Below are 57671 nucleotides of genomic sequence, written 5' to 3' on the forward strand. Positions count from 1 at the left end.
GTGCTCCGAAACCGGCAGCCCGGGAACGTCGCGGACCCGTTCCAGGATGGCAAGCACCGCGGGATCGGCGGCTGCGGCATCCGAGGAACCGCTGCCGGACACCGCCAACTCCGGCCAGACAGTGTCTGAAACTGCTGTGTCTGAAACTGCAGTGTCCACAGCTGCAGTGTCCGACTCGTCGTTACTCAACTCGGGCATGGCACCAGTCTATTAATCCAGCCATTCGAGCTCGGGAGCCGTGGGGCTGTCGGCCTCGGGCCTGGCCGTCCACCATGCCGCGCACGCCGCACGCCACGAATCGAGATTGTCCTTGGCACCGGTGATGCGGATGGCGTCGCCTTCCACGGTTGCCGTGGCGTTCCCGCAACGGAACGTCCCGCCGTCGTTATCAATCTCCGGATACGGCTCATACAGGCCGGTCAGGTCATGGATGATGTAGCGGGGCCGCTCGTCCGTCTTGGCGGCCAGCATGGTTTCCAGGGTGTCGATGCCTGTCAGCACGGCCACAGTGGCAAAGCCGGCCCGGTTGCCGCCCAGGATGTCGGTGTCGAGGCGGTCGCCCACCACCAGCGGACGGTCGGACGAGAGCCGCTTGGCCGCGGCGTGGAACAGCGGAGCTTCCGGTTTGCCGGCGACGAGGGGTTGCCGGCCGGTCGCTGCCGCCACTGCGGCGACCAGGGATCCGTTGCCGGGCGCGGTTCCCCGGGACTGCGGAAGAGTCATGTCGGTGTTCGTCGCAACCCACTGCACGTCGCCGTCAGCCAGGACGAACGACGCTTCGGCGAGTTCCTTCCAGCCGATCGCCGGGTTGAAGCCCTGCACGACCGCCACCGGCTTCTCCTCGGCGCTGTGCACCGGCTTCAGGCCAACAAGCTCAACCTCGTGGGCCAGTGCCGGGCTGCCCGTAATCAGCACGGCGGCGCCTGCGGGAAGCAGGGACGCCAGCAGGTCAGCCCCAGCCTGGGAGGAGCTCACCACCTGGTGGTCCTCGGCGGGGGCACCAAGCTCGCGCAGGTGGGCAGCGACCTGTGCCGGGGGACGGGAGGCGTTATTAGTGACGTAACCGAGGCCGACGCCGATCCCGGCCAGCCGCTGCAGGGAATCGACAGCGCCGGGGATGGCGTGCGGACCTCTGTAGACAACACCGTCCAAGTCAGCAAGCAGGGCATCGAACCGCGAAATCAGTTGTTCATCGTTCATGGCGGACTAGTCCTCCGAGCCGTTCTGGCGCCCGTCGGCGTCCTGGTGTTCGGTGTGTTCATCGTCCTCGTCAGGCTCTGCGGAATACTCGTCAGACTCTGCATCGTCGGATTCGAAGTAGTCCGCTTCCGCGTCGTCGATGTTTTCCTCCGCCGCGTCCGCCGAGGGACGCTGTGCAGCAGCTTCCTCCCCGGCGCTGACAGCGGTGGCGGCCTCGTTGCCGGAAGACCCCGTGCCGGCCTGCGCGGCCGTGCCTGCGGCCTGCGCAATCCGCTTCCGGCGTTCGGCTTCTTCGCGGGCTTCCTCTTCCTCATCCCAGCCGAGGTCGATGATGTCCGGTTCCTCGGCCATGCCCTGCCCCAGGGCTTCTTCCGCCACGACGGCCTGCCGCTGCCACTTTCCAGCCTCGTCTTCACGGCCGACGGCGGTCAGCGCGTCAGCATAGGCGCGGAACAGGCGCGGGCTGTAGGAAAAGGCACGGTTGATGTCCAGCTGAGGGATCTCCAGCTCCGCGACGGCGGCGTCCAGCTGGCCAAGGTCCGCGCGGGCACCGGAGGCGACAATTGCCAGCTCCACCTTGCCGGGGGCGTCCAAGTCCTGGGCCTCCTCGGAACGGACGACGTCAAGGGCGCGGTCGGGCCGGCCGAGGCCGCGTTCGCAGTCGGCCATCACGGGCAGGTGGACGTTTGAACCGCTGATCCGCCGGTAGGTGCGGAATTCGCGCAGGGCTTCGCCGTAGTGTCCGGCTGCGTACGCCGTGAGACCGACAGCCTCACGCACGGCGGCCAGGCGGCCGCCCCGGCGGCTCGCGGCGAGGGCGTGCTGGAAAGCCAGTTCGGGCTCTTCATCAAGGAGCCGTCCGGCCATCACCAGGTGGCGGGCCACCCATTCTGCACTCTTCGATTCCAGAGTCTTGATCTGGTGCTGCGTGGCGCGGTCGAGTTCCTTGCCCGTGACGTCCTCGTCGATCTCGGGCGAACGCTCACGGTCCGGACGGTTGGCGCTACGGAGGTCGCGGGCGTTGGGAACCCGGGCGGGGCGGTCCTCTGCCCTGTCACGGCCGTACTGGCGGGGACCGGAGTCGCCGCGGTCAAAGCCCCGGGGTGCACGGTCCTCACGCGGTCCTCGGTCCTGTCGATCTGCACGGTCGCCGAAGGGGCGGCGGTTTTCTCCACCACCAAAGCTGCGGCGGTCGCCGTCGCCCTCACGACGCGGACGATCACCAAACGGCTTACGGTCACGATCACCAAACGGCCGGCGCTCACCACCACCTTCAAAGCCGCGGCGATCACCACCCCCAAAACCGCGCCGGTCGCCGTCGCCATCCCGGCGCGGACGATCACCAAACGGCTTACGGTCACGATCACCAAACGGCTTACGCTCGCCACCACCAAAACCGCGGCGATCACCCTCGCCCTCACGACGCGGACGATCACCAAACGGCTTACGGTCACGATCACCAAACGGCTTACGCTCGCCGCCACCAAAACCGCGGCGATCACCCTCGCCTTCACGGCGCGGACGATCACCAAAGGGCTTACGGTCCCGGTCACCAAAGCTGCGCCGGTCGCCGTCGCCCTCACCACGCGGACGATCACCAAACGGCTTACGGTCACGATCACCAAACGATTTACGCTCGCCGCCACCGAAACCGCGGCGATCACCCTCGCCCTCACGACGCGGACCGTCTCCATACGGCTTACGGTCACGGTCACCGCCGAAACCACGGCCATCACGGGCGCGGAAGCCCCGCGGATCGCCGCCGGAGTTATTGGTCCCCCTAAACGGGCCCCCCTGCCGTCCCCGGTTGCTTCCCGAGTTGCCCCCGTCGTTTCCGCCGCGGTAACCGCCGCCCTTGTGCTCAGCCATGGTGGATTCCTCCTGTAGTGAGCCGACCACTGGCGCGATGTGCAGCCGCTCTTATCCGTGTTTGGTTGTCTTGCGCGACCCGTGATGAAGCATCCGGTGTCCGCATATCTCTAGCAATTCTAGGTGAGAGCCGGCGCCAGCTACCAACGGCGAAGGCCTTCCACGGGCCGGCGTGTGCATCCTCACAGACCGCAGGCCGCTCCACCTGCTGCGGCCCGGGGCGGCTATTCGCGTCTGACCGGCGCGGGCAGGTACCGGCCACCCCACAGGGAAAATCCAAGGAGGCGTGGCAAAACTGGCCCCGACAGCATCGCCTAGGGGGAACCATGAATAAATCACGGACGAAGCCGGTGGCCGCTGCTGCCACAATCCTTGCCTGCGGGCTGCTGGCACTACTGGTTGCCTACTCGACCGAGGCAGGCCAGGAAGCAGCACTCCTGGACCGGACCGGCGCAGCGGTCATCTGGGGGCTGCCGGTTGCCAAACTTGTGTTCAATGCTGCGGCCGCGGGCACGCTCGGGCCGCTGGTCCTTGCCCTTGTTGCCCTGCCTCCAAACGGACAGGCGTATGCGAAATCGCTAAGCCTTGCCGGAATTTCTGCAGTGCTTTGGACGGTGGCGGCCGCCGTTAACAGTGTTCTGACGTTTCACTCGCTGGCCAACCTGCCCCTGTTCTCCGATGGTTCAGGGGCCATCTTCATTAGCTACCTGACGGACGTCGACGCAGGCAGGCGAAGCGCCCTGACCGTCCTGATTACCGCCATCGTGGCGCTTCTCTGCTTCGGCGTCCAAAGCCAGCGGGCGGTGGTCCTGACTGCGGTACTTGGCTCCACAGCCCTGTTTCCCCTGGCCCTGAACTCCCATGCTGCCGGCGGCGGCGGCCACGCCGACAGCACGGTTTCCGTGGTGATGCACATGGCCGCCGCCGCCGTCTGGGTCGGCGGACTGGCTGCCCTCGTCCTCCTGCGGCGGTTCCTCGGCGCCGACCTGTCCACCGCGGTGCGGCGCTACTCGACGTTGGCACTGCTGTCCTTCGTTGCCCTGGCTGTTTCAGGCGCAGCGGCTGCGTGGGCAGGGGTCGGCACTGTGGAAGGACTGGCGAGCCCGTACGGCTTCATATTGGTAGCTAAAACCGTTGCCCTCGTGGGCCTCGGCGCCTGCGGAGCACTGCACAGGAGGTGGGTCCTTGGAAGGCTGGAGGCTGCGCCCGGCAAGGGACCGGCTCTCTTCATTGCCCTGGCCGTCACCGAGCTCGCCGTCATGGCTGCCGCGTCAGGAATGGCTGCGGCGCTAGCGCGCACCCGGCCGCCAAGCGTTGTGCAGGGAGCACCAGCTCCGGAAACCGTGCGGGTGCCGGGCTTCCTTGATGTGTTCAGCAACTGGAAGCCGGACCCCCTCTGGATAGTTGCGTGCGGCCTCGCGGTCATCCTGTATGTCGCCGCCATTCGGCGGGTGCGGCTGCAGGGCGGGCACTGGCCTCTCCACCGCACAGCGACGTGGGGGGTGGGAATCACGCTCCTGTTCCTGGTGACGAACGGAGGAATCCGGGTTTACCAGGAGTACTTGATCAGCACACACGTCCTGACACAGATGCTCCTCATGGCAGTCGTTCCGCTCCTGCTGGTTTCGGGTGCACCGCTCACCCTGGCCAGGCTCGCCGTGCGCCCGAGGCCTGACGGGACGGTCGGGGCGGCCGTGGTACTTGATCTGGCGCTTCGTCCGGTCAGGGCCGCTTCGTCGGCGCCGTACGTTCCGGCCGCCGTGCTGGCGGCAGTGCTTGCGGTGCTGTACTACACGCCTCTGTTGGAATATTCATCGCGCACGCAGTTCGGCTATCAGGCGATGGCGCTGCTGGCCCTGTTCTCCGGCTGCCTGTTCTTCGCGTCCCTTGCCCACAGTCCTGGCGGCACGCCTGCCGCCTCGCTGGCCACGCAACTGGTCACCTTGGCTGCAGTGGCCGGACTCTATGCAATGCATGGCTGGGCCCTCGCCCAACAGGCGGACCAACTGCCGGACTCCCGGCGGGAGGCATGGGTGGTCGCTGCGAGCCAGCCCTGGGACCAGCCGGTTCTGGCAGTTGTGGAGCCCGCCGGCGCTGCCATGTGGATGGTGGCGGGCTGCTCCCTGTGCGCAGCCGCGGTGGTACTGCTTCGGCGAGTTGGTCAGCGCCCCTCCGGGAGCCCCGGGAAACACCGGGATTCGGCGCCCGCCCAAGACCTTGTCATGTCCCCGGAAAACTGACTACTCGGGGCCACCCAAGAAGGTCGGCTTGGCCCCTATCTCTTTTCAAGGTTTCCGCAGGGTAGGTAGTACACCCTTCAACTAAAGCATTTGGATTTATCAAAGATTTGGGGAGGTTCGGCCGTGTCAGTATCACGCCGTCAGGCATTGCAAATAGGTGGAGTCGGAATCATCGGCGCCTTCGGGTTGGCTGTCCCGTTGACTTCGGTCAACGCAAAGTCGGCCAGTCTGCTGGCGTCCCGCAACATGCCGAGGCCCTACCAGCGGACCCTTCCCATTCCGGAGGTGCTCAAGCCCAAGAGCACGACGGTGGACCCGGACGGCCACAAGCGGCACCTGTACCAGATCGAACAGAGGGCAGCCTTGGCGAATATCGTGCCGGGCCTCAGCACTCCCATCCTCGGCTACAACGGAACGTTCCCGGGACCCACCATCAAGGTGAACAAGGACGAACGCATCACCCTGGAAATGGACAATGTGCTGCCGATGTTCCACCCGCAGTGGGGGTACCGGCTGGACACCTCTACCCACCTGCACGGATCAGCTTCCCTGCCGCAGTACGACGGATACGCCAACGACCTCACCGGGCTGGGCTACTGCAAGGACTACCAATACCCCAACTTCCAGCCGGCACGGACACTGTGGTACCACGACCACGCCGTGCACAACACCGCCCAGAGCGTCTACTCCGGCCTGGCTGGCCAGTACCACCTGCATGACGAGGTGGAAGGCAACATACTTCCCCAGGGCAAGTTCGACGTGCCGCTGACGATTTCAGACGCCATGTTCGCGGCCAACGGCCAGCTCGGTTACAACGACAACACCCATTCAGGCCTGTGGGGCGACGTCATCCTGGTCAACGGGGCACCATGGCCGGTGATGAAGGTCCAGCGCCGGATCTACCGCTTCCGCATCCTCAATGCCTCCATCGCGCGCTCGTACCGTTTCTCCCTCAGCACCGGAGATGCAGTGACCATGGTCGCGACGGACGGAGGACTGATGCCGACCGCGCAACAGGTCACGTCCTGGCGGCAGGCCGGCGCGGAACGCTATGAGATTCTCATCGACTTCTCGAAGTACCCCGTCGGCAAGCGTGTGGAACTCCGCAACCTGTCCAACAAAAACAATGTGGACTACGACTACACGGGCCGGATCATGGCCTTTGATGTGACCAGCGAACCAGTGGACACATCCGGCCCGGGCGCCCGCGTACTGCCGACGCTGCTCGCCGCCAGCGGCACGATGAGCCTGAAAACGTCCCAGTCCGTGAAGACCCGGCACATGCGCGTGAAGCGGGATCTCGAGACCTGGACCATCGGCGGCATGACGTGGGACGAAGTTGTAAAGAGCGGCTACCGGAAGGTCCTCGCTGATCCGGACCTCAACGATGTGGAAATCTGGGAGATCGAAAACAGCTCGGGCGGCTGGTTCCACCCGGTCCACATCCACCTCGTGGACTTCCAGATCCTCAGCCGCAACGGGAGGGCGCCCTTCCCCTACGAACGCGGACCCAAGGACGTGGTCTACGTGGGCGAAGGCGAGACGGTCCGGTTGCTCATGAAGTTCGAGCACCACCGGGGCCGGTACATGATCCACTGCCACAACCTGCCACACGAGGACCATGACATGATGGCCCAGTTCAGCGTTGGCATAGACACCAACGAGGACGACCCCAACCACCCGATTGATGCTGTCCGCCCGCACCTGATTGGCGAGGCACCGGCTTCTGGCGGGACCACCCAGCCGACCGAGACGGCCAGCCCCGAAGCCACGGAGAGTGCAGCACCTATTCAGTCCGCTGCCCCGGTGACCACGGAGACGGCTGCGCCCGTAACTACGGTGCCCACCCAGTCGGCAGCCCCGGTGACCACCCAGCCGGCCACGCAGACAGACGTTGTCACCATCACCACAGCACGGCATCGGCTGGGGAAGGACATCACCTTCGCGGGAACATCCAAGTACTCGGGCACGGCAACGGGCGGGACGGTGACGCTCTACGACGTCACTCCCGGACGCGCGGCTACCCGCATCGGAGCCACCACCATCAACTCCCTGGGCAGCTGGACCTGGACAACCAAGCCCGGCCCGTCGCGGCAGGTCACCATGGTCAGGGCGGACTCGAGCCGCGGCGGCACGGCCACGGCCTCGGTGCGTACCAGTTAGGCGGTTTAGATTCGCACCGTTAGGTGTTTTAAATGCGGGAGAGCCCCGACCAATTGCTTGGTTGGGGCTCTCGACCTAATGGTTGTCCGGCGGTGACCTACTCTCCCACACCCTCCCGGGTGCAGTACCATCGGCGCTGTGGGTCTTAGCTTCCGGGTTCGGAATGGGACCGGGCGTTTCCCCCACGCTATGACCGCCGTAACCCTGTTACCCGGACCCCCTGGCGTGTGCCGGCGGGGGTGGGAAGACTGTGGTTACCAACTTGTGGTGACGTATTCAGTTATCTTTGGTTCCTGCCAGGCAAACCCGGGGGGTTTGTTGGTTGGGAACCACATAGTGGACGCAAGCAGTTGTGTTTCTTGTGAGGGGTCAAGTTGTTGGCCTATTAGTACCGGTCAGCTTCACGAGTCGTTAGTCCTCGCTTCCACATCCGGCCTATCAACCCAGTGGTCTGGCTGGGGGCCTCTCACACAAAAAGTGTATGGAAATCTCATCTTGAAGCGAGCTTCCCGCTTAGATGCTTTCAGCGGTTATCCCATCCGAACGTAGCTAATCAGCGGTGCACTTGGCAGTACAACTGACACACCAGAGGTTCGTCCGTCCCGGTCCTCTCGTACTAAGGACAGCCCTTCTCAAATTTCCTGCGCGCGCAGCGGATAGGGACCGAACTGTCTCACGACGTTCTAAACCCAGCTCGCGTACCGCTTTAATGGGCGAACAGCCCAACCCTTGGGACCTACTCCAGCCCCAGGATGCGACGAGCCGACATCGAGGTGCCAAACCATGCCGTCGATATGGACTCTTGGGCAAGATCAGCCTGTTATCCCCGAGGTACCTTTTATCCGTTGAGCGACGGCCATTCCACAATGTACCGCCGGATCACTAGTCCCGACTTTCGTCCCTGCTCGAGATGTCTCTCTCACAGTCAAGCTCCCTTGTGCACTTACACTCGACACCTGATTGCCAACCAGGCTGAGGGAACCTTTGGGCGCCTCCGTTACTTTTTAGGAGGCAACCGCCCCAGTTAAACTACCCATCAGGCACTGTCCCTGACCCGGATTACGGGCCGAAGTTAGATGTCCAAAGTGACCAGAGTGGTATTTCAACGATGACTCCACCCGAACTGGCGTCCGGGCTTCAACGTCTCCCACCTATCCTACACAAGCCACTCCGAACACCAATACCAAACTATAGTAAAGGTCTCGGGGTCTTTCCGTCCTGCTGCGCGTAACGAGCATCTTTACTCGTACTGCAATTTCGCCGAGTTTATGGTTGAGACAGCGGGGAAGTCGTTACTCCATTCGTGCAGGTCGGAACTTACCCGACAAGGAATTTCGCTACCTTAGGATGGTTATAGTTACCACCGCCGTTTACTGGGGCTTAAATTCTCAGCTTCGCCCTGAAGGGCTAACCGGTCCTCTTAACCTTCCAGCACCGGGCAGGAGTCAGTCCGTATACATCGTCTTGCGACTTCGCACGGACCTGTGTTTTTAGTAAACAGTCGCTTCCCCCTGGTCTCTGCGGCCCCGATCCCCTCCCGGCAGCGTGTGCCGTTCAAGGTTGGGGCCCCCCTTCTCCCGAAGTTACGGGGGCATTTTGCCGAGTTCCTTAACCATAATTCTCTCGATCGCCTTAGTATTCTCTACCTGATCACCTGTGTCGGTTTGGGGTACGGGCGGCTAAAACCTCGCGCCGATGCTTTTCTAGGCAGCATAGGATCACCGAATCCCCCCTTTACGGGAGTCCCGTCAGATCTCAGGCACATGAACAGCGGATTTGCCTACCGTTCGCCCTACATCCTTGGACCGGGACAACCATCGCCCGGCTCGGCTACCTTCCTGCGTCACACCTGTTAATACGCTTGCCTCCCAGGATCAGGTCCCGCGCTCCACCAAAACCCTTCCGTCCAAAGGACGGTCAGGCAGGTCTCGGGCGGTTAGTATCCCCTGTTCAACATGGGCGGTTTTTCGCCGGTACGGGAATATCAACCCGTTGTCCATCGACTACGCCTGTCGGCCTCGCCTTAGGTCCCGACTTACCCAGGGCAGATTAGCTTGACCCTGGAACCCTTGATCATCCGGCGGACGGGTTTCTCACCCGTCTTTCGCTACTCATGCCTGCATTCTCACTCGTGTAGGCTCCACCGCTGGTTTACACCGCGACTTCACCGCCCACACGACGCTCCCCTACCCATCCACACTCCTGAACCACAAAGGCTTAGAACATGTGTGAATGCCACAACTTCGGCGGTGTACTTGAGCCCCGCTACATTGTCGGCGCGGAATCACTTGACCAGTGAGCTATTACGCACTCTTTTAAGGATGGCTGCTTCTAAGCCAACCTCCTGGTTGTCTGAGCAACTCCACATCCTTTCCCACTTAGCACACGCTTAGGGGCCTTAGTTGGTGGTCTGGGCTGTTTCCCTCTCGACTATGAAGCTTATCCCCCACAGTCTCACTGCTGCGCTCTCACTTACCGGCATTCGGAGTTTGGCTGACGTCAGTAACCTTGTAGGGCCCATTAGCCATCCAGTAGCTCTACCTCCGGAAAGAAACACGCAACGCTGCACCTAAATGCATTTCGGGGAGAACCAGCTATCACGAAGTTTGATTGGCCTTTCACCCCTACCCACAGCTCATCCCCTCCATTTTCAACTGAAGTGGGTTCGGTCCTCCACGACGTCTTACCGTCGCTTCAACCTGGCCATGGGTAGATCACTTCGCTTCGGGTCTAGATCACGCCACTGCAACGCCCTGTTCAGACTCGCTTTCGCTACGGCTTCCCCACACGGGTTAACCTCGCGACGTAACACTAACTCGCAGGCTCATTCTTCAAAAGGCACGCCGTCACAACTACAAGGCTGCTCCGACGGATTGTAAGCACACGGTTTCAGGTACTGTTTCACTCCCCTCCCGGGGTACTTTTCACCTTTCCCTCACGGTACTGGTCCGCTATCGGTCATTAGGGAGTATTTAGGCTTATCAGGTGGTCCTGACAGATTCACACGGGATTTCTCGGGCCCCGTGCTACTTGGGATACTCATCAAAGGCGGTGCACAGCATTACGGTTACGGGGCTAACACCCTCTACGGCCGGCCTTTCAAGACCGTTCACCTATACCAGCACCCTCACCTCCCCGGTCCGGCAGAACCAGGACAACAAGTCCCACAACCCCGCCCATGCAACGCCCGCCGGCTATCACACATGGAAACGGTTTAGCCTGATCCGCGTTCGCTCGCCACTACTAACGGAATCACTGTTGTTTTCTCTTCCTGCGGGTACTGAGATGTTTCACTTCCCCGCGTTCCCTCCACGCACCCTATGTGTTCAGATGCGGGTCACCAGGTCACTCACGCGCCTGGCGGGGTTTCCCCATTCGGACACCCTGGGATCACAGTCCGGTTATCGACTCCCCCAGGCTTATCGCAGATTCCTACGTCCTTCTTCGGCTCCTAATGCCAAGGCATCCACCGTGTGCTCTTAAAAACTTGACCACAAAGATCAAAAACATTTTCTCGAGAGAACCACAGAAACCAACCACACACCCACAAGGGCATCCGGCCAGATCCAGGTTCTAATATCTTGGAAATTGCTTCTTATACAAGATGCTCGCGTCCACTATGTAGTTCTCAAACAACAACCCCGTACCACACACCCACACACACCAGTGCGTGCGTCGGTGCAGCCAGGAAACCAGAAACAAACAACCCGGGAAAGAACAACCCCTCCCGGCCCTGTTGCCTCAGGACCCAACAGTGTGCCAAACACCAAACCAAACAACCCCCGCCCCGCCGTTCCAGGACAGCACCCGCAAAGGCACCGACCGTACTAAACCAGGGACAACGAACCGTCCGGCAGCTATTTATTGATATTCCACCCATGAGCACCCGCCACAGAACATCCGTCTGTGCTGCGGGCCTTTACTCCTGACAGCACCAGCCACCAGGCATACACCCGGCCACCATGCTGTAGGTGCTCCTTAGAAAGGAGGTGATCCAGCCGCACCTTCCGGTACGGCTACCTTGTTACGACTTAGTCCCAATCGCCAGTCCCACCTTCGACGGCTCCCTCCCACAAGGGGTTAGGCCACCGGCTTCGGGTGTTACCAACTTTCGTGACTTGACGGGCGGTGTGTACAAGGCCCGGGAACGTATTCACCGCAGCGTTGCTGATCTGCGATTACTAGCGACTCCGACTTCATGGGGTCGAGTTGCAGACCCCAATCCGAACTGAGACCGGCTTTTTGGGATTAGCTCCACCTCACAGTATCGCAACCCTTTGTACCGGCCATTGTAGCATGCGTGAAGCCCAAGACATAAGGGGCATGATGATTTGACGTCGTCCCCACCTTCCTCCGAGTTGACCCCGGCAGTCTCCCATGAGTCCCCACCATCACGTGCTGGCAACATGGAACGAGGGTTGCGCTCGTTGCGGGACTTAACCCAACATCTCACGACACGAGCTGACGACAACCATGCACCACCTGTGAACCGGCCCCAAAAGGAGAAACCACATTTCTGCGGCGATCCGGTCCATGTCAAGCCTTGGTAAGGTTCTTCGCGTTGCATCGAATTAATCCGCATGCTCCGCCGCTTGTGCGGGCCCCCGTCAATTCCTTTGAGTTTTAGCCTTGCGGCCGTACTCCCCAGGCGGGGCACTTAATGCGTTAGCTACGGCGCGGAAAACGTGGAATGTCCCCCACACCTAGTGCCCAACGTTTACGGCATGGACTACCAGGGTATCTAATCCTGTTCGCTCCCCATGCTTTCGCTCCTCAGCGTCAGTTAATGCCCAGAGACCTGCCTTCGCCATCGGTGTTCCTCCTGATATCTGCGCATTTCACCGCTACACCAGGAATTCCAGTCTCCCCTACATCACTCTAGTCTGCCCGTACCCACCGCAGATCCGGAGTTGAGCCCCGGACTTTCACGGCAGACGCGACAAACCGCCTACGAGCTCTTTACGCCCAATAATTCCGGATAACGCTTGCGCCCTACGTATTACCGCGGCTGCTGGCACGTAGTTAGCCGGCGCTTCTTCTGCAGGTACCGTCACTTTCGCTTCTTCCCTACTGAAAGAGGTTTACAACCCGAAGGCCGTCATCCCTCACGCGGCGTCGCTGCATCAGGCTTGCGCCCATTGTGCAATATTCCCCACTGCTGCCTCCCGTAGGAGTCTGGGCCGTGTCTCAGTCCCAGTGTGGCCGGTCACCCTCTCAGGCCGGCTACCCGTCGTCGCCTTGGTAAGCCATTACCTCACCAACAAGCTGATAGGCCGCGAGTCCATCCAAAACCGCAAAAGCTTTCCACCCCCCACCATGCGATGAGGAGTCATATCCGGTATTAGACCCAGTTTCCCAGGCTTATCCCAGAGTCAAGGGCAGGTTACTCACGTGTTACTCACCCGTTCGCCACTAATCCCCGGTGCAAGCACCGGATCATCGTTCGACTTGCATGTGTTAAGCACGCCGCCAGCGTTCATCCTGAGCCAGGATCAAACTCTCCGTTGAAGTAAAACAGACACAACCAGGCACAATGGAAATAACACCACACCCGGCTGCACAAAATTTGAAACCAGCCAAAACACCAGACCACACCACGGGGGTGGGCGGCCCGGCAATTCAACCAATCAATAAAAAATCGGTATCAATAAACTTGGCACACTATTGAGTTCTCAAACAACAGACACATTCGAATACTCTGCGAATACAATTTCCAGTTCAATAACCGGCAATTTCTTTTCCGCGTTTCCTCGCTGCGATGTTTCCAGCTTATTTCATTCATTCTCACTTTGCAAATCCGGGTTATTCACCCGATATTCACTTCGATGAATGAATCCGCCCAGCACTAAAGGAAGCTTTTCTTCTTTCAAGCTTTGAAGGTGAAGAATTGCTTCTCAGGGAAGGGGGTTTGTTCCCGCTCAGCGGCGGCGACTCAAAAAAGACAATACACGCTCCCCCACGGCCGTGCAAATCGGCCGCGGAGAAGCGTGCATTTGGTCGGTTCCGGTGCTAGGGCTCCGGTATCAACGGTTCCGGCGCGAAGCGTGCAAGTGCTAGACGCCGGTCACCTGCACCGTGGCCAGGTTCTTCTTGCCCCGGCGCAGCAGCAGGTACTTGCCGTGCAGCAGCTGTGACGAGGGAATCACCGCGTCCGGATCGGAGACCTTGGTGTTGTTGACGTAGGCACCGCCCTCGCCGACAACCCGCCGGGCTGCAGACTTGCTGTCCGACAGGCCCGAGGCAACCAGCAGGTCAATGATGCCAAGGCCAGTTCCATCCACAGAAGCGGACGGGAGTTCCGCCGTCGCCGCGGCAAGCGTCTGCTCGTCCAATACCGACAGGTCGCCATTGCCGAAGACCGCAGCGGAGGCGGCAATAACCTTTTCCGTCGCTTCGACACCGTGGACCAGCGAGGTGACTTCGTACGCGAGCTTCCGCTGCCCTTCGCGGGCGAAGGGGCGCTCAGCCACGGAAACCGCCAGTTCATCGATCTCGGCGCGGGTCAGGAAGGTGAACACCTTCAGCCGGTCGACGACGTCGGCATCCGCGGTGTTGAGCCAGAACTGGTAGAAGGTGTACGGGCTGACCATGGCAGCGTCCAGCCAGATGGCGTTGCCCTCGCTCTTACCGAACTTGGTGCCGTCGGCATTGGTGATGAGCGGAGTACCGAGTGCATGGACCGTCTTGCCCTCCACCTTGCGGATGAGTTCCGTACCGCTGGTGAGGTTGCCCCACTGGTCTGAGCCGCCGGTCTGCAGCACACAGCCGTAGTCGCGGTAAAGCTGCAGGTAGTCCATGCCCTGCAGGATCTGGTAGCTGAACTCCGTGTAGCTGATGCCTTCCTCAGAGTTCAGGCGTGAGGCCACGGCATCCTTGCGCAGCATCGTGCCCACGCGGAAGTGCTTGCCGACCTCGCGGAGGAAGTCGATCGCGCTCAGCGGTGCCGTCCAGTCGAGGTTGTTGACCATGCGGGCGGCGTTGGCGCCGTCAAAGCTGAGGAAGCGGCGGACCTGGGCCTGCAGGTAGCCGACCCATTCCGACACGGTGTCCTTCGTGTTCAGTGTGCGTTCCGCCGTCGGACGGGGATCGCCGATCAGACCGGTGGAGCCGCCCACGAGGCCGAGGGGCTTGTGGCCGGCCAACTGAATGCGCCTCATGAGGAGAAGCTGGACCAGGTTTCCCAGGTGGAGGCTCGGCGCCGTGGGATCGAATCCGCAGTAATACGTGACCGGCTCGCCGGCGAGGAGCTTTTCCAGTTCCACCTCGTCGGTGGATACGTGGACGAGGCCGCGCCATTTGAGCTCCTGCCAGATGTTGGCGAAGCTGGGGTCGTTCTGCTGGGATTCGAGGTCGTTTAGTTGTGACACGCCTTCTAAGTTAGCAGGATCAGCGCCACGCGGATGCGTGCCGGAGGCAGGCCCGGCCGCGGACGGCCGGACCTGCCCCGAAGGGACAACCAGCAAGGGACGAACCCGCAAGGGACAAAGCTGGTTAACGCTCGATGCCTGCCGGAACCTCATCGGCCGCGATCAGCCGCAGCCGTTGTGTGGGGCGGGTCATGGCGACGTACAGGTCGCCGACCCTGCCGTGTTCATGGTTCAGCATGGCACGCGGTTCCAGGACCACGACGCCGTCGAACTCAAGTCCCTTGGCCTCCCGCGGGCTGATGACCACCATGTCCTGTTCATAGCTGCCGGCACCGGTGCCCAGCCGGGAACCGTACTCGGCACGCAGCGCGGCCGTGGCCTCCCGCAGCAGGTCGCCGTCGGCAATCACGGCGAGCAGGCCGCCGTCGAGCGCTTCCAGCTCCTCGGGGAGGACCTCCACCAGCCGTTTTACCAGGCCGCCATGGTCAACACGGTCGATGACCGGCGACCAGCGGCCTTCCCGGACTGCCTTCGGGGCAGAGACCACCAGGCCGGCGGCGTTGGCCATGCGGGCCGCCGCCTCTGCGATTTGCGACGGCGTGCGGTAGTTCACCGTGAGCTCTTCAAGCTGCCAGCGGTCGCCGAACATCGGGGCGAGGGCTCCCTGCCAGGACTTAGCACCGGCCACGGAACTGGTCTGGGCGATGTCCCCCACGATGGTGAACGACTTGAGCGGGCAGCGGCGGACCAGGAGCCGCCACTGCATCGGCGACAGTTCCTGGGCCTCGTCGACGACGATGTGGCCGAAAGCCCAGGTGCGGTCGCTGGTGGCGCGCTCGGCGGCCGTCAGGCGGGCCTCGCGCTCCTCGTTTTGCTCAACGAGCTCCTCGGCCGACATCAGGACATCGACGCCGGCCGACTCCATGTTGACCAGGGTCTGCCGGGCGTTGGCCAGGGCGCGGGCACGGTCCTGCTCCTGCTGGGCGAGACCGCGGCCTGCTGCGGGGTCAAGCTCACCGAGGAGTTCCGCTGCTTCGTCGAGCAGGGGCACATCGGCCTCTGTCCACGGGGCGTCCGGAGCGCGCAGCAGGAGCTCGCGTTCCCGGGCGGTCAGCCCGGGCGTGCAGGCTTCGAGAAGGGCCGGTTTGCTGAGGAGTTCGCTTACGAGCTTCTCGGGCGTCATCGGCATCCAGCACAGGTTCAGCGCGATGCGCACGTCGCGGGCTGTCCGGACGTCCTCGGCGAGGTAGGAGCGGTCGGCGTTGTTGCCGATGTTGCCGGCCTCGACGAGCTCGGTCATCTGCTCGGTCAGCTCGCGGAGCAGGATCTTGACGAACGTAACGCGGGCCTCGTTGTGCGGCTTGCCGGTGGAGCGCGCGCGTTCACGGGCGCGCCGGACCTGCCGGGGCGTGAGGGTCAGCTTGCGGCCGTCGACTTCAAGGATCCGGTTTTCGGCCGGAATGCGCTGCCGGTTGGCCACGGCATTGGCGATGACCTCTGCCATGTCCAGCCGGCCCTTGATCGCGGCCACGTCGGCTTCCTGTTCCGGCACTGCGTTGATGCCCGGCATGAGCCTGCCGAGGCTGGCCATCACCACGCCGGTCTCACCCAGCGACGGCAGGACGCGTTCGATGTACTTCATGAACGACGACGACGGGCCCACCAGCAGCACGCCGGCGGACTTGAGCCGGTCACGGTGGGTATACAGCAGGTAAGCGGCACGGTGCAGGGCCACGGCCGTCTTGCCGGTGCCGGGTCCGCCCTGGACCACGAGCGCGCCGGAGATCGAGGACCGGATGATGCGGTCCTGCTCGGACTGGATGGTGCCCACGATGTCCGACATGCGGCCGGTGCGCTTGGAGTTCAGGGCGGCCAGCAGGGCACCCTCGCCCTGCAGGGAATCGGCGTCCGAGAGCATGTCGGCGTCCAGGACGTCGTCCTCGATGGCCTTGACCTCGCGGCCCTGCAGGATCAGGTGCCGGCGCCGGCGGACACCCTGGCGGTCGAACGCGGTGGCCTGGTAGAAGTGGCCTGCCTCCGGCGCGCGCCAGTCGACCATGAGCCGGACGAGGTCCTCGGTGGTGAGCCCGATGCGGCCGATGTACTGCGCCTCGCCGGAGTCCAGGTCCAGCCGGCCGAACACCAAGCGGTCGTCGACGGCGTCGAGCTGGGCGAGGCGGTCCTCGTACAGGGCAGCGAAGGCGTCGCGTTCGGAGACGTTCTGCATGGTGCCGACTGCTCCCGCACGGCGCACCTGGGCCAGCTGGGTGCGCTTTTCCTCGCGCAGTTCATCAAGCCGTGCGTAAAGACCGGCTACGTAGTCCCGTTCGTGGGCCAAATCGGCGTCGTGCATCGTTCCCCTATCGCTAAAGACAGACCGTCCATTCTATAACCTTTTCGGCTGGCGTGGCGGCTGTTGAGCTGCTTAAAGCAGGTTATCTCAGAGGCGCAGCAGCGACCGCACGCGGTGCCCGGCCAGCGCGGAGCGGCCGCGCAGCTCACCGAGCTCCATCACCACGCCGACGCCGGACACATGGACGCCGCAGCGTTCAAACAGGCGGGCGGCTGCCCCGAGCGTGCCGCCGGTGGCGAGGACGTCGTCCAGGATCAGCACCCGGCTGCCGCGCGCCAGGTCCGTCTTGTGCAGCTCCAGCGTGGAGGTGCCGTATTCCAGGGCGTAGTCCTCCGAGTACACCTCGCGCGGCAGCTTGCCCGCCTTGCGCACCGTAACAACGCCGGTGCCGGTGGCGTAGGCCGCGGCGGCAGCGAGCAGGAACCCGCGCGCCTCGACGCCGGCCACGGCGTCAAACTGCCCCTTGAAGGGCTCAACGAGCGCATCAACAACTGCCCGGAACGCGGGACCGTCGGCGAAGACGGGGGTCAGGTCCTTGAAGATGATGCCGGGCTTGGGATAGTCCGGAACCGTCGCGCAGAGGCTGGTGATGAGTTCGTCGACGGGACGGGACCTGGGCGCAGGAGGACGTTCGCTGGAGTTCACCCGTCAAGCCTACGCCCGCGGCGGACGCGCCTTCGCCGCCTTGTAGCGGGATACGGTGGGGTCCCCGGTGATCCAGAACCGCCACGGATAGTCGTGGGTGCCGCCGTGCCCGGCGACGCCCACCCTGGGCCCGGAACTGACATGGGCGGCCGGGGCGTGCGGCAGCACCAGGCTGAAAGGGGAACTCAGGGCGTCCCGCCCGCTGTCCTCGGTGGTCAGCCCGAGTGCCGTGGCCAGCCGGGCGGGTCCGCTGGCCAGGTCCTTCGGCGCTTTCGACGTCGGACGCCGCGCCAGCGCCAGGTCGCGGCCCTCGACGATTTCCCCGGCACGCAACAGCACGGCCGAGGCATGGCCCGCCGGACCGCAGACGACGTTGGCGCAGTTGTGCATGCCATACGTGAAGTAGACGTAGAGGTGGCCGGCCGGGCCGAACATGGGCGCGTTCCTGCGGGTGGGCCCGCGGTACGTGTGGGAGCCGGGATCCGGATGGAGCGAATCCACAGGTCCCATGTACGCCTCGAGTTCCGTGATCCGGACCGCGACGGTACCTTCCTCGCCGGCATGCGTCAGTATCGCGCCAAGGAGCAGCGGGGCAATCTCCCGCGCGTCGCCGGACAGGAACTGCCGCACAGGGCCGCTGGTGGTCATGCCCCGACTTTACCGAAGCGCCGGCCGTGCAAACGGATACCCCGGAAGTCACCCCACGGCCATGTCCGATTTCCGCTAGCACGGCCCTTGGGCGGCTGGCAGGATGGAGTCATGGACTTCTGGCAGCGCTACCGCGCCATCGACGCGCGGGACACACGCTTCGACGGGCAGTTCTACACAGCGGTGCGGACCACGGGCATCTACTGCCGGCCGTCATGCCCGGCGCGGACCCCGAAGGCGGAGAACGTCACCTTCTATGAGACGTCCGCCGCCGCGCATGAAGCCGGATACCGCGCGTGCAAGCGCTGCCTGCCCGAGGCCGTGCCGGGCACACCGGCGTGGAACCTGCGCTCGGACATTGCCGGCCGGGCCATGCGACTGATCAACGACGGCGTGATCAACCGCGACGGCGTTGAGGGGCTGGCAGCGCGGCTGGGGTATTCGTCCCGCCAGCTCAACCGGATCCTCAGCCACGAGCTCGGCGCCGGGCCCCTGTCCCTGGCCCGGGCCAGCAGGGCACAGACCGCCCGCACGCTGTTGGTATCCACATCGATGAAGCATGCCGACGTCGCCTTCGCCGCGGGTTTCAGCAGCGTCCGCCAGTTCAACGAGACCGTGGCCGAGGTGTTCGACATGACGCCGACCGCCCTGCGTGGCACCGCCCGGCACCATCCCTCGGCCGCGAGTACCTCCCTCACCTTGGCTCTCCCCTACCGCGAGCCATTCGACCCCGGCGTGTTCAGCTTCCTCGCCGCCCGTGCCATTGCCGGCATTGAGGCCGGAACCGCAACGTCCTATGGGCGGACGCTGAGACTGCCGCACGGGGATGCGCGCTTCAGCGTGGAGTACACCGGTGCAGGGAACAGTCCCGTACAGGACGGCACCGTAGCAGGTGGCGCCGTAACCGGCAGGACTGTGGCGTACGACGGCGGGCCGCAGCGGCAGCCGCTGGTGCTCACCATCAGCGCGGTGGACCTTAGGGACCTGCCTGCCCTGCTGAGCAGGGTACGCCGGCTTTTCGACCTCGACGCCGATCCCATCGCCATCGACGGGGCACTGGGAGCCGATCCCCGGCTTGCGGCGTCCGTGGGGGCAGCCCCGGGGATCCGCCTGCCGGGAGCCCTGGATCCGCAGGAACTGCTGGTCCGGGCCATGGTGGGGCAGCAGATCACAGTGGCCGCCGCCCGTTCGGCCCTCACAGAGCTGGCCGCTGCCGGAAGTCACAGCGCGGCTGCGGGCGACGGGCTGACCCGGCTCTTCCCGTCCCCCGCGCAGATCGCGGAAGCCGGAGCTGAACTGCTTCGCGGCCCGCGGCGCAGGATAGAGTCTCTGCTGGCCGTCGCCACGGCTTTGGCTGACGGGACGCTGGACATTGGCTACGGGGACGATCTGCCGGGTCTTTCCGCCAAGCTGCTTCCATTGCCCGGCGTCGGGCCGTGGACGGTGGGCTATGTGGCCATGCGGGTCCTCGGCGCACCGGACGTTTTCCTCGCCAACGACGCCGCGGTGCGGAACGGAATCCGGGCGCTGCCGGCTGGATTCAATGATTCCGGTTTCGGTGATCCCGGCGATATCGGTGATCCCGGTGCCCCGCCCCCGGTAACCGGCAGTCCCCGAGGTGGCACCGCCCCGTCGTCGGACTTCCGGGAAGCCAGCCCGTGGCGTTCGTACGCCACCATGCATCTGTGGCGGGCAGCCGCCGCCGTGCCAAGAACCTCCACCGCCCGCAAGGCGCAAACAACGAAAGAAGCAGTGCGATGAAAGCCCAGCTCCTCACCATGTCGACGCCGGATGGGCCGTTCACCATCATCGCCCGCGACGGCCTAGTGCTCGCCTCAGGCTGGACCGCCGACCCGAAGGAGCTCACCGGCCAGATCCATCCGGAACTGCTGCCCGACGCGTACGAAGCGGTGGAGCACCTCGGACTGATTTCCGCGGCGGTGGAGGCCTTCTACGCCGGCGATCCGGCGCCGGCCATGGGCGTGCCCGTGCTGCAGAAGTCGGGCCCGTTCCGCGCCCATGCCTGGGACGTGCTCCGGACCGTCAGCCCGGGGGCACCGGTCACCTACACCGAATACGCGGAGCTGTCCGGCAATGCGAAGGCAGTCCGGGCCGCGGCCAGCGCCTGTGCCTTCAATGCCGCGGCGCTGTTCGTGCCGTGCCACAGGGTGATCCGCACGGACGGCACGATGGGCGGGTTCCGCTGGGGTCTGCGGATCAAGGAAAGCCTGCTGGCCCGCGAAAAGCAGGGTCTCTCTGCCGGTTGAGTGCTGCCGGTTGAGCTACTTGGCGGGCACCCCGGAAGGCCACGGCAGCAGTTCCGGCAGGTCCACCCCGTCGGCAGCGGCGGCGGCGCGCAGGCTGCCGAGCGACGGTTCCCGTCCGGCGAGCCACGCCGCAATGTCGGTGACCATCCCGCTGATGACAGTGGAGCGGCCGCCGGTGCCGATCGTCGTGGGAGGCATGCCCAGAGGCTGCAGTACGAGCTTTTGGTCCTCCGGCACACGCGCGGCCAGGAAACCGAAGAGGTGCTCACAGAACTGCCTGCTCCACGTTTCGGGACCTCGGCCGGTGTTGAGGTCCGAGGCGTGAATCACGAGTTCGCGCCAGAGCGCAAGGCCGCCGTCCAGCACCACTCCCCCGCGGTAGGAAATCGGCGCGCGCCAGCCGCCGGCACCAGACGCATCAGCGTCCAGCGCGTCGAAGGCGCGCAGTGCCCGGTCCAGAGCTGAGTCCAGGTCCGCGCGGTGCTGCTCCAGAGCATGTCCGGCGCTCATTTCGATAGCTTTCGTGCGCCCGTCATAGCCGCCGTCGTACAGTTCCACCGTTTCCCCGCGCGCGGCGTATTCGAGCTGCCGCGCCATCGCGTTGGAGATGCCGGCGATATGCGCGAGGACGTGCCCGCGGGTCCAGCCCGGAAGGGCCGACGGCCCCCGGACATCAGCATCGGTGAGTTTCGCTGTCAGAGAGGTCACTACGTCGGCAGCTTTGTGGAGTTCGGCGCGCAAAGTATCCGGCGCGAGGGTGCCTGGTGTGATTGCCGTCATGCCGCCATCCTACGCACGGTTTATCCCGCTTAACGCAGCGAGGTGGCATTAGCCGCAATAGTTCCGAAGAACATTGCCGCCAAAATGCCACCTCGCGTGGGCGGAGTGCTACCCCGCGTACTCGCGGACGCCCTTTAGCTCGCCTTCCAGCGCAGCAAGCTGGCGTTCGACGGCGGCCGGTGCCGTGCCGCCCTGCGAGTTCCGGCTGTTGAGGGAGCCTTCCGTGCTGAGGACGCTGCGGACCTCCGGCGTGAGGTGCTCCGAAATGGCGGCATACTCCTCGTCCGTCAGGTCCCACAGTTCCACGTCGCGGCTTTCGGCCTGCTTCACGGCCGCGCCGGACAGTTCGTGCGCTTCGCGGAAGGGCACGCCCTGGCGGACCAGCCATTCGGCGATGTCCGTGGCCAGCGCGAAGCCCTGCGGCGCCAGCGACTCCATCCGGTCGGCATTGAACTTCAGCGTGGCAATCATGCCCGAGACCGCCGGCAGCAGCAGCTCCAGCGTGTCTGCCGCGTCGAACACCGGCTCCTTGTCCTCCTGCAGGTCGCGGTTGTACGCGAGCGGCAGGCCCTTCAGCGTGGCCAGCAGGCCGGTGAGGTTTCCGATCAGCCGGCCGGCCTTGCCGCGGGCCAGCTCTGCCACGTCCGGGTTCTTCTTCTGCGGCATGATGGACGATCCCGTGGAGTAGGAATCGTGCAGCGTGACGAAGGAGAACTCCTTGGTGGCCCAGAAGATGACTTCCTCCGACACGCGGGACAGATCCACGCCGATCATCGCGGCCACCCAGGCGAACTCGGCAAAGACATCGCGGGACGCGGTGCCGTCGATCGAGTTGTGGACGGCCGAGTAGAAGCCCAGGTCCGCGGCCACGGCCTCGGGGTCCAGGCCAAGCGAGGAACCGGCCAGGGCCCCCGAACCGTACGGCGAAACGCCGGCGCGCTTGTCCCAGTCCTGCAGCCGCTGCAGGTCGCGCAGCAGCGCCCAGGCGTGGGCCAGCAGGTGGTGGCTGAGCAGGACGGGCTGGGCGTGCTGCAGGTGGGTGCGGCCGGGCATTGCCACGCCGGGGTGGGCTTTGGCCTGTTCCACGAGCGCATCGATGGTGGCCAGCACGCCGCGGGCGATGATCCGGGCGTGGTCGCGCAGGAACATGCGGCCCAAGGTGGCCACCTGGTCGTTGCGCGAACGCCCCGCCCGGAGCTTTCCGCCGAGCTGGGTTCCGGCGCGCTCGATCAGTCCACGTTCCAGCGAACCGTGCACGTCCTCATCGGATTCCGCCGGGACGTAGGCGCCCGACGCGACGTCCGCATCCAGCCGGTCCAGGGCGGCGAGCATGCCTTCGAGCTCGGCGCCGTCCAGCAGTCCGGCCTTGTGCAGCACGCGCGCGTGCGCCTTGGAACCGGCGATGTCGTAGCGGGCCAGGCGCCAGTCGAAGTGCGTGGACTTGCTCAGCGCCGCGAGGGCATCGGCGGGGCCGCCGGCGAACCGGCCGCCCCAGAGCGCGCCCTCATTGGTTGCGGATGCCATTTACTTTCCTGCGACGCGGATGTCGCGGCCGGAGGCAACCTTGGCGGACATGCCCCACAGTTCGATGAAGCCGCGCGCCATGGACTGGTCGAACGTGTCGCCGGTGTCGTAGGTAGCCAGGTTGAAATCGTAGAGCGCGGTCTCGGAGCGGCGTCCGTTGACGATCGCCTGGCCGCCGTGCAGCACCATGCGGATGTCGCCGGTGACGTACTTCTGGGTGTCCTCGATGAAGGCGTCCAGGGAGCGCTTCAGCGGGGAGAACCACTGGCCGTCGTACACCAGCTCTGCCCAGCGCTGGCCAACGGTGGCCTTGAAGCGGGCCTGCTCGCGCTCGATGGTGACGTCCTCGAGGTGCTTGTGCGCGGTGATGAGCGCCATGGCGCCCGGTGCTTCGTAGATTTCGCGGGACTTGATGCCCACGAGGCGGTCCTCGACGACGTCGATGCGGCCCACGCCCTGTGCGCCGGCGCGGCGGTTCAGTTCCTTGATGGCCTGCAGCGGGGTGACCTTTACGCCGTCAATTGCGACGGGCACGCCTGCTTCGAAGGAGATGGTGACCTCATCCGGTGCCGGCGGGAATTCCGGGGTGGCGGTGTAGTCGTAGATGTCCTTGGTAGGGGCGTTCCAGATGTCCTCGAGGTAGCCGGTTTCGACGGCGCGTCCCCAGACGTTCTGGTCGATCGAGTACGGGTTCTTCTTGGTGGTCTCGATCGGCAGGCCCTTTTCCTCGGCGAAGGCGATGGCCTTGTCGCGGGTCAGGGCGAGGTCGCGGACGGGCGCGATGCACTTCAGGTCCGGGCCGAGGGTCTGGATGCCCACTTCGAAGCGGACCTGGTCGTTGCCCTTGCCGGTGCAGCCGTGGGCCACGGTGGTGGCGCCGAATTCGCGGGCCGCCTTGACCAGGTGCTTGACGATGACGGGACGGGAGATGGCGGACACCAGCGGGTAGTGGCCCTGGTAGAGGGCGTTGGCCTTCAGGGTGGGCACGCAGTATTCGTTGGCGAACTCGTCGGACGCGTCGGCCACGTAGGCCTCGACGGCGCCGCAGCCGAGGGCGCGCTGGCGGATGGTTTCCAGCGATTCGCCGCCCTGTCCGACGTCGACCGCCACGGCGATGACCTCGGCGCCGGTGGCTTCACCGATCCAGCCGATGGCTACGGAAGTATCCAGGCCACCTGAGTAGGCCAGAACAATACGCTCAGTCACGGAACATGCTCCTTAGTTGTTTGTTTGTGTTTTCGTTTGTCTTGGAGGCAGCGGCGGGGTTCCGGAAGGGGCCGGCCTATTGGCCGGCTTCCTCTGCGAGCTGCAGGAACCGGGCAGCCAGGTCCGGCCCGCCCAGCGGGTCCCGGGCCACGAGCAGCACGGTGTCGTCCCCGGCGATGGTGCCCAGGATCGAGGGCATCACCGAATGGTCGATGGCGAGGGCGAGGAAGTTCGCCGCGCCGGGCGGGGTGCGGAGCACCACGAGATTGGCCGATGCCTCGGCCGTGACCAGCAGTTCGCCGCAGAGCCGCGCGAGCCTGGCATCGAGGATTTCCTGGCTTACCCCGCTCTTGGCCGCCCGCTCCCCGCCTTCGCCGGGGACGGCGTAGACCAGCACGCCCTCTTTGCCCCGGACGCGGACGGCACCGAGTTCCACAAGGTCGCGCGACAGCGTGGCCTGGGTGACCTGCACGCCGTCGTCCGCCAGCAGTGCCGCAAGCTCCGCCTGGGAACGCACCGATTCGCCGGTCAGGATCGCGGTGATCCGAGCCTGGCGGGCGGTTTTGGTGGCCGGGCTCGCGCCGGGGGCCGCCGGGTTGGTGGACACTAGAACGTGCTCTCCCCGGTGCCCTCAACGGGGGAAAGCCCGTCGACGAAAGCCAGCCCGGACCGGTGCATGAGCCAGGCCATGAGCCCCTTCTGCGCATGCAGGCGGTTCTCGGCCTCGTCCCACACGATCGACTGCGGACCATCGATCACGCCGGCCGAGATTTCGTAGCCGCGGTAGGCGGGAAGACAGTGCAGCACCACGGCGTCCGCGGCGGCCTGGGCCAGCGCGGCCTCGTCCACGGAGTATTCACGGAACAGCTGCAGCCGCGCCGCCTTCTCCGCTTCCTGGCCCATGGAAACCCAGGTGTCAGTGGCGACGACGTCCGCTCCCTTGAGTGCCTCCGCGGCATCGGTGGTGATGAGGACGGAGCCGCCGGTCTCGGCGGCGCGTTCCTGGGCGGCGGCCACGATCCCGGCGGCGGGCAGGTAGCCCTCCGGGCCGGCGATCCGGACGTGCATGCCGGCCGTGACGCCGGCCAGCAGGTAGGAGTTGGCCATGTTGTTGGCGGCGTCGCCGAGGTAGGCCATGGTGAGGCCCTTGAGTTCGCCCTTGTGCTCCTTGACCGTCAGCAGGTCGGCGAGCAGCTGGCACGGGTGGTAGTCATCGCACAGGGCGTTGATCACCGGAACCTTCGAGTTCTCAGCCATGGCAACCAGGCCGGAGTGCGCGCCGGTCCGCCACACGATGGTGGAGACCATGCGCTCGAGGACCTTGGCGGTGTCCTCGACGGACTCCTTGTGCCCGATCTGCGCCTCGCCTGGGTTGATGATCAGGGCGTTGCCGCCCATATCCGCCACGCCGGTGGCAAAGGAGACCCGGGTCCGGGTGGAGGTCTTGTCGAAAATGACGGCCACGGTCTTGCGGCCGCTGCCTTCGGCGGCGAACGGCTGGATGCTGTACGGCGCGGCCTTCATCCGGCCGGCGAGCTCCAGGACTTCCGCCTGCTCGGCAGGGGTGAGGTCCGTGTCCTTGAGGAAGTGGCGGATGGTGCCGGTGGAAGTCACTGTGCGTCCTTTGCGGTTTGCAGGATGGCCGGAAGGGCGGCCAGGAAACGGTCCGCCTGTTCCGTGGTGAGGATGAGCGGCGGGGCCAGGCGGATGGTGCGCGGGCCGGGGCTGTTAATGATGAAGCCGGCGTCCAGGGCTGCGGTCACGGCTGCGGGGGCGACGTCGGCGTCCAGGTCGAAGCCGATCAGCAGTCCCTCGCCGCGCACCTTCGTGACACCGTCGACGGCGGCCAGCGCCTTCCGGAAATGGTCACCCACGCTGCGGACGTTCTCCAGCACGTGCTGGCTTTCGATGGCGTGCAGCGTGGCCAGTGCGGCCGCGGTGGCCACCGGGTTTCCGCCGAAGGTGCTGCCATGCTGCCCGGCGGACAGGAGCGACGACGCCTGCTCCCCGAACGTGATGAGGGCGCCGATCGGGAATCCGCCGCCGAGGCCCTTGGCCAGCGTGATGGCGTCCGGCACGATCCCGGCGTCCTCGCTGGCCAGCCACTTGCCCGTGCGTGCGATGCCCGTCTGCACCTCGTCCAGGATCAGCAGCGCACCGGCTTCGGAGGTGGCTTCACGCGCCGCCTTCAGGTAGCCGGCCGGCAGGGGCCGGACGCCTGCCTCGCCCTGGATGGGCTCGAGGAAGACGGCGGCGACAGTGTCGTCGACGGCGTTGCGCAGGGCCTCGATGTCCCCGAACGGAATGTGCTCCACTCCCCCGGGCACGGGCTCGAAGGGGGTGCGGTAGGCCTCCTTGGCGGTGAGCGCCAGCGCGCCCATGGTCCGGCCATGGAATGCGCCTTCGAGCGCGATGATCCGGCTGCGGGGCTTGCCGCCGGCCTCACCCGCTGCGGAACCCGAGTTCCGGCGGGCCAGCTTGAAGGCGGCTTCGTTGGCCTCGGTGCCGGAGTTGGTGAAGAACACCTTGGAGCCGGCAGGCGCTGCGCTGAGCTCCAGGAGCTTTTCGGCCAGGGCGATCTGGGTGGGGCTGGTGAAGAAGTTGGAGACATGCCCGAGGGTGGCCAGCTGGCTGGAGATCACCGAGGTCACGAACGGGTGGGCGTGGCCCAGCGCGTTGACGGCGATGCCGCCGAGGAGGTCCAGGTATTCCTTGCCATCGGCGTCCCAGACGAGGCAGCCGGCGCCGCGGACCAGCACCCGCTGGGGCGTGCCGAAGACGCCCATCAGCGACGAGGAGTAGCGCGCCAGCCACTCGGAGCCGCTGCTGCTGGGGACTATTGTGGTTGCGGCGGCCGCCCCAGCGTCAGGGGCCTGGCTCACGTCAACAGTTTCGTTCATGCGTTCGTCTCCTCGTCCGGGACCACCTGGGTGCCGATGCCCGCCGTCGTAAATGTTTCAAGAAGCATTGAGTGCGGCAGCCGGCCGTCCACAATGTGCGCCCGCTCCACGCCCTCGTCAATGGCCTTGAGGCAGGCGGCCATCTTCGGGATCATGCCGGATTCGAGCCTGGGGAGCATGTCCCGCAGCTCCGAGGCCGTCAGCGAGGAAATCAGCGAGGATTTGTCCGGCCAGTTGGCGTAAAGGCCTTCGACGTCGGTCAGGATGACCAGCTTCGAGGCGCCCAGCGCGGAGGCGACGGCGGCCGCCGCTGTATCCGCGTTGACGTTCAGGACCTGGCCGGTTGGCTGGAAGCGCGCTGTGCCGGTCACGCCGTCACCGGCGTCGGTGATCTCCGGGGCGACGGTGGAGATCACGGGGATCCGGCCGGCGTCGAGAATGTCCACGATGCCGGCGGGGTCCACGCCGACCACCTCGCCCACGAGGCCGAGGTCCACCTCCTCGCCGTCAACCACGGTACCGGTGCGGACGGCGCGCAGCAGGCCGCCGTCCTCGCCGGACATGCCGACGGCGTACGGCCCGTGCGAGTTGATCAGGCCCACCAGTTCACGGCCCACCTGGCCGGTGAGGACCATGCGCACCACGTCCATCGCCTCGGGCGTGGTCACGCGCAGGCCGCCCTTGAACTCCGACTCGATGCCTAGCCTGCCCAGCATTGAGTTGATCTGCGGGCCGCCGCCGTGGACCACCACGGGGTGGATGCCCACGTGGTGGAGGAACACGACGTCCTCGGCGAAAGCGCGGCGCAGTTCATCGTTGACCATGGCGTTGCCGCCATATTTGATCACCATGGTGGTTCCGGCGAAGCGCTGGATCCACGGCAGGGCTTCGATGAGCGTGCCTGCCTTGTCCTGGGCATCACTCATGGACGTTGATTCGCGGGTCTGGGTGTTCATGCGGCTGGTTCTCCAGGGTTGCTGGCGGATCTGGCTTGAGTAGGCCCATCTAGCTCGAGTAGGCCTATCTAGCTTGAATAAGCACTGTTCTCGTGGACGTAGTCGTGCGTGAGGTCGTTGGTCCAGATGGTGGCCTCCGCCTCGCCGGCCTGCAGATCGATTTCGACCCTCACCTCGCGCGGTTCGAGATCCACCAGCTTGCGGTCCTGGCCGATGCCGCCGTTCTGGCAGATCTGGATGCCGTTCATGGACACGTTGAGCTGGTCCGGCTCGAAGACGGCGTCGGTGGTGCCCACCGCGGAGAGCACCCGGCCCCAGTTGGGGTCCTTGCCGAAGATGGCGGCCTTGAAGAGGTTGGAGCGGGCCACGGCCCGGCTGACGGTTTCGGCATCGCGTTCGGTGGCGGCGTTGAACGTGCGGATCGCGATGTCATGGCTGGCACCCTCGGCATCGCCGATCAGCTTGCGGGCCAGCTCGGCGCAGACCTGGGTGAGGCCCTTGGCGAAAACCCCGTCGGACGGAACTGCCTTGGATGCGCCCGAGGCCAGCAGCACCACGGTGTCATTGGTGGACATGCAGCCGTCCGAGTCGGCGCGGTCGAAGGTGACGCGCGTAGCGTCGCGGAGGGCGAGGTCGAGCAATTCCGGCTGGACGTCGGCATCCGTGGTCAGGACCACCAGCATGGTGGCCAGCCCGGGCGCCAGCATGCCGGCGCCCTTGGCGATGCCGCCGATGGTGAATTCGTTGCCGTCGGCGTCCGCGCCGGTGAAGACCGCCTGCTTGGAGACCGTGTCGGTGGTCATGATCGCGGTGGCGGCGTCAGCTCCGCCGTCGGCGCTCAGGGCGGCTGCCGCTGCATCGATGCCCGGGACGATCTTGTCCATGGGCAGCTGCTCGCCGATCAGGCCAGTGGAGCACACAAAGACATCGGTGGCGGACAGGCCGAGCGCCTCGGCCGTTTTTTCCGCCGTCGTGTGCGTGTTCTGGAAGCCCTGCGGGCCGGTGCAGGCGTTGGCCCCGCCGGAGTTGAGGATCACGGCGTCGACCCGGCCGTCCGAAACCACCTGGCGCGACCAGTGGACGGGGGCCGCGGCCACCCGGTTCGAGGTGAAGACGGCGGCCGCAGCCTTGGACGGTCCGTCGTTGACCACGAGGGCGAGGTCCGGATTTCCCGAGGCCTTGAGTCCTGCCGTGACGCCGGAGGCGCGGAATCCCTTGGGGGCGGTAACGGTCACGGGGCAACTCCCTGCAGGTTGAGGCCGGCGGTTTCCGGCAGGCCAAGGGCAATGTTCATGGACTGTACCGCTCCACCGGCGGTGCCTTTGGTCAGGTTGTCGATGGCGCAGGTGACGATGACGCGCCCGACGTGTGCGTCGTAGGCAAGCTGCATGGCGGCGTGGTTGGAGCCCTGCACGGACTTGGTGGTGGGCCACTGGCCCTCGGGCAGCAGGTGGACGAACGGTTCGTCGTCGTACGCTTCCGCCCAGGCACGGCGCAGTTCCTCGGCGCCGACGCCGGGCTTGACCCGTGCGGTGGCGGTGGTGAGGATGCCGCGGCTCATGGGCGCCAGGGTGGGGGTGAAGGAAACCGTCACGTCTTCACCGGAGGCGTTGGACAGGCCCTGCTCGATTTCCGGCGTGTGCCGGTGGCCGCCGCCCACGCCATAGGGGCTCATGGACCCCATGACCTCGGAGCCGATAAGGTTCACCTTCGCCGCTTTGCCGGCCCCCGAGGTGCCGGAGGCAGAGACGATGACGACGTCGTTGCCCTCGAGCAGGCCGGCTGCGAAGCCCGGCGTGAGGGCGAGCAGCGAGGACGTCGGGTAGCAGCCCGGGACGGCGATCCGGCTGGCGCCCTTGAGCTTCTCCCGCTGGCCTGGCAGCTCAGGGAGGCCATACGGCCAGGTCCCGGCGTGGTCCGAGCCGTAAAACTTTTCCCAGGCGGTGGCGGATTCCAGGCGGTGGTCGGCGCCGGCGTCGATCACCACTGTGCCCTCGGGCAGCTTGGCCGCGATCTCGGCGGACGCGCCGTGCGGCAGGGCGAGGAACACGACGTCGTGCCCCGACAGGTTCTCCACGCTGGTGTCCTCGAGAATCCTGCTTGCCAGGCCATGGAGATGCGGCTGCAGTTCGCCTAGTCTGGAACCGGCGTTGCTGTGTGCCGTGATGGCCCCGATAGTGACGTCCGGATGGCCGGCCAGGAGCCGGAGGACTTCGCCGCCGGCGTAGCCGCTGGCGCCTGAAACGGCAACAGAAATAGTCATAGCCACGACTATACAGCAAGACTATGCATAGGTCCCGATATTTATGCATAATCCAGCCGTGCCTCCTTACGCCGGGTTCCGCCCGACTTCGCCTGTTCCGGCCCGGTCCCTAGGATGAGGTGAGGAAGGGTGCCGGAGGTCCCGGCCCGGAAAAGGAGAAATTCCATGACGCACGCCATCGTCGCCCGGCAGCCGGGCGGACCGGAGGTTCTGGACTTCACGGAGATCGACCGCCCCGTCCCCGGTCCCGGCCAGCTGCTGGTGAAGGTAGCGGCAACCGGCGTCAACTTCATCGAAACCTACCAGCGCAGCGGCACCTACAAGGTGGCCTACCCGTTCACGCCGGGATCGGAAGCCGCCGGCGTTGTCGAGGAGATCGGCGAAGGCGTGGAGGACTACACCGTGGGCAGCCGGGTAGCCACGGCCGAGGGAACCGCCTGCTACGCCGGGTACATCGTGCTGGACGCCGCAAAGGCGCTGCCCGTACCGGACGCCGTCGACGATCAGACCGCCGCGGCCCTCCCGCTCCAGGGCATGACGGCCCACTACCTGATCAACTCCTCGTTCCGCGTTGAGCCCGGGCACAGCGTGCTGGTCCACGCCGGCGCCGGCGGGGTTGGCCTGCTGCTGATCCAGCTGCTGAAGGCCCGCGGCGCCCGCGTCATCACCACCGTTTCCACGGATGAGAAGGAATCCCTGGCCCGCGGTGCCGGCGCGGACGAGGTGCTGCGCTACAACGGATTCCCCCACGCTGTCCGCGATCTGACCCACGGCGCCGGCGTGAACGTTGTGTACGACGGCGTGGGCAAGGATACGTTCGACGGCTCGCTGTCGAGCCTGCGCACCCGCGGTTCGATGGTGCTCTTCGGCGCCGCGTCCGGCCCGGTCCCGCCCGTGGACCCGCAGCGGCTCAACGCCGGCGGCTCACTGACCCTGACCCGCCCGTCGCTCGCCCACTTCCTCGGCAACCCGCAGGAACGCCTGTGGCGCTCCACGGAAATCTTCGGCGCCGCGGCCGACGGCAGCCTGAAGGTGCGCATCGGCGCCACTTACCCGCTGGCCGAGGCCCGCCGGGCACACGAGGACCTCGAAGGCCGGCGCACCACCGGCAAGGTCCTGCTGCTCCCCTAAAACGGCCGCACTCCCGTAACAATGCAGCCCCGGATGAACGGAAGGGAAACGATGTCACCTTCCGTTCATCTTGCTGGGAGAGAATCCACCGCGTGATTGAGCCCCTGCCGAAAGTCCTGGACACCGCCGCTCCCCCTGCCGCCGGGGCACCGGCGGCGGAGGCGGTGCACCAGCCACAGGTGTATGCAGCGCAGCTGCCCCGCGCTGCCGCCGCGCCGCCGGAGCGGACCCTGGTGGACATCCTCACCGAGACCGCCGCACGTTTCCCCGACGCTTCGGCGCTCGACGACGGCCGCCGCTCGCTGAGCTACGCCCAGCTCCTGGCCGAGGTTAAGGCCGAGGGCCGGCGGCTCCACCAGGCCGGACTGGGAGCCGGTGACAAGATCGGTGTACGGATCCCTTCCGGCACCAACGAGCTCTACATCGCAATCCTGGCCGTGCTGCTGATCGGTGCCGCGTACGTCCCCGTGGACGCGGATGACCCGGACGAACGGGCCAAACTGGTTTTCGGCGAGGCACGGGTAGCCGCCATCCTGCGTGCCAACGGTGACATCGTCACGCACAGCAAGCGTCCCCGCCCTTTCCCGGCCCCGCGCCCGGCCACCCCCGACGACGACGCCTGGGTCATCTTCACTTCCGGTTCCACCGGGACGCCCAAGGGGGTGGCGGTGCAGCACCGTTCCGCAGCGGCATTCGTGGACGCTGAGGCCCGACTCTTCCTGCGGGATGAGCCAGTGGGGCCGCAGGACCGCGTGCTCGCGGGACTGTCCGTGGCCTTCGACGCGTCGTGTGAAGAGATGTGGCTGGCCTGGCGCCACGGCGCCTGCCTTGTGCCGGCCCCGCGGGCCCTGGTGCGCACGGGCATGGACCTGGGACCGTGGCTGATCAACCACGGCATCACGGTGGTCTCCACCGTTCCCACGCTTGCGGCGCTGTGGCCGGCAGAGGCCCTGGAGAACGTCCGGCTGCTGATCTTCGGCGGCGAGGCCTGCCCGCCCGAACTGGCCGAGCGCCTGGCCGTGGACGGCCGTGAAGTGTGGAACACCTACGGACCCACCGAGGCAACAGTCGTGGCCTGCGCCGCTCCCCTGGGCGGCACCGGCCCGGTCAGGATCGGGCTCCCGCTGGACGGCTGGGACCTGGCCGTGGTGGACGCTCACGGCGTCCCGGTGGCCGAAGGCGGGGTGGGCGAGCTCATCATCGGCGGCGTGGGCCTGGCCCGCTACCTCGATCCGCAGAAGGACGCGGAGAAGTACGCCGCCATGCCATCGCTGGGATGGGCCCGCGCCTACCGTTCCGGCGACCTGGTCCGCTTCGAGCGTGCCGGCCTGATCTTCATGGGACGCGCCGACGAACAGGTCAAGCTGGGCGGCCGCCGGATCGAACTCGGTGAGATCGACGCTGCCCTGCAGTCCCTCCCGGGCGTTGCGGGCGCCGCCGCCGCTGTCCGTACGACGGCGGCGGGCAACCAGGTCCTGGTGGGGTACCTGGCTCCCGCCGGCGGGACGGACCCCGCACCGGACGTTGCTCCCTTGGACCTTGCCGCGTTCCGTGAGCTCCTGTCCGCCACCCTGCCGGCCCCGCTCATCCCGATGCTGGCCGTCGTCGACACCCCGCCCACCAAGACCAGCGGGAAGGTTGACCGGCATTCGCTGCCCTGGCCCCTGCCGGGCGCCGGCGCGGCGGCAGCGGACGCCGCGCCGCTGAACCTGCCGGAGGATGCCCAGTGGATCGTTGAGCAGTGGCAGGCAGTGCTGGGCAGCAGCGTCGCCGGCCTCGACGCCGACTTCTTCGCCCACGGCGGCGGTTCGCTCGCCGCGGCGCAGCTCGTCTCCGCACTGCGGGTCCGCTACCCCACCATCACCGTGGCCGACATCTACGCCACCCCGCGCATCGGCGCGCTGATCGAGGCGGCCCGCCAGTCGCTGCCCGACGGCGCCTCCGCCGGTCCGGCCCCGGAACGGCCCGTCCGCCCCACGGCCCTGAAGTCACAGGTCTTCCAGACCCTCATGGGCATCCCGCTGCATATCCTGGCGGGCATGCGCTGGCTGACTTACCTGATGGCTGCCAACAACGTCCTGTTCACGCTTGCCGGGTTCACCGGCGCCCCCACGGTGTCCTGGTGGTGGGTGGCCGCCTCCTGGCTGGTCTTCGTCAGCCCGCTGGGACGCATGGCCATCTCTGTTGCCGCCGCCCGCCTCCTGCTTCGCAACGTGGAGCCGGGGACTTATCCGAGGGCAGGGAAGGTGCACCTGCGCCTCTGGCTGGCCGAACAGATCCAGGATCTGGCCGGCGCCGTCAGCCTCGCCAGTGCGCCCTGGGTGCCCTACTATGCAAGGGCCCTCGGCGCCAAGATCGGCAGCAACATCCATCTGCACTCGCTTCCCCCGGTGACCGGCTTCCTCACCCTGGGGCGGGGCTGCAATATCGAGCCCGAAGTTGACCTTTCCGGGTGGTGGATCGACGGTGACATTGTCCGCATCGGCCACATCCACGTCGGGGCGGACGCCACCGTGGGAGCCCGCAGCACCCTCATGCCCGGGGCCAGCATCGGCGCCGGCGGGCAGGTGGAAGCGGGCTCCGCCGTGCTGGGCAAGGTCAAGTCCGGCCAGGTGGTGGCAGGCTCCCCGGCCCAACGGCGTGGCAAGGCGAAGCAGGAGTGGCCCCCGGCACAGCCCACCAGTTCCCTGCTGGGCCGCCTCTGGTTCACGGCCTTCGCTGCCGCGTCCGCCATCCTCGCGCTGATCCCTTACGCTTCAGCCGCGGCCGCGGCCCTGGTGGTCTTCCTGTTCATCGGGGGCAACGACTCACTGCTCAGTGCCCTGCCCCAGGTGCTGGCATCCGTTCCCCTCGCTGCGCTGACCTGGTTCCTCACCAATATGCTGCTGATCCTGGCCACCACCAGGCTGCTGGGACTCGGCCTGAAGGAGGGCTATTACCGGGTCCGCAGCCGCGTGGGCTGGCAGGTGTGGGCCACCGAGCGGGTGCTGGACATGGCCCGGGACATGCTGTTCCCGATCTACGCCAGCTTGTTCACGCCGGTTTGGCTGAGGCTGCTGGGAGCCAAGGTCGGCAAGAATGTCGAGGCCTCCACCGTCCTGCTGCTGCCGCGCATGACCACGGTGGGCGAGGGGGCCTTCCTCGCCGACGACACGATGGTGGCCTCCTATGAGCTCGGCGGCGGATGGATGCGGATCGCGCCGGCGAAAATCGGCAAGCGCTCCTTCCTTGGCAACTCCGGCATGACCGCGGCCGGGCGCAGCGTGCCAAAGAACTCGCTGGTAGCAGTCCTCTCCGCGACCCCGGGCAAGGCCAAGTCAGGCACCTCCTGGCTGGGCAGCCCGCCGGTCAGGCTGCGGCGCACGGCGGTGGCATCCGACAGCACCCGCACGTTCCAGCCGCCGGCCAGGCTCAAGGTGGCCCGGAGCCTCTGGGAGCTCTGCCGGTTCGTGCCGGTGGCCCTGACGGTGGCCCTTGCCCTCGGTGTGCTGCTCGTCTTCGACTGGCTCGCCTCCACCCTCGGCTACGGCGCGGCGGCAGCCCTCGGCGGCGTGGTCCTGCTGCTCGCCGGCGGGGTCGCGGCAGGCTGCTCCGTTGCCGCGAAGTGGCTGCTCGTGGGCAGGATCAAAGCCGGCGAACACCCGTTGTGGAGCTCCTTTATCTGGCGCAACGAGGTGGTGGATACATTCATCGAAATGGTGAGTGCCCCGTGGTTCGCCCGCTCCGCCAGCGGCACCCCGGCGCTCGTCTGGTGGCTGCGTGCCCTTGGTGCCAGGATCGGCCGCGGCACGTGGTGTGAAAGCTATTGGCTTCCCGAGGCGGACCTGGTGACGCTCGGCGCCAGCTCAACAGTCAACCGCGGCTGCGTTGTCCAGACGCACCTGTTCCACGACCGCATCATGAGCATCGACACTGTTAGTCTCGAAGACGGGGCGACGATGGGCCCGCACGGCGTGATTCTGCCGCAGGCGAGGATTGGCAAGGGCGGGACCGTCGGTCCGGCGTCCCTGGTGATGCGGGGTGAGACCGTTCCGGCCGGGACGTACTGGATGGGCAATCCGGTCAGCCCGTGGACCGGGCCCGCCGTTTCCGCGCCCCGCCTGAAGTAGCAGCCAGCCACAGCCAAGGAAGTCACACGCAGAATGAGCTCCGGAGATATGCCCGGCCCGGCCGCCGTCCTCCCAGCCGGCGCCCCGGCCACCGCGGACCCGTACGTCCCGGGCCACGGAACGGATGCCTACCGCGTCCTGCACTATGACCTGGAGCTGGACTACAAGCTCGCCAGCAACCGCCTGACCGGCCGCGCAGTCCTGGCGGCTGTGGCAGCACGCCGCACAGCCGCCGTCGTGCTCGATATGACCGGCCTCCGGGCGCTGAAAGTGCAGCTGAACGGGGTCCGGGTGCGGAAGTACACCCAGCGCGCGGAGCAGCTGGTGGTGCACTGCGAACAGGCCCTCGAGGCGGGGGCCGAATTCAGCCTGGAGATCCGCTATGACGGCAATCCGCAGCCGCGGAAAGGGCTGTGGGGCGAGGTCGGCTGGGAGGAGCTCACCGACGGCGTTCTGGTGGCAGGCCAGCCCAACGGAGCACCGTCCTGGTTCCCCTGCAACGACCATCCGCGGAACAAAGCCAGCTACCGCATCAGCGTCACCACCGACGCCGGCTACCGGGCTGTCTGCAACGGACTCCTGGTGGGGCACACGGTGAAGTCCAGCCGCGAGACATGGGTTTATGAGCAGAACCAGCCCATGGCGACTTACCTGGCGACAGTCCAGATCGGCCGTTATTCCCTGGAAAGCCTGCCCGGTTCCGGCAGCGTGCCCCAGTTCCTCGCTGCCCCTGCCCAACTGATGGCCCGGGCACGGACCGCGCTGGCGCGCCAGCAGGCCATGATGGGCACCTTTGTCAGCTGCTTCGGCCCGTATCCGTTCCCGGACTACACGGTGGTGGTCACCGCGGATGAACTCGAAATCCCGCTCGAGGCGCAGTCGCTCTCGATACTGGGCCGCAACCACCTCGACACCGAGTGGGAGTCACAACGGCTGATCGCCCACGAGCTGTCCCATCAGTGGTTCGGCAACTCCCTGACCGTCAGCGCCTGGAGCGACATCTGGCTGCACGAGGGGTTCGCCTGCTACGCAGAATGGCTCTGGTCCGAGGAAGCAGGCGTGATGTCCGCGCAGGAGTGTGCCCTGGCGGCATGGCAGCGGCTCACTGCCGAACCCCAGGACATCCTGGTGGGCGATCCCGGCGCAGAACTCATGTTCGACGACAGGGTCTACAAGCGCGGAGCGCTCGCCCTGCACGCCCTGCGCCGCCGCAGCGGGGACCTCGCCTTCTTTGCGCTGCTGCAGGAATGGACCCGGACACACGCCCACAGCTCCGTGTCGACGCCCGAGTTCATCCTGACGGCCAACCGGGTCACCGGACTGGACACCGAAGCGCTGCTGCATCCGTGGCTGTACGAAGAGGCCCTGCCGCCGGTGCCCTGAACCGTCCGGCTGGACGTTTGCCGGCATAAAGAAAGACCACGCCCAGAACCTGGCGTGGTCTTTCCTCATGGTCAGCTACCGCTGGACGGGTTCCCCGGCACGCTTACCGCTGGACGGCGCCGAACCGCTCGGCTGCGGCGGCGACGGCGTGCTCCCGCGCCTCCGACGCCTCGTCGGCGGTCAGCGTCCGGTCGGTGGCGCGGAACCGCAGGCCGAAGGCGAGGGACTTCTTGCCGTCCTCGATCCCCTTCCCCGCGTAGACGTCGAACAGGGCGACGTCCTCCAGCAGCTCGCCGGCGCCTTCACGCAGCGCGGCCAGCACGTCGTCGGCGGGGACATCCTGCGGCACCACGAGGGCCACGTCCTGGGTGGCCACCGGGAAGGTGGAGATGTGGCGCGCCACCACAACGTCGGCCGCCGCTTCGAACAGGGCCTCCGCGTTCAGTTCCAGCGCGACGGAGCGCGCCGGGACGTCGTGCGCGGCCAGGAGCTTGGGATGCAGTTCGCCGGCGTACCCCACAACCTCGCCGGAGCGCAGCGAAAGCTGCGCGGCGCGGCCCGGGTGGAACGCCTGGTGCCGGCCCTGGGTGACCACAAGCTCAACACCCAGGACGTCGCCGGCCAGGCGTGCGATGTCCAAAGCGTCCGCCCAGTCCCACAGCCTCGGCGAGTGACCCGCGGCAGCCGGGGAATCATGGCCGGTCAGGACGGCGGCGATGTGCAGCGGCTGGTCCGGAACGCCGTCGTACAGCGCGTCCAGCACCTCATCGGATGGCCTGACGCCCAACGGAGGAATGGAGGGCGTCCCCAGCGTTTCGCCGGGGAGGAACACCAGGCCGGCCTCGAAGACGGCGAGGTCGCGGAAGCCGCGGGAGTGGTTGCGCTTGGCCACCTCCAGCAGGCCTGGGAGCACCGACGTCCGCAGGTAGCCGTGCTCCTCGCTGATCGGGTTGGCCAGCTTGACCGCAGTGCGGGGTGCACCCTCCTCGGCGACGCCGAACGTGTCGTTGGCTGCCTTCGACACGAAGGGGTAAGCCAGGACCTCGGTGAGGCCGGCGTCCGCCAGTGCCTGGACCAGGCGGCGGCGCTGCTGCTGCACGCGGGTCAGGCCCCGGCCGGGAGGCGCCACCGGCAGGGTCGCCGGAATCTGGTCGTAGCCCACCAGGCGGGCCACTTCCTCTGAAAGGTCTTCCTTGGTTTCCAGGTCGTTCCGCCAGCTCGGCGCGGTAACGGTCCAGCCGGCGTCGGTCTTTTCGAGAACAGCGCCGAGATCCTCGAGGGACGTGACGATCTGCTCTTCGGTGAAGTCGATGCCGATCCGGGCGGCGGGGAATTCGGCCGGCAGTGCGATGGTCACGGCGTCCGGCGAGGTGCCGACGTCCGTGCCGGTTTCGTCGGCGGTGCCGCCGGCCAGCTCCACGAGGAGGTCGACGGCGCGCTGGGCCGCGATGTTGGCGACCTGCCAGTCCACACCGCGCTCGAAGCGCTTGGACGCTTCGGACGGGAGCTTGTGGCGCCGGCGTGAGCGGGCGATGGAGACTTCCTCGAAGTGGGCCGCCTCGACCAGGACCGTCGTGGTGGTGTCGGAGACCTCGGTGGAGGCGCCGCCCATGACACCGGCGACGCCGATGGGGCCGGAGGCGTCGGTGATCAGCAGGTCCTCGGCGTCAAGCGAGCGCTCCTTGCCGTCGAGGGTGGTCAGCTTCTCCCCCGCCACGGCGCGGCGCACCACGATGTCGCCGGACAGCTTGTCCTGGTCGTAGAAGTGCAGCGGCTGGCCGAGTTCGAGCATGACGTAGTTCGAGATGTCCACCGGCAGCGAGATGGACCGGATTCCGGCCAACCGAAGCCTGGCGGACATCCACGGCGGCGTGGGCCGGGTGGCGTCCACACCGCGGACGGTGCGTGCCACGAACCGGTCGCAGCCGGGCTTGCCGTAGATGGGTGCGTCGTCGTTGATCTTGACGCCGTAGCCGCCGGAGAGGGCAGCCGGAGCGTTCACCCTGGACGCCGGATCGGTGAATGCCGTGCCGGTGGCGTGGGCGTATTCCCGGGCCACGCCGCGGATGGAGAAGGCGTAGCCGCGGTCAGGGGTCACATTGATTTCGGCGGCCTGGTCGTAGAGCCCCAGGAGTTCCATGGCGTCGGTCCCGATCTCGGGGTCCAGCCCGATCCGGGAAAGCACCAGGATGCCGTCGTGGTCCTCGCCGATGCCCAGTTCGCGGACCGAGGCGATCATGCCGGCGGACATGTGGCCGTAGGTCTTCCGGGCCGAGATGTGGAAATCGCCGGGCAGGACGGCGCCGGGCAGAGTGACCACCACCTTGTCGCCTTCAACGAAGTTGTGCGCGCCGCAGACGATGCCCTGCACGCCGGAGGGGTCGATGCCCTTTCCCGTGAGGGTCTGCTCCTGCCCCTCGGGCACGACGCGGACCTGGCACCAGTTGATGGTCTTGCCGTTGGTCTGCGGTTCCTTGACCAGGCTCAGGACCTGGCCCACCACGACGGGTCCGCTCAGGGTGTCCGTGGGGCGGTGGACCGCTTCCTCTTCAAAGCCGACCCTGACCAGGTCCGCCATGACGTCTTCGGCCGTGGCTCCGGCCGGTACCTGCGCGAACTCACGCAGCCAGGAAAGTGGGATACGCACTGTTAGATCTCCATCCCGAAGTGCTCGCTGAAACGTACATCGCCCTCGATCATGTCGCGCATGTCGCCGACCTCGTTGCGGAACATGAGCGTGCGCTCGATGCCCATGCCGAAGGCAAAACCTGAATAGACGTCCGGGTCGATGCCGGCGGCACGCAGGACGTTGGGGTTGACCATGCCGCAGCCGCCCCACTCGATCCAGCGCGGGCCGCCCTTGGCGCCGGGGTGGAAGATGTCCAGCTCGGCGGACGGCTCGGTGAACGGGAAGTAGTTGGGGCGCAGCCGGATCTGGGCTTCGTCGCCGAACATCTGGCGGGCGAAGTGCTCCAGGGTTCCGCGGAGGTCAGCCATGCTGAGCTTCTTGTCGATGGCCAGGCCCTCGAACTGGTGGAAGACCGGGGTGTGGGTGGCATCGAGTTCATCGGTGCGGAACACCTTGCCGGGGCACAGCACGTAAATGGGCACCTCGCGCTCCAGCATGGAGCGGACCTGCACCGGCGAGGTGTGGGTGCGCATCAGCAGGTGGGCCTCGGGCGGCTCCACGAAGAAGGTGTCCTGCATTTCGCGGGCCGGGTGGTCCGGTTTGAAGTTCAGGGCGTCGAAGTTGAACCATTCCGATTCCACCTCCGGGCCTTCGGCGATTTCCCAGCCCATGCCCACGAAGATGTCCGCAACGCGGTCCTGCAGCGTGGACAGCGGGTGGCGGGCACCGGCCCGGCGGCGGCGGGGGGCTGCCGTGACATCCACCGTCTCCTCGACCAGGATCCGGGCGTCGTTCTCCGCTTCCAGCTCGGCGGTGCGGTCCGCGAGCGCCTTGTTAACACGTCCGCGCGATGAGCCCATCAGCTTGCCGGCAGCGGCCTTCTGGTCCTTGGGCAGGCGTCCGATTTCCCGGTTGGCCAGGCTAAGCGGCGACTTCTCGCCGGTGTGGGCCAGGCGGACTGCCTTGAGTTCATCGAGCGTGGAGGCGCCGGCAATGGCGGCGACGGCCTGGTCCACGGCGGCGTTGATGGCGGTTTCATCCAGAGGGTTCGGGACGGCGGCGCCCGGCAAAGTTTCAGTCATCTACTGTTCTTAGCTACGAGTCGGGTGGTGCCAGCGGCCGGTACAGCCGCGCCGGTTTTCCCGGCAGCGCATCCGTCGCTGGCACGTCATTTGCATGAAGTCATCCAAGGACGTCATCCAAAGACGCCATCCCAAGACAGGGCAGGCTCACCGGCTGGTGGCCGGCAGGCACTGTTCCCAGTCTAATTGACGGCACCGGGCTAATTGACAGCGGCCACTTACGTGACAGCGCACCCTGGTGTCCTGCCGCGGAGCTGTTGCGCGCACCTGTACCGCATACCTGTATTGCGGGAATGGCCGCCGATAGCATGGCCCCATGATGCACGCCCGCATGAGGCATCGTTCCAAGGCGAATGCCCCCGCCGCCCCCGGCCCTACGCCGCCAAGGGTGCTGACGCAGGGACAGCGCCTGAGGCAGTACGCAAATGTGCTCAACGCCTCCACCCCGCTGGGCCTGGTGCTTGCCGGGCTGGCAGGCACCCGGACATTCCGGGGTCCCCGCGGCCTGATTGTGGCCACCGGCTACCGCTGGCGGCTCCCTCTGGCCGGCGCCTTTACCGTGGGCAACGTGGTGATCTTCCGCGCGGACGCCGACACCGCCATGACGGGCCGCGTGCTCCTGGGCCACGAGGAGCGGCACAGCACCCAGTACGCGTGGTGCCTCGGGCTGCCCTTCCTGCTGTTGTACTTCGCAGCCGCGGCATGGTCGGCCCTCAGGTACGGCGATCCGGCGTCGGGAAATCCATTCGAGCGTCATGCCGGCCTGGAGGCAGGCGGCTATGTGGACCGGAGGCGCAGGATAAACCGGAGGCACAGGGCGGGCCGGAAGCTGAGCGTGGACCGGAGGCGCAGGCATGGATGAAACCGTGGACCGGGCAGCGGTCCGGACTGTCGCAGTCACGGGATACGGAACGGCGGAGGCCGCCCCGGACCTGCTGACGCTCTCGATCGGTGTCGAGTGCCGGCGGAACACTGCGGGTGATGCCTATGCCGCCGCCGGAGCGGCGTCCGCTGCCGTAACAGGGGCACTGCGGGCCCGCGGGGTGCAGAGCCAGGACATCAGGACGTCCGGGCTTAACGTCCGTGCCGACGTCGTTTGGCAGGAAGGCAGGGGCCAGCAGGTCACGGGTTATATAGCGTCCAGCACGCTCAGCGTGCGGCTCCGGGATCTGGCTGCCGGCTCGGCGGTCATCGCGGCGGCCGTGGAGGCAGGCGGCAACGACGTCCGACTGGACGGAGTGCAGCTCGGCTTCGCAGACACCGCGGCCATTCTCGCGCTGGCCCGCGAGAATGCATGGGCTGATGCGCGGACCGCTGCAGCGCAGCTCGCCGGGCTCGCGGACGCCGAGCTGGGTGAGGTCATCTCCGTGCGGCAGCAACCCGTGCCGTCAGCGCCCGTTCCGGTGGGCGGGATGCAGCGGGCCTTCGCCGCCGACTCCGTGGCAGTGGAAGCCGGGAATCTTAGCGTGAGCACCAGCATCACCGTTGAGTGGGAGCTGCGCTCCCCTACCCGCTGACGCGCCTAGCCGCTGATGCTGGATGCCGCAGCCTAGTGAAGACTGCCTGCCGCGAGCGCAACGCCGGAAGAACGGGCAACGCCGGGCTGGATGGTGCCGGAAGGGTGGATGTCGCCGGATGGCTGGGAAAGCGACGTGCGGACGACGGCGGCGATCGCCTCCGCCATGGACGCGACAGGCATGGACGCGACAGGCAGCGACGGGGCTGGCGGCGACAGGGCAGCGCTCCCCTGCTCTACCTGGTCGGGTGCGAAGGGCACGTGGACGAATCCGCCGCGGACGCCTGGCCGGGACGTGAGCTCATGCATGAGCGCATAGAAAGTGTGGTTGCAGACGTACGTTCCCGCTGTCTGTGAGACTTCCACGGGAATACCGGCCCTGTCCACGGCAAGAAGGGCGGCCTTGACCGGCAGGGACGTGAAATAGGCGGCAGGCCCATCCGGCACCACCGGAACGTCCACAGGCTGGTTCCCGGAGTTATCCGGAATGGGGGCGTCATCGCAGTTGATGGCCACCCTTTCCAGGGAGACCTTTTCCCGGCCTCCGGCTTGCCCGATGCACACCACCAGTTCCGGCGCCAGGTCATCGAGGGCATTCCGCAGCACACTTCCGGCCGCGCCGAAGACGCACGGCAGTTCCACGGCTGTCACGGGAAAACCCGCCTCCCGGAGCAGATCCCGGGCTGCCTGGGCTGCCGCCCAGGACGGATTAAGCGGCTGGCCGCCAAAAGGTTCAAAGCCGGTGAGCAGAATCATGGAGCCAGCGTAGCGGCAAGTCCGCGGGAAACGCCGACGGCGTACCTTGACTTAAGTTCGAACATACCTTCGAATGGTGAGCATGAGATGGGACGCGCAGGCACTCAACCCGGCACAGCAGGAAATGCCCGGAACTGCACCGCTGCTGCCCTTGGCGGGGCTGGTGCGGTCGGTGTCCACCCCTGAGTTTGCCGGCGTCACCTTTCACGAGGTCACCGCCAAATCGGTGCTCAACAAGGTGCCCGCCGGTTCCCGGATGCCGTTCGAATGGACCGTGAACCCCTACCGGGGCTGCAGCCACGCGTGCGTTTACTGCTTCGCCCGCAAGACCCACACCTACCTGGACTTCGACGCCGGGCTTGATTTCGACAGCCAGGTGGTGGTGAAGATCAACGCCGCCGAAGTACTGCGCAAGGAGCTGGCCAAGCCATCCTGGCAGCGGGAGCATGTAGCACTGGGCACCAACACAGACCCGTACCAGCGTGCCGAGGGCCGGTACCGGCTGATGCCTGGCATCATCGGCGCCCTTGCCGACTCCGGCACCCCGCTGTCCATCCTGACCAAGGGAACTTTGCTGGCGCGTGACATCCCGCTCCTCAAGCATGCCGCGGCACAGGTTCCGGTGGGCATCGGAATCTCGCTCGCCATGACGGACGAGCACCTCTCCGAAGCAATCGAGCCGGGCACACCTGGTCCACGGGCCAGGCTCAAGCTCGTTTCCAGGCTCCGGGAAGCCGGGCTGCCCTGCGGGGTGATGGCCATGCCCATCCTGCCGTGGCTCTCTGACAGCGACGAGGCACTGGACTCCCTGTTCGCCTCACTGGCGGCCGCTGGTGCCACCGGTGTCACCGCCGGTGCCCTGTATCTCAAGCCCGGCACCAGGGAATGGTTCATGCAGTGGATCGCTGCCCGGCATCCGGAACTGGTGGGCCGCTACCGCCGGCTGTACGGCACGGGCTCGTACGCCTCAAAGGAATACCGCACCTGGTTGGCTGGCAGGGTCCGCTTCTTCAAAGCCCGGCACGGACTGGCCGGCTCGCACGGGTTCAGCCACCGGGACATCGACGGTTCCAAAACCGGGCACCAGCAGACCGGCTCTGCCCCGGCAGAAGGACCACTGGCCGACGCCACGCTGGCTGATGACCCGCGCGGTGAGGAAGCCGCCTACCCCGAAGGAAGCCTCCCGCAGCGGCGGTCGGGGCAGCATGGCCAGCTCGGTGTGACCCGGATGTCGCAGCCCACGCTGTTCTGAGCCCAGGCAACGGTTCCGAGCAAACAGCTCGAGAAGCGTGGCAAAGGGTGTTAATTTCCGTCGACGGACCCGGCGGTGGTCGCGGCGGCGGCGACGCTGTCCAGCAGCGCCCGGACAATCGGCAGGTCCGCCGGGATCCAGGGCAGGCTGAGAGCTTCGTCACGATCATGAATGCTGATCCACCGGAGTTCATCATGGTCTTCGAGCGGGCGCGGGTCGCCATCCGCCACCTCCGCAAACCACACCCGCATGGCCGCGCGCTCGTTCAGGGGCCAGCCTGCCGGGCCCGGGGCTTCCAGCTCCGCCCCGAGGACGACGCCGATACCGAGCTCCTCGCGAAGCTCCCGGTGCAGTGCGTTTTCGGGAGATTCGCCGGTTTCCACCTTGCCGCCGGGGAACTCCCACATGCCGGCGAACTGCGGCGGCGCAGTCCGGCGTGCCACGAGAAGCCGGGCGGGAGCGGACAGGGAATCGAGCACGGCCCCGCCGACGACGTTGATGAGTTCAGTCACCGGTCCAGTCTATGAGGATGTCGGCTGCTGCCGTCCGGGAATACGTGTCCCGCCGCCGGGCTTGTTAAAATCGTACTTATCAGTGGCAACGAGGCCGACTCCGTAACTCCCTTTCGAAAAGCAGGCACATGACTTCCACTGTCCAGGCTCCCCGCACGCCCAAAACCGCCACCCGCATCGGTCCCGCCATCCTGGCACTGGCCATGGGCGGTTTTGGGATCGGCGTCACCGAATTCGCCATGATGGGCCTGCTCAAGGAGGTCGAAGCCGGACTCCGGATCGGCACTCCCGAGGCCGGCCACCTCATCTCGGCCTACGCCCTCGGCGTGGTCGTCGGCGCTCCCGTGCTTGCCGCCGTCGGGGCCAAGTTGCCGCGCAAGTTCCTCGCGCTGGGCCTGATGCTGTTCTTCAGCGTCGCCAACCTGTCCTCGTTCATCGCGCCAGATTACGCGAGCATGCTGGCCTCCCGGTTCGCCGCCGGACTGCCGCATGGGGCGTTCTTCGGGGTGGCGGCCGTGATTGCCGCGTCGCTTGTGGCACCGACCAGGCGGGGCTGGGCCATTTCCATGGTGATGGCGGGCCTCACCGTGGCCAACGTGGTGGGCGTTCCCTTCGCCACGTGGCTTGGGCAGACCTTTGGCTGGCGGCTGCTCTTTGTCCTGGTGGGAGTGCTGGGTTTGGTAACCCTGGCGCTCATCTGGAAATTCGTCCCGTTCCAGCCGGCGCATGCTGAGGCGAGCATCCGCAGGGAGCTCGGCGCCCTCCGGCGGGCACAGGTCTGGCTTGCAATCCTGATAGGCATTGTTGGTTTTGGCGGCTTCTTCGCCACCTACACCTATATCGCCCACACCATGACCTCCGTGGCCGGTATTCCCACCGCCCTGCTGCCGCTCGTGGTGGCTCTGTACGGCCTGGGCATGGTGGCAGGCAACATTGTCGGTGGCCGGATCGCGGACAAGTCCGTCATGGGGACCATCTACCGGGTGCTGCCGGGAATCGCCGTCGCCCTCGTGGTGTACGCTGTGGCCGTGCACTGGGCGTGGGCGGCCTTCATCATGGTGTTCGTCGTGGGCGGCGCCGGGTCCATGCTCGTCCCGGCCCTGCAGACCCGGCTGCTGGACGCGTCTCCCGATGCGCCGTCGCTGGCATCCTCGCTTAACCACGCGGCACTAAACGTGGCCAACGCCCTGGGCGCTTTCCTCGGCGGCGTCGTGATCGCCTGGGGCTGGGGTTACGTTGCCCCCGCCCTGGTGGGTGCCGTGCTGGCCATCCTCGGCCTCATAGTGGCCCTGCTCAGCGGCCTGCTGGAACGCAAAAGGCCGCTGGCTCCGTAACAGCAGTTCCAAGCCAGCGGCTGATGCGGTTTTGCGTCGTACGGGCGGGCCGGCGCCGCAACAACCGCCTTGGTACCGCCGCTTGCAGCCAAGGAAGCTCACCTCTCTGCATGCGTATTCCAGCGGATGGAACAGGGCAACATGGCGCCGCCGCCTGGTAAATGCGTAGCCGTCCCGGCCGCGACAGAAACCCGTCCATGCCGCTCTGACGCCGCGAAAAGGCGAAAACTAAGCCTGCTGACAAAGAAACGCGCCCTGTGTTAGCTTGAAGCCATATCGGGACTGATAAGAATCGATCCCGACGAATATGAAGGAGCAGACAATGGGTTTTCTTGCTTGGATTATTCTCGGCCTGATCGTAGGCGCAATTGTTAAAGCCGTCATGCCCGGCCGGGTCGGCGGCGGATGGGTCACCAGCCTGGTTCTGGGCGTTGTTGGCGCCATCGTTGGCGGCTGGATCGGCAGCCTTCTCTTCGGCAAGGGCGACCTTGCGTTCTTTGACCTTGGCACCTGGATCCTCGCCATCATCGGCGGCCTCGTAGTCGCGGGTATCTACGGCGCAATCACCGGCCGCAACCGGACCACCCGCGCGCCATAACAGGCCAAATTACAGGCACTGGGCTTCAACACACCCAGGCATATGACAGACAAAACAGACAGGAGCGGGTGCCCACCACATGGTGGGTATCCGCTCCTTCTTGTATCCGCTGCGTATCCGGAACTACGTGGGCTGCTGGGACCTCGCACTGGCATAGAGGCAGACCGTGGCGGCCGTCCCCAGATTAAGGCTCTCCGCAGCGCCGTACACGGGCACTGCCACGCGATGGTCTGCCAGCGCCAGCTCGTCGTCGGACAGCCCCTGCGCTTCGTTGCCGAAAAGCCATGCCGTGGGATTCTCCAGGGCGTAGTCTGAGCCGGCGGTGGATGCACCAAGCCTGCGCGCCGCGTTCTCGTCCTGCAGCCGGTCCAGATTAAGTTTCCCGTAACCGTCCGCGGCGAGTACCCCGATCCCCCGGGCTTTGCACAGCGCCACCAGTTCAGCGACGTCGGCACCGGGGACCACCGGGAGGTGAAACAGGGAGCCGGCCGTCGAGCGGACCGCCTTGGGGTTGTAGATGTCCACACTGGATCCGGTCAGGATGACGGCATCGGCGCCGGCGGCGTCGGCGGCCCGGAGCACGGTGCCGGCGTTGCCCGGGTCCCGGACCTGGCAAAGCACGGCGATCAGCCGTGGACCGGCGTCGAGCACGTCCGCCAGGGCGACGTCCACGAAATCGCATACCGCGACGATCCCCTGCGGGGTGACGGTGTCCGCCATGGAGGCCAGGACGTCATCGGTGGCGAGCCGGGCAGTGGTTCCCACGGCCAGTTCCTCGAACTCCGGGTAACGGTCCAGGCAGGCCTCGCTGGCATACACCTCGCGGACTATGCCGGGCTGTCCGGCGGCGATCCGCTTGCCGTGCAGCACCAGGGCCTCACGGACTGCCTGCGGGCCCTCGGCCAGGAACTGCCGGCGCCTTAAACGGGCCGGGCGCCCTGCAAGCTTTGCCACGTCCCTCACCCGATCTGCTCGGGGATTGGAGAGTGGAAAGTCTTGCGGGCGCCCGGTTTCGTTCATATAAGAAACCTTAGTGGCTGTTGCCACCGGTCCTTGAACTGGGAGTTGCCTGCTTACTCGGCAGCTGCAGCAGCCGGCTTCGCAGCGCGTGCGCGCGTAGCCTTGGCCTTCGGTGCAGCCTCGGCCTTGGCGGCCGGAGCGGAGGTGTCTGCGGGCAAGGAGTCCTTGGCAACCTGGACCAGCGCAGCGAAAGCGTTGGCGTCGGAAACGGCGAGCTCGGCCAGCATACGGCGGTCAACCTCAACCTCAGCGGCCTTCAGGCCCTGGATCAGGCGGTTGTAGGTCAGGCCGTTGGCGCGGGATGCAGCGTTGATGCGCTGGATCCACAGGCGGCGGAAGTCGCCCTTCTTCTTCTTGCGGTCGCCGTAGCTGTACACAAACGAGTGCAGCAGCTGTTCTTTTGCCTTGCGGTACAGGCGTGAGCGCTGCCCACGGTAACCTTTGGCGCGTTCGAGGACAACCCGGCGCTTCTTGTGGGCATTTACCGCCCGCTTCACACGTGCCACGTGCGTACTCCTTCAGAATTCTTGTCCCAAGCATCTTCCGCCGGTGATCCGGCTGGCCTGAGAAGGCTTTATTTATTGGTGGCCGCTGCCTGATGACGGCGGCCGGAGAGCTTGGAACTAGATGCCGAGCATCTTCCGGATGACCTTGGCGTCGCCCTTGAAGACGATTTTGTCACCGGCGAGGCGGCGGGTCAGGCGGGTGGACTTGTGCTCCAGGTAGTGGCGGCGGTTGGCCTGCTGGCGGCGCAGCTTGCCGGTACCGGTCAGCTTGAAGCGCTTCTTAGCACCACTGTGGGTTTTCATCTTCGGCATGGGAACCGATCTCCTAACGTTTCCGCAGACCATGTCTGCAGTCATTCGCGCAGCCGTCCCTGGGGACGGCGTGCTGGTTGCTGGCTGCCTGAAGGGAATGCCTTCCGCAGTTTCGAACTAGTTGGTCTTCTTGCCTGCCGGCTTCGGCGTGGGCCGCGGTGCCGCAGGACGTGCCACCGGTTTCGGCGCTGCGGGCCGGGCCACAGGCTTCGGCGGGGCAGGCACGGCCGCGGGCTTCGGCGCTGCCGGGGCAGGCGTTTCGGCCTGGGGAGCCTTCGGCGCAGGCGCCTTGGCGGCAGCCGGGGCGGCGGGCTCCGCGGGAGCTGCAGCCTTCGGCGCAGGCGCCTCGGCGGGTGCAGCAGCGGCGGGTGCAGCAGCCTTTGGCGCGGGCGCCTCGGCAGGCGTCGCAGCTTCGGGTGCCGCGGCTTCGGCGGCCGGGGCCTCCGCAGCCGGAGCTTCCTGGGCCGGCTCAGCCGGCGCCTCGGCGGCGGTGTCCGCAGAAACCTTGAAACCCTCCGGCAGGAGGTCACCCAGCGACTGCGTCATCGGTGCCTGGTCCTTGCCGGAAACGTCCACGCGGGCGGCGGCCTTGGCTTCGTTCTGGGCCTTGGCCTCGGCACGCTGGGATGCGCGGCGGGCCTCGGCCTTCGCCTCGGCCTTGTTCTTCAGCGGACCGATGACCATCACCATGTTGCGGCCGTCGATGCGCGGGCTTGACTCCACGACACCGACTTCAGCAACATCCTCAGCGAAACGCTGCAGGAGGCGCAGGCCCATTTCGGGACGCTGCTGCTCGCGTCCGCGGAACTGGATCATGGCCTTGACCTTGTCCCCGGCTCCGAGGAACCGCAGGGCGTGGCCGCGCTTGGTCTCGTAGTCGTGGGTGTCGATCTTCAGGCGGAACCGGATTTCCTTCAGAACCGTGTTCGTCTGGTTCTTCCGGGCCTCACGGGCCTTGACTGCGGCTTCGTACTTGTACTTGCCGAAGTCCATCAGCTTGCACACCGGAGGCTTGGCCTGCGGTGCAACTTCAACGAGATCCAGGTCGGACTCGGCAGCCAGACGCAGGGCATCCTCGATGCGGACGATCCCTACCTGTTCGCCGGCAGGGCCGACCAGCCGCACCTCAGGGACGCGGATACGCTCATTGATTCTTGGCTCGCTAATGTTAAAGCTCCTGTGTTTGTAATGGGTGTTCCACCGGCAAAATGGAGAAGGCCCCCAATTGCCGGAGCAATCGAAGGCCTCGAAGATCGGATGTGCACCTCCCCGCAGGGACTACACGCACTTCCCCGGGCTCCTGCCCGGTGAACCGCCCGACCGTTACCCGGCAACCTTGCTGCCCTGAACCTTCCAGGGAAAACGGCTGACGCGGGTGGGAGAGACCTCCGCTTGCAAACTGAATATCAATTCTACAGAAAGATACCCGCCGACCGCACATTCGCGGCAGTGGGTCTCATACACGGCAAAATAACGACATCCAGTCGGTCTGTGACAAGCTTACCAGTATGAGCACTCCCGACAGCAATTCACACGTCTACCGGGCGCCCGGCGCCGGGGACGACGTCACGCAGCAAATCCGCGACATCTCCGAGGTTCCCGCGATCGAGGTCATCACCACGGCCGCCGTGCACCTCATGAGTGCGTCCGCCGTCAAGCTTGGCCTGGCCGCTGAGGAGAACGCCGCAGAGCTGAAGGACCTGGATGAGGCCCGCAAGCTCATCACCGCCCTCGCCGGCCTGGTGACGGCAGCCGCCCCGGAGATCGGCTCGCAGCACGCCGGTCCGTTGCGCGATGGCCTGCGGTCCCTGCAGCTTGCCTTCCGCGAGGAGTCCATCATCCCGGATCCTCCGGGCAAGGGCCCCGGTGAGAAGTTCACCGGAGCAGTGAACTAAGGGCGCCGTGAACTAAGGATTGAATTACGACGGCGGCGGGCCGGCTCGTCGGAGCCGGTCCGCCGCCGTTGTTGCACACTGAAGCCCGCGGTCGCTTTGCATGCCGACGCCCGCGGCCGGTCAGGATGCAGTGGCGGCCCGGCGAAGCCGCTGCAGGACAAGGCCCACAACGCACAGCAGCACGCCAGCCACACCGACGGACACGAAGCCGCCCGACGGTCCGACGCCGTCAATGAAGAGTCCCGCCACCGGAGCACCCAGCGCAACACCGGCCGTCAGCGCCGACCCGTACCAGCCCATCGCCTCGCCGCGCCTGTCCTCGTCGACAAGTTCCGTCACCGTCTCGGAGGCAGCCGAAAGGACAGGCGCACAGAGGAGACCCGGCAGCACGGACAGCAGGCTCAGGGTCAGGGTATCGGTGGCGAAGCCCATGGGGATAGTCAGCGCCGCCATCGCCAGCAGCAGCAGGATCGGCGAGACGGGCCGGTGCATGGCACCGTACACGAGGCCGCCCACCACCGACGCGGCGCACCAGAAGAAGAACACCAGGCCGATTTCGCCCTGACGGCCGCCGGTCTCCAATGCGGCCACGATGCCGACGTCGGTGCCGCTGAGCACCATGCCCGCGCCGGCAGCAACGGCGAACACCGCGGCTACCGCAGCGGTGAACCAGCCGAGGCTACGGGCCACCCTGCCCCTGAGGACTCCCCGCCGCCTGGTGCCCGCAGCCGCCGGACCGAGGTCTGAAGCAGCCTCCTGCAGATGTGCGGGCGCAGCAGCCACGACGGCAACCTCGGCAGCCTCCTGCTCGTCCGCTTCGCAGGCCGCCGAACGGTCGGCACTGCGGGTGGGCGGGTTGAACCACATGAGAAAAAGCCCGGCCAGCGACGTCGAGACGCCGACGGCGGTCAGCCCCAGCGCGGAATGGCCGCTCGTGGCCACCACAGCACCGACAGCCGGCCCGAACATGAACACCATCTCGGTGGTAACTGAATCCAGCGCGAAGGCGGTCCTGCGCTGGTCGCCGTCCGCCAGGACCCCCAGGGACTGCCGCACCACGCTAAAGATGGGAAGCGTCAGGAGGCCCCCGACAAACACGAGGGGCAGCAGCCACTGGTAGGAGACGTGCGGCACGATGGACCAAATGACGGTTTCCGAAATGACCGAAGGTATCAGCGCCTTCCGCAGGCCTGCGGTATCCACGCGGCGGCCTCGCCACGGAGCACCGAGCGCAATGCCGATGGTCATCACGGCCGCCGCCGTTCCCGCAGCCGCGTAGCCCTCACCGAGGGTCAGGACGATGTGCAGAGTCAGCAGGACACCTGCCGCCGAATGGGGAATGCGGGCAATCATGCCGACGGCCAGGAGCCGGCGGATGGGCCGGACGGCCAGCAGCTCCCGGTACAGGGTGAAATTCACAGGTGGGTCCTCAGTTCCGCCGCCGGACAGCACCGGAACGGATGCCCGCCCCCGCGGCTACTGCGCGGCGCGCCTTAGCTTGACTTCGATCGAATCAACGCGCTCACCAAACAATACATTCCGGCTCCACTCCGACTGGAGTCGGGCAACAAGCTCCTGGACCGCAGCCGCATCGAGACCGTCCTCAAGGTAAAGCACCACCCGCAGTTCCGGTCCGGATCCGCCGCCGTCGATACGGCGGCCGGATGCAGTGGCGGTGCCCACTCCCCCGCCGGGAAGGACGTCGAGTCCGCGGACCGCAGGCTTGCCTTCGGCTCCCGCCCGCAGCACTGCGGCGAGCTCGGTGTCCAGGTAGGAGGGCACCCACTCCCGCTGCTGCGCGAGGGCCCAGACGCCCGGACGACGGACCACGAAGGTCACCTCGGAGCCAGGGTCCACGACCAGCAGCTCCGCCCCTTCGGAAACGGCGGACAGGGCTGCCCTCGCGGCATAGACAGCCACGGGGCGCGCCTCCGGGTGCCAGGCCGCCAGGGCTGCTGCCGACGTAAACACGGGCATCGCAAGACGGCCGTCCGGCGCCTTTAGAGTCACCAGCGCCATGTCCGCCTGTTTGTCGGCGTGCACGCCGTGCGCGCCCTCGGCTTCCTCCGCCAGCTGGGCGACGACGGGGACAAAGACGCGGGCGGTGGCGAGCGAAGCCACTACCGCGGCCTCATCGCCCTCGCCTGCAACGAGAGCAGAGACTGCGGCGAGATAACCGGCGTCGGCCGTTCCGTCGTCGTCCTCGAAGTTGTGGATCTTGGCGTCTTCGCCGGCAAGGCTGCGCCCGGCCCAGGGCTGGCCTGCGGAATCAGTGGCGCCACCCGCCCCGGCGAGGGCGGCCTCGATATGGCCGGGCAGCCGGCGTGCCTGTACGCCCGGGGCGGCAGGGGGCAGCTCCGCTGCCGGTCCGCCATCCGTCCGGTGGCTGTGGTGCTCGGCCACGGCGATGCCTTAGCGGCGTCCGGCGACGTCGAGGGCCTCGGGCAGGGTGAAGGCGCCGGCGTACAGCGCCTTGCCGACGATGGCACCTTCGACGCCGAGCGGCACCAGGGAACGCAGGACCTTCAGGTCATCAAGGCTCGAGATGCCGCCGGATGCCACCACGGGCTTGCCGGTCTTCTCCACCATCTGGCGCAGCAGCTCAACGTTCGGCCCCTGCAGCGTGCCGTCCTTGGTGACGTCGGTGACCACGTAGCGGGCGCAGCCGGCGTCTTCGAGGCGGCCCAGCACGTCCCACAGGTCACCGCCTTCCTTGGTCCAGCCACGTCCCGCGAGGGTGGTCCCGCGGACGTCCAGGCCGACGGCGATCCGGTCACCGAAGCGGTCGATGGCCCGCGCGGTCCATTCCGGGTTCTCCAGGGCGGCGGTGCCGAGGTTGACCCGGGCGACGCCCAGGTCCAGCGCCTTCTCGAGCGACTCGTCGTCGCGCAAGCCGCCGGAGAGCTCAACCTTGATGTCCAGCCGGCCCACTACTTCGCGCAGCAGGTCCGCGTTCGAGCCGCGGCCGAAGGCAGCGTCCAGATCCACCAGATGGACCCACTCCGCGCCCTGCTGCTGCCAGTTGAGTGCGGCCTCCAGCGGCGTTCCGTAGCTGGTTTCGCTGCCGGCCTCGCCCTGGACCAGGCGGACGGCCTGGCCGTTCACGACGTCGACGGCGGGCAGCAGTTCAAGTACCGGCAGCTCGTTTTGGCTGGTCATCGGGTCCTCAGTTCTTGTAGGCGCTGGTTCCCGTGGGCCCGTCTGATGCGGCGCCCACGGCGGTTTGGTTGGTTACTTGCCGGGGAGGGTCAGCAGGTAGGCGGCCAGCAGCGACATGGCTGCCAGCACGCAGAAGCCGATCTGGATCCAGAGCGGCCGGCGCTGCTGCCTGAAGGACAGCGCGCCGCCCACTAGGAGGCCGGCCAGTGCCATCAGGAGGACGGACCACATTCAGGCGTCCGCCGGCTGCCGGGAATGCGCCGCGCGAAGTCCGTCGACCCAGTTCTTCAGCAGACGCGCGCCGGCGTCTCCGGACTTTTCCGGGTGGAACTGTGTGGCGCTGAGGGGGCCGTTCTCCACGGCGGCGATGAAGGGCGCGCCGTGTTCGGACCACGTGACCAGCGGCGGGGCCATCCGGGGCTGGATGACGTCGAAATCCCAGTTCTGGACGCCGTAGGAGTGCACGAAGTAGAAGCGCTCACCTTCGACGCCGTCGAAAAGCTTCGAGCCTTCGGGGACTTTGACGGTGTTCCACCCCATGTGCGGAACCACCTCGGCCGGGAGGAGTTCCACCTTGCCGGGCCACTCCCCCATGCCTTCGGCTTCGGTTCCGTGTTCAACGCCGGCTTCGAAGAGCACCTGAAGGCCCACGCAGATGCCCAGCACCGGACGCCCGCCGGCGACACGGCGGCCGATCATGCGGATGCCGTCCACGGCCTTGAGTTCGCGCATGACCGTTTCGAAGGCGCCGACGCCGGGCACGACCAGGCCGTCGGCGTTCAGTACGTCCTCGGGCTTGGAGCTCAGGATGACTTCCGCGCCGGCGCGCTCCAGGGCACGCACGGCCGACCGGACGTTGCCGGAGCCGTAGTCCAGGACGGTCACGGTGGGCTTGCCCTCCGGCGAGGCCGGTTTCAGGGTGGCGGAAGGATCGAGGATCGCGCCCTCGTGCAGTACTTTTCCGGTCACAGTGCCCCCTTGGTGGACGGGATGCCCTCGACGCGGGGATCCGGCTCGACTGCGGCGCGGAGCGCCCGGGCGAAGGCCTTGAACTGGGCTTCGACGATGTGGTGCGGATCGCGGCCGGCGATGACGTTCATATGCAGGCAGATGCCGGCGTGCAGCGTGATTGCCTCGAACACGTGCCGGGTCAGCGATCCCGTGAAGTGCCCGCCGATCAGGTGGTATTCCTGCCCGGCGGGCTCGCCGCCGTGCACCAGGTAGGGCCGGCCGGAGACGTCGACCACGGCGTGTGCCAGGGCTTCATCCAAGGGCACGGTGGCCTCACCGAAGCGGCGGATGCCCGCCTTATTGCCCAGGGCGGTGCGCAGGACCTCGCCGAAGGTGATGGCCACGTCCTCGACGGTGTGGTGCACGTCAACGTGGGTGTCGCCGGTGGCCTTGACGGTCATGTCGATCAGTGAGTGCTTGCACAGCGCGGTCAGCATGTGGTCATAGAAGGGGACCGAGGTGCTGATGTCCGACACTCCGGTGCCGTCGAGGTTGATCTCCACCAGCACGGAGGATTCGCTGGTCTCGCGCTCCATGCGGGCAGTCCGGGCCTCGGCAGCCTTGATTCCGGTGTCGCTCATGGTGATAGATGTCCTTTGACGAGGATGGGGGCGGACCAGTCATGGTCCATATTCAAGTTTAGGCCGGAAGTGCGGCCTGCCTGGCCAGGATGCTTTCCAGCGCCTCCAGGAAGGCTGTGGTTTCCGTCTCAGTGCCGGCGGTGACCCGCAGGTGGCCGGCGATGCCGACGTCCCGGACGAGCACCCCGGCATCCAGCAGCTCCTGCCAGACCTCATGGGGCTTTTCCAGACCGCCGAAGAAGACGTAGTTGGAATCGGATGCCGCCGGCCGCAGCCCCATCCGCGTCAGCTCGGCGACAATCCGGTCGCGCTGGCGCTTGATGTCCTGCACATCCGCCATGAGCGCCTCCCGGTGCTGCAGCGCCGCGAGGGCGGTTGCCTGCGTGACGGCCGAGAGGTGATATGGCAGGCGCACCAGCCGGAGGGCGTCGGTCACCTCCGGCGCCGCGGCCATGTAGCCGAGGCGGGCACCGGCCAGGGCGAACGCCTTGCTCATGGTCCGGGAAACGATGAGCCGCTCCCGGCCCGGCAGCAGCGTCAGGGCGCTGGGCGTGCCGTCGTGCGCAAACTCGTGGTAGGCCTCGTCCACGACCACGACAGCCTGGCTTTCCTCACCTGCCTCGTAAACGGCTTCGACCACATCCAGGCCCAGGCCGGTACCGGTCGGGTTGTTGGGTGAACACAGGAAGACGATGTTGGGCTGGAGTTCGCGCACCTGGCTGGCGGCGGACTCGGCGCTGAGGCCGTAGTCATCGGCGCGCTTGCCGGCGATGTACGCGGTGTCCGTGCCGCTGGCGAGGAGCGGGTACATGGAGTACGTCGGGGGAAAGCTCAGCAGCGTGCGGCCGGGGCCGCCGAAGGCCTGAAGGATCTGCTGGAGGACCTCGTTGGAGCCGTTGGCTGCCCAGAGGTTGTCCGGGCTGAGTCCGTGGCCCAGGTACTCCGCCAAGGCTTCCCGAAGTTCCGTGAATTCGCGGTCGGGGTAGCGGTTGAGCCCGGCGGCGGCCTCGCTCACCGCCGCGGTGATGGCCGCCCGCACGTCGGCGGGCACGCCATGGGTGTTCTCGTTGACGTTGAGCAGGATCGGCACATCCAGCTGCGGGGCGCCGTAAGGGCTCAGCCCCTTCAGGTTGGTCCGCAGGGGCAGTCGGTTCAGTCGCTCAAGCTGGTCAGTCACCAAGACAGTTTAAGGAACCCGGAGGGCTGGCCGGAAACTGTGACGGCTGAGGCACCCCTGCCCCACTTCTGGCCGCCTTATTTCCGGGGCACGAACAGCTGCTGGCCTGGCATGACCTTGCCTGCCTGGAGATCGTTGAGCCGGACGATGTCCGCGATGACATCCCGGGGATCACGGTCCGGATCCACCTTTCCGGCGATGGCCCAGAGGGACTCACCGGGCTGCACCGTGACCGAAACCGCCGGGGTGACGGTCAGCCCGCTGGCATTGTCCGCCGCCTTGGCCGGGGAGTTCAGGAGCCCTGCCAGGGAAAGAATGAGGGCGGCGAGCAGGACAAGCGGCAGGCCGATCAGGACAATGCGGCCGCGGCGCGTGAGCCGCAGGCGCGGCGGCTTGCCCGGGCGGGATGCGGCACCGGACTTGGCCGGGACGGCGTGCTTACCACTGTCCCGGGAATCTGCGAACCGGGCTGCTGGTAAAACGGCGCTCGGTGAAACGGCGCGCGGTGAAGCTGCGTGCGTTGAACCGGCGTGCGGTGAAGCGACGTGTGTTGAAGCTGACATGGCGTGAGCCCTCCTGGACCAAGTTGTACTGCCTCGCGGTTGTACTGCCTCGCGTTCGAACAAACAGTTCGAACACCGGGCCGACAAGCGAGCCTAACTAGAACACATGTTCGAACTTTGCTTTTCCTAGTTTTAGCACCTATCAACGAATTAAGTCGAGACTCGCTAGAACAAATGTTTGAAAAAGCTGTATGGCTGGCCTACGTTGGAAATCACAGAACAACCACATCTGCAGTTGATCAGCAGGGTCTGACATTTTTCAGGCCGGAAGTTCCCGGCCACTGCAGCTACCGCGGCCGGGAGGAACGGAAAGGCGTTGGCGAACATGGCAGCACAGGCCTCTGACGGCAAGGCTCCCCAGCGCAGCCCGCGGTCTCAGCGGACCCCTAAGGGACTCACAGTCCGGCAGAAAAAGATTCTGGAAACCATCCAGCGGTCAGTGAACGAGAACGGCTACCCGCCGTCGATGCGTGAAATCGGCGACACCGTCGGCCTTGCGAGCCTGTCCAGCGTCACCCACCAGCTCTCCCAGCTGGAGAAGCTCGGCTACCTGCGGCGTGACCCCAAACGGCCCCGCGCCATGGAAGTCCTGATGCCGCTGACCCTGGATGCGGGGGCAGCAAAGCCCGGCGGCGCGGACAAGGCCTCCGCCCTGAGTCCGGCAGGCACAGCCGCAGGCGCAACGGTGACAGAACTGCCCAGCGCCATGGACACGGCCATGGTGCCGTTGGTCGGCCGGATCGCCGCCGGCGGTCCCATCCTCG

The 57671-nt window shown here is 66.4% G+C and carries 47 protein-coding genes and 3 rRNA genes (2 of these 50 cut by a window edge); 15 read left to right on the forward strand and 35 right to left on the reverse strand.

Annotated features, from left to right (window positions below; translation table 11 throughout):
• The 3 genes in view from BWQ92_RS02435 to BWQ92_RS24140 are tightly spaced (at most 12 nt apart) and all read right to left on the reverse strand, a layout consistent with a single transcriptional unit that may run on beyond the window.
• Nucleotides 1–198 carry the 5' portion of a hypothetical protein gene (locus BWQ92_RS02435; RefSeq protein WP_076798079.1) on the reverse strand. 126 nt of this gene lie to the left of the window's left edge, so only the first 198 of its 324 coding nucleotides appear in the window; it begins with the start codon at nt 196–198; the stop codon falls past the left edge of the window.
• Between the two features lie 12 nt (nt 199–210).
• Nucleotides 211–1200 (reverse strand): HAD-IIA family hydrolase, encoded by a 990-nt coding sequence (locus BWQ92_RS02440; protein WP_076798080.1) that lies wholly within the window; start codon nt 1198–1200, stop codon nt 211–213.
• A 6-nt stretch (nt 1201–1206) separates the two neighbouring features.
• A complete protein-coding gene (locus tag BWQ92_RS24140) occupies nt 1207–2085 on the reverse strand; it encodes a hypothetical protein (protein ID WP_236783081.1) in 879 nt (292 codons plus the stop codon).
• A 36-nt stretch (nt 2086–2121) separates the two neighbouring features.
• On the opposite strand from BWQ92_RS24140, the gene BWQ92_RS24145 reads away from it, so the two are divergent.
• The 3 genes from BWQ92_RS24145 (at nt 2122) to BWQ92_RS02455 (ending at nt 7472) form a co-directional block, all read left to right on the forward strand.
• The gene (locus BWQ92_RS24145) at nt 2122–3087 is read left to right on the forward strand and encodes a hypothetical protein (RefSeq protein WP_236783082.1); all 966 of its coding nucleotides are present in this window, start codon (nt 2122–2124) and stop codon (nt 3085–3087) included.
• A gap of 308 nt (nt 3088–3395) precedes the next feature.
• Entirely contained in the window at nt 3396–5309 is a 1914-nt protein-coding gene (locus BWQ92_RS02450) for a cytochrome c oxidase assembly protein (protein WP_083706201.1), read from the forward strand.
• A gap of 198 nt (nt 5310–5507) precedes the next feature.
• Nucleotides 5508–7472 (forward strand): multicopper oxidase family protein, encoded by a 1965-nt coding sequence (locus tag BWQ92_RS02455; protein WP_236783083.1) that lies wholly within the window; start codon nt 5508–5510, stop codon nt 7470–7472.
• Between the two features lie 84 nt (nt 7473–7556).
• Here the strand turns inward: BWQ92_RS02455 and rrf are convergent.
• The 7 genes from rrf to BWQ92_RS02490 form a co-directional block, all read right to left on the reverse strand.
• Nucleotides 7557–7673, reverse strand: a 5S ribosomal RNA gene (gene rrf, locus BWQ92_RS02460).
• 164 nt (nt 7674–7837) lie between these two features.
• Nucleotides 7838–10965 (reverse strand): 23S ribosomal RNA (locus tag BWQ92_RS02465).
• A gap of 489 nt (nt 10966–11454) precedes the next feature.
• Nucleotides 11455–12980 (reverse strand): 16S ribosomal RNA (locus tag BWQ92_RS02470).
• Together the 16S, 23S and 5S rRNA genes form the textbook arrangement of a ribosomal RNA operon.
• Before the next feature lie 545 nt (nt 12981–13525).
• Nucleotides 13526–14839, reverse strand: coding sequence for a tyrosine--tRNA ligase (tyrS, locus tag BWQ92_RS02475; protein ID WP_076798084.1), 1314 nt, complete (start codon nt 14837–14839; stop codon nt 13526–13528).
• A gap of 124 nt (nt 14840–14963) precedes the next feature.
• On the reverse strand, nt 14964–17192 hold the full coding sequence (locus BWQ92_RS02480) for a HelD family protein (RefSeq protein WP_076798085.1): 2229 nt from the start codon (nt 17190–17192) through the stop codon (nt 14964–14966).
• Nucleotides 17193–17279: 87 nt separating this feature from the next.
• The gene (locus BWQ92_RS02485; protein WP_076798086.1) at nt 17280–17837 is read right to left on the reverse strand and encodes an adenine phosphoribosyltransferase; all 558 of its coding nucleotides are present in this window, start codon (nt 17835–17837) and stop codon (nt 17280–17282) included.
• Between the two features lie 9 nt (nt 17838–17846).
• A complete protein-coding gene (locus BWQ92_RS02490) occupies nt 17847–18485 on the reverse strand; it encodes a DNA-3-methyladenine glycosylase (protein WP_076798087.1) in 639 nt (212 codons plus the stop codon).
• 111 nt (nt 18486–18596) lie between these two features.
• On the opposite strand from BWQ92_RS02490, the gene BWQ92_RS02495 reads away from it, so the two are divergent.
• Entirely contained in the window at nt 18597–20246 is a 1650-nt protein-coding gene (locus BWQ92_RS02495) for a DNA-3-methyladenine glycosylase 2 family protein (protein ID WP_076798088.1), read from the forward strand.
• A complete protein-coding gene (locus BWQ92_RS02500) occupies nt 20243–20752 on the forward strand; it encodes a methylated-DNA--[protein]-cysteine S-methyltransferase (RefSeq protein ID WP_076798089.1) in 510 nt (169 codons plus the stop codon). Before BWQ92_RS02495 ends, BWQ92_RS02500 begins: the two co-directional genes overlap by 4 nt.
• A gap of 15 nt (nt 20753–20767) precedes the next feature.
• On the opposite strand, the gene BWQ92_RS02505 is transcribed toward BWQ92_RS02500, so the two are convergent.
• The 9 genes from BWQ92_RS02505 to argC form a co-directional block, all read right to left on the reverse strand.
• Nucleotides 20768–21532, reverse strand: a complete 765-nt coding sequence (locus BWQ92_RS02505) for a maleylpyruvate isomerase family mycothiol-dependent enzyme (protein ID WP_076798090.1) — start codon at nt 21530–21532, stop codon at nt 20768–20770.
• Nucleotides 21533–21640: 108 nt separating this feature from the next.
• Nucleotides 21641–23056: an argininosuccinate lyase gene (argH, locus tag BWQ92_RS02510; protein WP_076798091.1), complete on the reverse strand. Its 1416-nt coding sequence runs from the start codon at nt 23054–23056 to the stop codon at nt 21641–21643.
• Nucleotides 23057–24262, reverse strand: coding sequence for an argininosuccinate synthase (locus tag BWQ92_RS02515; RefSeq protein WP_076798092.1), 1206 nt, complete (start codon nt 24260–24262; stop codon nt 23057–23059).
• Nucleotides 24263–24338: 76 nt separating this feature from the next.
• Nucleotides 24339–24869, reverse strand: a complete 531-nt coding sequence (locus tag BWQ92_RS02520; RefSeq protein ID WP_076798093.1) for an arginine repressor — start codon at nt 24867–24869, stop codon at nt 24339–24341.
• On the reverse strand, nt 24869–25876 hold the full coding sequence (gene argF, locus BWQ92_RS02525) for an ornithine carbamoyltransferase (RefSeq protein ID WP_076798094.1): 1008 nt from the start codon (nt 25874–25876) through the stop codon (nt 24869–24871). Before argF ends, BWQ92_RS02520 begins: the two co-directional genes overlap by 1 nt.
• Nucleotides 25873–27162 carry an acetylornithine transaminase gene (locus tag BWQ92_RS02530; RefSeq protein ID WP_236783084.1) on the reverse strand — a complete coding sequence of 430 codons (1290 nt, stop codon included), beginning with the start codon at nt 27160–27162 and terminating at the stop codon, nt 25873–25875. The genes argF and BWQ92_RS02530 overlap by 4 nt, the downstream gene beginning before the upstream one ends.
• Nucleotides 27159–28118, reverse strand: a complete 960-nt coding sequence (gene argB, locus BWQ92_RS02535; protein WP_076798095.1) for an acetylglutamate kinase — start codon at nt 28116–28118, stop codon at nt 27159–27161. The genes BWQ92_RS02530 and argB overlap by 4 nt, the downstream gene beginning before the upstream one ends.
• 68 nt (nt 28119–28186) lie before the next feature.
• Nucleotides 28187–29353, reverse strand: a complete 1167-nt coding sequence (argJ, locus tag BWQ92_RS02540) for a bifunctional glutamate N-acetyltransferase/amino-acid acetyltransferase ArgJ (RefSeq protein WP_076798096.1) — start codon at nt 29351–29353, stop codon at nt 28187–28189.
• Complete coding sequence (argC, locus tag BWQ92_RS02545; protein ID WP_076798097.1) at nt 29350–30381, reverse strand: N-acetyl-gamma-glutamyl-phosphate reductase; 1032 nt, start codon at nt 30379–30381, stop codon at nt 29350–29352. Before argC ends, argJ begins: the two co-directional genes overlap by 4 nt.
• A gap of 165 nt (nt 30382–30546) precedes the next feature.
• Here argC and BWQ92_RS02550 point away from each other — a divergent pair, with 165 nt between their 5' ends.
• From BWQ92_RS02550 to BWQ92_RS02560, 3 genes are all read left to right on the forward strand, one after another.
• A complete protein-coding gene (locus BWQ92_RS02550; RefSeq protein ID WP_076798098.1) occupies nt 30547–31512 on the forward strand; it encodes a quinone oxidoreductase family protein in 966 nt (321 codons plus the stop codon).
• A gap of 164 nt (nt 31513–31676) precedes the next feature.
• Nucleotides 31677–35621, forward strand: coding sequence for a Pls/PosA family non-ribosomal peptide synthetase (locus tag BWQ92_RS02555; RefSeq protein ID WP_172804338.1), 3945 nt, complete (start codon nt 31677–31679; stop codon nt 35619–35621).
• Between the two features lie 33 nt (nt 35622–35654).
• Nucleotides 35655–37004 carry a M1 family metallopeptidase gene (locus BWQ92_RS02560; protein ID WP_076798099.1) on the forward strand — a complete coding sequence of 450 codons (1350 nt, stop codon included), beginning with the start codon at nt 35655–35657 and terminating at the stop codon, nt 37002–37004.
• Nucleotides 37005–37107: 103 nt separating this feature from the next.
• Here the strand turns inward: BWQ92_RS02560 and pheT are convergent, their stop codons facing one another.
• Together pheT and pheS are read right to left on the reverse strand one after the other, a co-directional pair.
• Nucleotides 37108–39651 carry a phenylalanine--tRNA ligase subunit beta gene (pheT, locus tag BWQ92_RS02565; protein WP_076798100.1) on the reverse strand — a complete coding sequence of 848 codons (2544 nt, stop codon included), beginning with the start codon at nt 39649–39651 and terminating at the stop codon, nt 37108–37110.
• 2 nt (nt 39652–39653) lie between these two features.
• Nucleotides 39654–40715, reverse strand: a complete 1062-nt coding sequence (gene pheS, locus BWQ92_RS02570; protein WP_076798101.1) for a phenylalanine--tRNA ligase subunit alpha — start codon at nt 40713–40715, stop codon at nt 39654–39656.
• A 331-nt stretch (nt 40716–41046) separates the two neighbouring features.
• Between pheS and BWQ92_RS02575 the strand changes: the two genes are divergently transcribed.
• Nucleotides 41047–41577, forward strand: a complete 531-nt coding sequence (locus tag BWQ92_RS02575) for a DUF4157 domain-containing protein (protein ID WP_236783085.1) — start codon at nt 41047–41049, stop codon at nt 41575–41577.
• A complete protein-coding gene (locus BWQ92_RS02580; RefSeq protein WP_076798102.1) occupies nt 41570–42232 on the forward strand; it encodes an SIMPL domain-containing protein in 663 nt (220 codons plus the stop codon). Before BWQ92_RS02575 ends, BWQ92_RS02580 begins: the two co-directional genes overlap by 8 nt.
• 32 nt (nt 42233–42264) lie before the next feature.
• On the opposite strand, the gene pcp is transcribed toward BWQ92_RS02580, so the two are convergent.
• Nucleotides 42265–42987, reverse strand: a complete 723-nt coding sequence (gene pcp / locus BWQ92_RS02585; RefSeq protein ID WP_076798103.1) for a pyroglutamyl-peptidase I — start codon at nt 42985–42987, stop codon at nt 42265–42267.
• An 82-nt stretch (nt 42988–43069) separates the two neighbouring features.
• On the opposite strand from pcp, the gene BWQ92_RS02590 reads away from it, so the two are divergent.
• Nucleotides 43070–44239, forward strand: coding sequence for an Rv2578c family radical SAM protein (locus tag BWQ92_RS02590; protein ID WP_076803462.1), 1170 nt, complete (start codon nt 43070–43072; stop codon nt 44237–44239).
• A gap of 50 nt (nt 44240–44289) precedes the next feature.
• On the opposite strand, the gene BWQ92_RS02595 is transcribed toward BWQ92_RS02590, so the two are convergent.
• Nucleotides 44290–44751: a (deoxy)nucleoside triphosphate pyrophosphohydrolase gene (locus tag BWQ92_RS02595; protein WP_076798104.1), complete on the reverse strand. Its 462-nt coding sequence runs from the start codon at nt 44749–44751 to the stop codon at nt 44290–44292.
• Nucleotides 44752–44879: 128 nt separating this feature from the next.
• Between BWQ92_RS02595 and BWQ92_RS02600 the strand changes: the two genes are divergently transcribed.
• Together BWQ92_RS02600 and BWQ92_RS02605 are read left to right on the forward strand one after the other, a co-directional pair.
• Nucleotides 44880–46085, forward strand: a complete 1206-nt coding sequence (locus BWQ92_RS02600; protein WP_076798105.1) for an MFS transporter — start codon at nt 44880–44882, stop codon at nt 46083–46085.
• 322 nt (nt 46086–46407) lie between these two features.
• The gene (locus BWQ92_RS02605; RefSeq protein WP_076798106.1) at nt 46408–46683 is read left to right on the forward strand and encodes a GlsB/YeaQ/YmgE family stress response membrane protein; all 276 of its coding nucleotides are present in this window, start codon (nt 46408–46410) and stop codon (nt 46681–46683) included.
• A gap of 123 nt (nt 46684–46806) precedes the next feature.
• Here the strand turns inward: BWQ92_RS02605 and BWQ92_RS02610 are convergent, their stop codons facing one another.
• The 4 genes from BWQ92_RS02610 to infC form a co-directional block, all read right to left on the reverse strand.
• On the reverse strand, nt 46807–47703 hold the full coding sequence (locus tag BWQ92_RS02610; protein WP_076798107.1) for a TrmH family RNA methyltransferase: 897 nt from the start codon (nt 47701–47703) through the stop codon (nt 46807–46809).
• 53 nt (nt 47704–47756) lie between these two features.
• Entirely contained in the window at nt 47757–48209 is a 453-nt protein-coding gene (rplT, locus tag BWQ92_RS02615; protein WP_076798108.1) for a 50S ribosomal protein L20, read from the reverse strand.
• A 117-nt stretch (nt 48210–48326) separates the two neighbouring features.
• Nucleotides 48327–48521: a 50S ribosomal protein L35 gene (gene rpmI, locus BWQ92_RS02620; protein ID WP_076798109.1), complete on the reverse strand. Its 195-nt coding sequence runs from the start codon at nt 48519–48521 to the stop codon at nt 48327–48329.
• Nucleotides 48522–48638: 117 nt separating this feature from the next.
• Nucleotides 48639–49646: a translation initiation factor IF-3 gene (infC, locus tag BWQ92_RS02625; protein WP_236783086.1), complete on the reverse strand. Its 1008-nt coding sequence runs from the start codon at nt 49644–49646 to the stop codon at nt 48639–48641.
• 383 nt (nt 49647–50029) lie between these two features.
• Between infC and BWQ92_RS02630 the strand changes: the two genes are divergently transcribed.
• Nucleotides 50030–50416 carry a DUF1844 domain-containing protein gene (locus BWQ92_RS02630; protein WP_076798111.1) on the forward strand — a complete coding sequence of 129 codons (387 nt, stop codon included), beginning with the start codon at nt 50030–50032 and terminating at the stop codon, nt 50414–50416.
• Nucleotides 50417–50536: 120 nt separating this feature from the next.
• Here the strand turns inward: BWQ92_RS02630 and BWQ92_RS02635 are convergent, their stop codons facing one another.
• From BWQ92_RS02635 to BWQ92_RS02665, 8 genes are all read right to left on the reverse strand, one after another.
• Nucleotides 50537–51835, reverse strand: a complete 1299-nt coding sequence (locus BWQ92_RS02635) for an MFS transporter (RefSeq protein WP_076798112.1) — start codon at nt 51833–51835, stop codon at nt 50537–50539.
• 57 nt (nt 51836–51892) lie between these two features.
• The gene (locus BWQ92_RS02640) at nt 51893–52771 is read right to left on the reverse strand and encodes an SseB family protein (protein ID WP_076803463.1); all 879 of its coding nucleotides are present in this window, start codon (nt 52769–52771) and stop codon (nt 51893–51895) included.
• A gap of 57 nt (nt 52772–52828) precedes the next feature.
• Nucleotides 52829–53575 (reverse strand): bifunctional 1-(5-phosphoribosyl)-5-((5-phosphoribosylamino)methylideneamino)imidazole-4-carboxamide isomerase/phosphoribosylanthranilate isomerase PriA, encoded by a 747-nt coding sequence (priA, locus tag BWQ92_RS02645; RefSeq protein ID WP_076798113.1) that lies wholly within the window; start codon nt 53573–53575, stop codon nt 52829–52831.
• Nucleotides 53576–53647: 72 nt separating this feature from the next.
• Nucleotides 53648–53806, reverse strand: coding sequence for a hypothetical protein (locus BWQ92_RS23805; protein WP_172804235.1), 159 nt, complete (start codon nt 53804–53806; stop codon nt 53648–53650).
• Nucleotides 53807–54544 carry an imidazole glycerol phosphate synthase subunit HisH gene (gene hisH / locus BWQ92_RS02650; protein ID WP_076798114.1) on the reverse strand — a complete coding sequence of 246 codons (738 nt, stop codon included), beginning with the start codon at nt 54542–54544 and terminating at the stop codon, nt 53807–53809.
• The gene (hisB, locus tag BWQ92_RS02655) at nt 54541–55167 is read right to left on the reverse strand and encodes an imidazoleglycerol-phosphate dehydratase HisB (protein ID WP_076798115.1); all 627 of its coding nucleotides are present in this window, start codon (nt 55165–55167) and stop codon (nt 54541–54543) included. The genes hisH and hisB overlap by 4 nt, the downstream gene beginning before the upstream one ends.
• A 58-nt stretch (nt 55168–55225) precedes the next feature.
• A complete protein-coding gene (locus BWQ92_RS02660; protein ID WP_076803464.1) occupies nt 55226–56344 on the reverse strand; it encodes a histidinol-phosphate transaminase in 1119 nt (372 codons plus the stop codon).
• A 77-nt stretch (nt 56345–56421) separates the two neighbouring features.
• Complete coding sequence (locus BWQ92_RS02665) at nt 56422–56727, reverse strand: LysM peptidoglycan-binding domain-containing protein (protein WP_076803465.1); 306 nt, start codon at nt 56725–56727, stop codon at nt 56422–56424.
• A 505-nt stretch (nt 56728–57232) separates the two neighbouring features.
• Here BWQ92_RS02665 and lexA point away from each other — a divergent pair.
• On the forward strand, nt 57233–57671 hold the 5' portion of the coding sequence (gene lexA / locus BWQ92_RS02670; RefSeq protein WP_076803466.1) for a transcriptional repressor LexA. The gene runs 320 nt beyond the window's last position; the window shows 439 of its 759 coding nt (coding positions 1–439); its start codon is at nt 57233–57235; its stop codon lies beyond the right edge, outside the window.

Source organism: Arthrobacter sp. QXT-31 (assembly GCF_001969265.1).
Taxonomy (GTDB): Bacteria; Actinomycetota; Actinomycetes; order Actinomycetales; family Micrococcaceae; genus Arthrobacter.

Bases quoted from the DNA above. Each gene is read 5' to 3' on its own strand.
- pheS (WP_076798101.1), bottom strand. From the start codon at position 40,715: ATGACTGAAACTTTGCCGGGCGCCGCCGTCCCGAACCCTCTGGATGAA.
- BWQ92_RS02530 (WP_236783084.1), bottom strand. From the start codon at position 27,162: ATGAACGAAACTGTTGACGTGAGCCAGGCCCCTGACGCTGGGGCGGCC.
- BWQ92_RS02490 (WP_076798087.1), bottom strand. From the start codon at position 18,485: ATGACCACCAGCGGCCCTGTGCGGCAGTTCCTGTCCGGCGACGCGCGG.
- BWQ92_RS02480 (WP_076798085.1), bottom strand. From the start codon at position 17,192: ATGCACGACGCCGATTTGGCCCACGAACGGGACTACGTAGCCGGTCTT.
- BWQ92_RS02500 (WP_076798089.1), top strand. From the start codon at position 20,243: ATGAAAGCCCAGCTCCTCACCATGTCGACGCCGGATGGGCCGTTCACC.
- rpmI (WP_076798109.1), bottom strand. From the start codon at position 48,521: ATGCCGAAGATGAAAACCCACAGTGGTGCTAAGAAGCGCTTCAAGCTG.
- BWQ92_RS02550 (WP_076798098.1), top strand. From the start codon at position 30,547: ATGACGCACGCCATCGTCGCCCGGCAGCCGGGCGGACCGGAGGTTCTG.
- BWQ92_RS02580 (WP_076798102.1), top strand. From the start codon at position 41,570: ATGGATGAAACCGTGGACCGGGCAGCGGTCCGGACTGTCGCAGTCACG.
- argB (WP_076798095.1), bottom strand. From the start codon at position 28,118: ATGAACACCCAGACCCGCGAATCAACGTCCATGAGTGATGCCCAGGAC.
- BWQ92_RS02600 (WP_076798105.1), top strand. From the start codon at position 44,880: ATGACTTCCACTGTCCAGGCTCCCCGCACGCCCAAAACCGCCACCCGC.
- BWQ92_RS02440 (WP_076798080.1), bottom strand. From the start codon at position 1,200: ATGAACGATGAACAACTGATTTCGCGGTTCGATGCCCTGCTTGCTGAC.
- BWQ92_RS02505 (WP_076798090.1), bottom strand. From the start codon at position 21,532: ATGACGGCAATCACACCAGGCACCCTCGCGCCGGATACTTTGCGCGCC.
- BWQ92_RS02590 (WP_076803462.1), top strand. From the start codon at position 43,070: ATGAGATGGGACGCGCAGGCACTCAACCCGGCACAGCAGGAAATGCCC.
- BWQ92_RS02495 (WP_076798088.1), top strand. From the start codon at position 18,597: ATGGACTTCTGGCAGCGCTACCGCGCCATCGACGCGCGGGACACACGC.
- argC (WP_076798097.1), bottom strand. From the start codon at position 30,381: ATGACTATTTCTGTTGCCGTTTCAGGCGCCAGCGGCTACGCCGGCGGC.
- BWQ92_RS02450 (WP_083706201.1), top strand. From the start codon at position 3,396: ATGAATAAATCACGGACGAAGCCGGTGGCCGCTGCTGCCACAATCCTT.
- BWQ92_RS02605 (WP_076798106.1), top strand. From the start codon at position 46,408: ATGGGTTTTCTTGCTTGGATTATTCTCGGCCTGATCGTAGGCGCAATT.
- hisB (WP_076798115.1), bottom strand. From the start codon at position 55,167: ATGAGCGACACCGGAATCAAGGCTGCCGAGGCCCGGACTGCCCGCATG.
- BWQ92_RS23805 (WP_172804235.1), bottom strand. From the start codon at position 53,806: ATGTGGTCCGTCCTCCTGATGGCACTGGCCGGCCTCCTAGTGGGCGGC.
- BWQ92_RS02610 (WP_076798107.1), bottom strand. From the start codon at position 47,703: ATGAACGAAACCGGGCGCCCGCAAGACTTTCCACTCTCCAATCCCCGA.
- BWQ92_RS02560 (WP_076798099.1), top strand. From the start codon at position 35,655: ATGAGCTCCGGAGATATGCCCGGCCCGGCCGCCGTCCTCCCAGCCGGC.
- BWQ92_RS02575 (WP_236783085.1), top strand. From the start codon at position 41,047: ATGAGGCATCGTTCCAAGGCGAATGCCCCCGCCGCCCCCGGCCCTACG.
- argH (WP_076798091.1), bottom strand. From the start codon at position 23,056: ATGGCATCCGCAACCAATGAGGGCGCGCTCTGGGGCGGCCGGTTCGCC.
- pcp (WP_076798103.1), bottom strand. From the start codon at position 42,987: ATGATTCTGCTCACCGGCTTTGAACCTTTTGGCGGCCAGCCGCTTAAT.
- priA (WP_076798113.1), bottom strand. From the start codon at position 53,575: ATGACCAGCCAAAACGAGCTGCCGGTACTTGAACTGCTGCCCGCCGTC.
- BWQ92_RS02630 (WP_076798111.1), top strand. From the start codon at position 50,030: ATGAGCACTCCCGACAGCAATTCACACGTCTACCGGGCGCCCGGCGCC.